Source organism: Gluconobacter japonicus (assembly GCF_015244665.1).
GTDB classification, from domain to species: domain Bacteria; phylum Pseudomonadota; class Alphaproteobacteria; order Acetobacterales; family Acetobacteraceae; genus Gluconobacter; species Gluconobacter japonicus.
On sequence record NZ_JABCQN010000004.1, the window covers coordinates 114,048 to 169,994 of the forward strand.

57 protein-coding genes (2 of these 57 running past the window's edge) are annotated in these 55,947 nt (G+C 56.5%); 46 read left to right on the forward strand and 11 right to left on the reverse strand.

Annotated elements, in window-relative coordinates; translation table 11 throughout:
- The 39 genes from HKD32_RS09855 to HKD32_RS10045 form a co-directional block, all read left to right on the forward strand.
- Nucleotides 1–1,128: the 3' portion of an efflux transporter outer membrane subunit gene (locus HKD32_RS09855; protein ID WP_023943140.1), read on the forward strand. The gene continues 489 nt to the left of window position 1, outside the view; only the last 1,128 of its 1,617 coding nucleotides appear in the window; its start codon lies beyond the left edge, outside the window; it ends in the stop codon at nucleotides 1,126–1,128.
- A 106-nt stretch (nucleotides 1,129–1,234) separates the two neighbouring features.
- On the forward strand, nucleotides 1,235–1,669 hold the full coding sequence (gene rplK / locus HKD32_RS09860; RefSeq protein WP_008852418.1) for a 50S ribosomal protein L11: 435 nt from the start codon (nucleotides 1,235–1,237) through the stop codon (nucleotides 1,667–1,669).
- Between the two features lie 4 nt (nucleotides 1,670–1,673).
- The gene (gene rplA / locus HKD32_RS09865) at nucleotides 1,674–2,366 is read left to right on the forward strand and encodes a 50S ribosomal protein L1 (RefSeq protein ID WP_010502167.1); all 693 of its coding nucleotides are present in this window, start codon (nucleotides 1,674–1,676) and stop codon (nucleotides 2,364–2,366) included.
- A gap of 308 nt (nucleotides 2,367–2,674) precedes the next feature.
- Entirely contained in the window at nucleotides 2,675–3,193 is a 519-nt protein-coding gene (rplJ, locus tag HKD32_RS09870) for a 50S ribosomal protein L10 (protein ID WP_010502165.1), read from the forward strand.
- A 66-nt stretch (nucleotides 3,194–3,259) separates the two neighbouring features.
- Entirely contained in the window at nucleotides 3,260–3,634 is a 375-nt protein-coding gene (gene rplL / locus HKD32_RS09875; RefSeq protein WP_007282711.1) for a 50S ribosomal protein L7/L12, read from the forward strand.
- Nucleotides 3,635–3,875: 241 nt separating this feature from the next.
- A complete protein-coding gene (gene rpoB, locus HKD32_RS09880) occupies nucleotides 3,876–8,048 on the forward strand; it encodes a DNA-directed RNA polymerase subunit beta (RefSeq protein WP_010502162.1) in 4,173 nt (1,390 codons plus the stop codon).
- An 80-nt stretch (nucleotides 8,049–8,128) separates the two neighbouring features.
- The gene (rpoC, locus tag HKD32_RS09885) at nucleotides 8,129–12,445 is read left to right on the forward strand and encodes a DNA-directed RNA polymerase subunit beta' (protein WP_061932389.1); all 4,317 of its coding nucleotides are present in this window, start codon (nucleotides 8,129–8,131) and stop codon (nucleotides 12,443–12,445) included.
- 387 nt (nucleotides 12,446–12,832) lie between these two features.
- Nucleotides 12,833–13,204, forward strand: coding sequence for a 30S ribosomal protein S12 (rpsL, locus tag HKD32_RS09890; protein ID WP_010502158.1), 372 nt, complete (start codon nucleotides 12,833–12,835; stop codon nucleotides 13,202–13,204).
- Between the two features lie 12 nt (nucleotides 13,205–13,216).
- Nucleotides 13,217–13,693 (forward strand): 30S ribosomal protein S7, encoded by a 477-nt coding sequence (gene rpsG / locus HKD32_RS09895; RefSeq protein WP_010502156.1) that lies wholly within the window; start codon nucleotides 13,217–13,219, stop codon nucleotides 13,691–13,693.
- A 113-nt stretch (nucleotides 13,694–13,806) separates the two neighbouring features.
- Entirely contained in the window at nucleotides 13,807–14,997 is a 1,191-nt protein-coding gene (gene tuf / locus HKD32_RS09900; RefSeq protein WP_010502155.1) for an elongation factor Tu, read from the forward strand.
- A gap of 120 nt (nucleotides 14,998–15,117) precedes the next feature.
- A complete protein-coding gene (gene rpsJ / locus HKD32_RS09905; RefSeq protein WP_007282720.1) occupies nucleotides 15,118–15,426 on the forward strand; it encodes a 30S ribosomal protein S10 in 309 nt (102 codons plus the stop codon).
- 10 nt (nucleotides 15,427–15,436) lie between these two features.
- Entirely contained in the window at nucleotides 15,437–16,120 is a 684-nt protein-coding gene (gene rplC / locus HKD32_RS09910) for a 50S ribosomal protein L3 (protein WP_023943130.1), read from the forward strand.
- Nucleotides 16,121–16,131: 11 nt separating this feature from the next.
- Nucleotides 16,132–16,746, forward strand: coding sequence for a 50S ribosomal protein L4 (rplD, locus tag HKD32_RS09915; RefSeq protein WP_023943129.1), 615 nt, complete (start codon nucleotides 16,132–16,134; stop codon nucleotides 16,744–16,746).
- Between the two features lie 41 nt (nucleotides 16,747–16,787).
- Nucleotides 16,788–17,084: a 50S ribosomal protein L23 gene (locus HKD32_RS09920; RefSeq protein ID WP_010502122.1), complete on the forward strand. Its 297-nt coding sequence runs from the start codon at nucleotides 16,788–16,790 to the stop codon at nucleotides 17,082–17,084.
- 16 nt (nucleotides 17,085–17,100) lie between these two features.
- The gene (rplB, locus tag HKD32_RS09925) at nucleotides 17,101–17,931 is read left to right on the forward strand and encodes a 50S ribosomal protein L2 (protein ID WP_010502120.1); all 831 of its coding nucleotides are present in this window, start codon (nucleotides 17,101–17,103) and stop codon (nucleotides 17,929–17,931) included.
- Nucleotides 17,932–17,947: 16 nt separating this feature from the next.
- A complete protein-coding gene (gene rpsS / locus HKD32_RS09930) occupies nucleotides 17,948–18,226 on the forward strand; it encodes a 30S ribosomal protein S19 (RefSeq protein ID WP_007282725.1) in 279 nt (92 codons plus the stop codon).
- A 2-nt stretch (nucleotides 18,227–18,228) separates the two neighbouring features.
- Entirely contained in the window at nucleotides 18,229–18,636 is a 408-nt protein-coding gene (gene rplV / locus HKD32_RS09935) for a 50S ribosomal protein L22 (protein WP_010502117.1), read from the forward strand.
- 3 nt (nucleotides 18,637–18,639) lie between these two features.
- Nucleotides 18,640–19,317: a 30S ribosomal protein S3 gene (gene rpsC / locus HKD32_RS09940; RefSeq protein WP_007282727.1), complete on the forward strand. Its 678-nt coding sequence runs from the start codon at nucleotides 18,640–18,642 to the stop codon at nucleotides 19,315–19,317.
- Between the two features lie 55 nt (nucleotides 19,318–19,372).
- On the forward strand, nucleotides 19,373–19,789 hold the full coding sequence (gene rplP / locus HKD32_RS09945; protein WP_007282728.1) for a 50S ribosomal protein L16: 417 nt from the start codon (nucleotides 19,373–19,375) through the stop codon (nucleotides 19,787–19,789).
- Between the two features lies 1 nt (nucleotide 19,790).
- On the forward strand, nucleotides 19,791–20,024 hold the full coding sequence (rpmC, locus tag HKD32_RS09950) for a 50S ribosomal protein L29 (protein ID WP_010502114.1): 234 nt from the start codon (nucleotides 19,791–19,793) through the stop codon (nucleotides 20,022–20,024).
- 13 nt (nucleotides 20,025–20,037) lie between these two features.
- On the forward strand, nucleotides 20,038–20,310 hold the full coding sequence (gene rpsQ, locus HKD32_RS09955; protein ID WP_010502113.1) for a 30S ribosomal protein S17: 273 nt from the start codon (nucleotides 20,038–20,040) through the stop codon (nucleotides 20,308–20,310).
- Between the two features lie 12 nt (nucleotides 20,311–20,322).
- The gene (rplN, locus tag HKD32_RS09960) at nucleotides 20,323–20,691 is read left to right on the forward strand and encodes a 50S ribosomal protein L14 (protein WP_007282731.1); all 369 of its coding nucleotides are present in this window, start codon (nucleotides 20,323–20,325) and stop codon (nucleotides 20,689–20,691) included.
- Entirely contained in the window at nucleotides 20,691–21,011 is a 321-nt protein-coding gene (gene rplX, locus HKD32_RS09965) for a 50S ribosomal protein L24 (protein WP_007282732.1), read from the forward strand. Before rplN ends, rplX begins: the two co-directional genes overlap by 1 nt.
- An 11-nt stretch (nucleotides 21,012–21,022) precedes the next feature.
- The gene (gene rplE, locus HKD32_RS09970) at nucleotides 21,023–21,586 is read left to right on the forward strand and encodes a 50S ribosomal protein L5 (RefSeq protein WP_023943122.1); all 564 of its coding nucleotides are present in this window, start codon (nucleotides 21,023–21,025) and stop codon (nucleotides 21,584–21,586) included.
- A 133-nt stretch (nucleotides 21,587–21,719) separates the two neighbouring features.
- A complete protein-coding gene (gene rpsN / locus HKD32_RS09975; protein ID WP_007282734.1) occupies nucleotides 21,720–22,025 on the forward strand; it encodes a 30S ribosomal protein S14 in 306 nt (101 codons plus the stop codon).
- 12 nt (nucleotides 22,026–22,037) lie between these two features.
- Complete coding sequence (gene rpsH / locus HKD32_RS09980; RefSeq protein ID WP_010502111.1) at nucleotides 22,038–22,436, forward strand: 30S ribosomal protein S8; 399 nt, start codon at nucleotides 22,038–22,040, stop codon at nucleotides 22,434–22,436.
- Nucleotides 22,437–22,446: 10 nt separating this feature from the next.
- Nucleotides 22,447–22,983, forward strand: coding sequence for a 50S ribosomal protein L6 (rplF, locus tag HKD32_RS09985; protein WP_010502110.1), 537 nt, complete (start codon nucleotides 22,447–22,449; stop codon nucleotides 22,981–22,983).
- On the forward strand, nucleotides 22,983–23,345 hold the full coding sequence (rplR, locus tag HKD32_RS09990) for a 50S ribosomal protein L18 (protein WP_010502109.1): 363 nt from the start codon (nucleotides 22,983–22,985) through the stop codon (nucleotides 23,343–23,345). Before rplF ends, rplR begins: the two co-directional genes overlap by 1 nt.
- A gap of 12 nt (nucleotides 23,346–23,357) precedes the next feature.
- Nucleotides 23,358–23,930: a 30S ribosomal protein S5 gene (gene rpsE, locus HKD32_RS09995; protein WP_007282738.1), complete on the forward strand. Its 573-nt coding sequence runs from the start codon at nucleotides 23,358–23,360 to the stop codon at nucleotides 23,928–23,930.
- A complete protein-coding gene (gene rpmD, locus HKD32_RS10000; RefSeq protein ID WP_007282739.1) occupies nucleotides 23,923–24,111 on the forward strand; it encodes a 50S ribosomal protein L30 in 189 nt (62 codons plus the stop codon). The genes rpsE and rpmD overlap by 8 nt, the downstream gene beginning before the upstream one ends.
- A gap of 1 nt (nucleotide 24,112) precedes the next feature.
- Nucleotides 24,113–24,598 carry a 50S ribosomal protein L15 gene (rplO, locus tag HKD32_RS10005; protein ID WP_010502108.1) on the forward strand — a complete coding sequence of 162 codons (486 nt, stop codon included), beginning with the start codon at nucleotides 24,113–24,115 and terminating at the stop codon, nucleotides 24,596–24,598.
- A gap of 96 nt (nucleotides 24,599–24,694) precedes the next feature.
- The gene (gene secY / locus HKD32_RS10010) at nucleotides 24,695–26,068 is read left to right on the forward strand and encodes a preprotein translocase subunit SecY (protein ID WP_007282741.1); all 1,374 of its coding nucleotides are present in this window, start codon (nucleotides 24,695–24,697) and stop codon (nucleotides 26,066–26,068) included.
- On the forward strand, nucleotides 26,065–26,646 hold the full coding sequence (locus tag HKD32_RS10015; protein WP_010502106.1) for an adenylate kinase: 582 nt from the start codon (nucleotides 26,065–26,067) through the stop codon (nucleotides 26,644–26,646). The genes secY and HKD32_RS10015 overlap by 4 nt, the downstream gene beginning before the upstream one ends.
- Nucleotides 26,647–26,864: 218 nt before the next feature.
- The gene (gene rpsM / locus HKD32_RS10020) at nucleotides 26,865–27,242 is read left to right on the forward strand and encodes a 30S ribosomal protein S13 (protein ID WP_010502104.1); all 378 of its coding nucleotides are present in this window, start codon (nucleotides 26,865–26,867) and stop codon (nucleotides 27,240–27,242) included.
- A 58-nt stretch (nucleotides 27,243–27,300) separates the two neighbouring features.
- Entirely contained in the window at nucleotides 27,301–27,693 is a 393-nt protein-coding gene (gene rpsK, locus HKD32_RS10025) for a 30S ribosomal protein S11 (protein WP_007282744.1), read from the forward strand.
- A 129-nt stretch (nucleotides 27,694–27,822) separates the two neighbouring features.
- A complete protein-coding gene (locus tag HKD32_RS10030; RefSeq protein WP_007282745.1) occupies nucleotides 27,823–28,842 on the forward strand; it encodes a DNA-directed RNA polymerase subunit alpha in 1,020 nt (339 codons plus the stop codon).
- 27 nt (nucleotides 28,843–28,869) lie between these two features.
- Nucleotides 28,870–29,289 (forward strand): 50S ribosomal protein L17, encoded by a 420-nt coding sequence (gene rplQ / locus HKD32_RS10035; protein WP_010502096.1) that lies wholly within the window; start codon nucleotides 28,870–28,872, stop codon nucleotides 29,287–29,289.
- Between the two features lie 331 nt (nucleotides 29,290–29,620).
- On the forward strand, nucleotides 29,621–30,937 hold the full coding sequence (locus HKD32_RS10040) for an MFS transporter (protein ID WP_010502094.1): 1,317 nt from the start codon (nucleotides 29,621–29,623) through the stop codon (nucleotides 30,935–30,937).
- A gap of 396 nt (nucleotides 30,938–31,333) precedes the next feature.
- Nucleotides 31,334–31,504 carry a DUF1328 domain-containing protein gene (locus tag HKD32_RS10045; protein WP_007282750.1) on the forward strand — a complete coding sequence of 57 codons (171 nt, stop codon included), beginning with the start codon at nucleotides 31,334–31,336 and terminating at the stop codon, nucleotides 31,502–31,504.
- Nucleotides 31,505–31,573: 69 nt separating this feature from the next.
- On the opposite strand, the gene HKD32_RS10050 is transcribed toward HKD32_RS10045, so the two are convergent.
- From HKD32_RS10050 to HKD32_RS10065, 4 genes are read right to left on the reverse strand one after another with little or no spacing between them, the layout of a single operon-like run.
- A complete protein-coding gene (locus HKD32_RS10050; RefSeq protein ID WP_194257927.1) occupies nucleotides 31,574–33,109 on the reverse strand; it encodes an efflux transporter outer membrane subunit in 1,536 nt (511 codons plus the stop codon).
- Entirely contained in the window at nucleotides 33,109–36,387 is a 3,279-nt protein-coding gene (locus HKD32_RS10055; protein ID WP_061932393.1) for an efflux RND transporter permease subunit, read from the reverse strand. Before HKD32_RS10055 ends, HKD32_RS10050 begins: the two co-directional genes overlap by 1 nt.
- Complete coding sequence (locus tag HKD32_RS10060) at nucleotides 36,384–39,569, reverse strand: efflux RND transporter permease subunit (RefSeq protein WP_061932395.1); 3,186 nt, start codon at nucleotides 39,567–39,569, stop codon at nucleotides 36,384–36,386. Before HKD32_RS10060 ends, HKD32_RS10055 begins: the two co-directional genes overlap by 4 nt.
- A 24-nt stretch (nucleotides 39,570–39,593) precedes the next feature.
- Nucleotides 39,594–40,928, reverse strand: coding sequence for an efflux RND transporter periplasmic adaptor subunit (locus tag HKD32_RS10065; RefSeq protein ID WP_010502081.1), 1,335 nt, complete (start codon nucleotides 40,926–40,928; stop codon nucleotides 39,594–39,596).
- A 285-nt stretch (nucleotides 40,929–41,213) separates the two neighbouring features.
- On the opposite strand from HKD32_RS10065, the gene HKD32_RS10070 reads away from it, so the two are divergent.
- From HKD32_RS10070 to HKD32_RS10085, 4 genes are all read left to right on the forward strand, one after another.
- Nucleotides 41,214–41,504 (forward strand): CsbD family protein, encoded by a 291-nt coding sequence (locus tag HKD32_RS10070; protein ID WP_010502078.1) that lies wholly within the window; start codon nucleotides 41,214–41,216, stop codon nucleotides 41,502–41,504.
- Between the two features lie 64 nt (nucleotides 41,505–41,568).
- Nucleotides 41,569–42,198, forward strand: a complete 630-nt coding sequence (locus HKD32_RS10075; protein WP_061932396.1) for a DUF4339 domain-containing protein — start codon at nucleotides 41,569–41,571, stop codon at nucleotides 42,196–42,198.
- A 146-nt stretch (nucleotides 42,199–42,344) separates the two neighbouring features.
- Nucleotides 42,345–42,968, forward strand: coding sequence for a ribonuclease HII (locus HKD32_RS10080; RefSeq protein ID WP_061932398.1), 624 nt, complete (start codon nucleotides 42,345–42,347; stop codon nucleotides 42,966–42,968).
- Complete coding sequence (locus HKD32_RS10085) at nucleotides 42,965–44,050, forward strand: site-specific DNA-methyltransferase (protein ID WP_061932401.1); 1,086 nt, start codon at nucleotides 42,965–42,967, stop codon at nucleotides 44,048–44,050. Before HKD32_RS10080 ends, HKD32_RS10085 begins: the two co-directional genes overlap by 4 nt.
- A 241-nt stretch (nucleotides 44,051–44,291) precedes the next feature.
- On the opposite strand, the gene HKD32_RS10090 is transcribed toward HKD32_RS10085, so the two are convergent.
- The 5 genes from HKD32_RS10090 to HKD32_RS10110 form a co-directional block, all read right to left on the reverse strand.
- Complete coding sequence (locus tag HKD32_RS10090) at nucleotides 44,292–44,903, reverse strand: ankyrin repeat domain-containing protein (protein WP_061932403.1); 612 nt, start codon at nucleotides 44,901–44,903, stop codon at nucleotides 44,292–44,294.
- Between the two features lie 77 nt (nucleotides 44,904–44,980).
- Nucleotides 44,981–47,029 (reverse strand): glutamine amidotransferase, encoded by a 2,049-nt coding sequence (locus tag HKD32_RS10095; protein WP_194257928.1) that lies wholly within the window; start codon nucleotides 47,027–47,029, stop codon nucleotides 44,981–44,983.
- On the reverse strand, nucleotides 47,026–49,770 hold the full coding sequence (locus HKD32_RS10100) for a DUF4159 domain-containing protein (RefSeq protein ID WP_061932407.1): 2,745 nt from the start codon (nucleotides 49,768–49,770) through the stop codon (nucleotides 47,026–47,028). Before HKD32_RS10100 ends, HKD32_RS10095 begins: the two co-directional genes overlap by 4 nt.
- Nucleotides 49,767–50,693, reverse strand: coding sequence for a DUF58 domain-containing protein (locus tag HKD32_RS10105; RefSeq protein ID WP_061932409.1), 927 nt, complete (start codon nucleotides 50,691–50,693; stop codon nucleotides 49,767–49,769). Before HKD32_RS10105 ends, HKD32_RS10100 begins: the two co-directional genes overlap by 4 nt.
- Nucleotides 50,694–50,698: 5 nt before the next feature.
- Complete coding sequence (locus tag HKD32_RS10110; protein WP_061932411.1) at nucleotides 50,699–51,727, reverse strand: AAA family ATPase; 1,029 nt, start codon at nucleotides 51,725–51,727, stop codon at nucleotides 50,699–50,701.
- Between the two features lie 94 nt (nucleotides 51,728–51,821).
- Between HKD32_RS10110 and HKD32_RS10115 the strand changes: the two genes are divergently transcribed.
- Genes HKD32_RS10115 through HKD32_RS10125 form a run of 3 tightly spaced genes read left to right on the forward strand, consistent with a single transcriptional unit; the run spans nucleotide 51,822 to nucleotide 55,425 of the window.
- Entirely contained in the window at nucleotides 51,822–52,415 is a 594-nt protein-coding gene (locus HKD32_RS10115) for a DUF1285 domain-containing protein (RefSeq protein WP_061932413.1), read from the forward strand.
- On the forward strand, nucleotides 52,412–53,623 hold the full coding sequence (locus tag HKD32_RS10120) for a CCA tRNA nucleotidyltransferase (protein WP_061932415.1): 1,212 nt from the start codon (nucleotides 52,412–52,414) through the stop codon (nucleotides 53,621–53,623). Before HKD32_RS10115 ends, HKD32_RS10120 begins: the two co-directional genes overlap by 4 nt.
- A 47-nt stretch (nucleotides 53,624–53,670) precedes the next feature.
- Nucleotides 53,671–55,425, forward strand: coding sequence for an ABC transporter ATP-binding protein (locus tag HKD32_RS10125; RefSeq protein WP_061932417.1), 1,755 nt, complete (start codon nucleotides 53,671–53,673; stop codon nucleotides 55,423–55,425).
- Here the strand turns inward: HKD32_RS10125 and HKD32_RS10130 are convergent.
- On the reverse strand, nucleotides 55,383–55,895 hold the full coding sequence (locus HKD32_RS10130; RefSeq protein WP_010502056.1) for an RNA pyrophosphohydrolase: 513 nt from the start codon (nucleotides 55,893–55,895) through the stop codon (nucleotides 55,383–55,385). The two genes, HKD32_RS10125 and HKD32_RS10130, sit on opposite strands and share 43 nt — an antisense overlap.
- A protein-coding gene (locus HKD32_RS10135) for a divergent polysaccharide deacetylase family protein (RefSeq protein WP_061932419.1) crosses the window boundary here: on the reverse strand, nucleotides 55,892–55,947 show its 3' portion. 1,057 nt of this gene lie beyond the right edge of the window; only the last 56 of its 1,113 coding nucleotides appear in the window; its start codon lies off the right edge, out of view; it ends in the stop codon at nucleotides 55,892–55,894. Before HKD32_RS10135 ends, HKD32_RS10130 begins: the two co-directional genes overlap by 4 nt.

Below are 55,947 nucleotides of genomic sequence, written 5' to 3' on the forward strand. Positions count from 1 at the left end.
GATTCCATCCGGAACTCCACACGGATGGAAAAAAATCTCGCTCAGGCGACGGCCGCTGATTACGCGCTGGCCAAGCTGAGTCTCGAGGCTGAACTTGCCAGTGATTATATCGCGTTGCGGGGGTTGGATGCCCAGAATGCGGTCTACGAAGACTCGATCCATTACTTCCGGGCTGCTGTAGAAATCACGGAGTTGCGTCAGGCTGGAGCCATTGGTGCTGGACTGGATGTGTCCCGTTCAGAAAACCAGCTTTACTCAGCCATGGCGGCCCAGAGCAATCTGTTGGCAGAGCGCAGGGTTATGGAGAACGCGATTGCCGTTCTGCTGAATACCGCTCCGGCAGGCTTCCACATTGCGCCGGTTCGCGATGTGAAGATGCATTTTGGTGTGGTGAAGGTGAACCCGGGTCTGCCGTCGTCTCTCTTGGAGCGTCGGCCTGATATTGCTGCTGCCGAGCGGAGAATGGCAGCTGCGTCTCGTGCTATCGGAGTGTCTCGTGCGGCGTTCTATCCTCGCATTACGCTGAGTGCGGATGGCGGCTTTGAGGATGGCGGCTTCGATCTCGCCAGTATTTCGCGTGCTTTCTGGAAAATTGCTGTGCAGGCTGTGGAGCCTGCCTTCACTGGTGGTCTGCGCCGTGCAGCATTGCAGCGGTCCTGGTCTCAGTATCGACAGACTGTGGATGAGTATCGTGGGATTGTGCTGTCTGCATTTCAAGACGTGGAAAATGGCCTGACGCAGAGTGGTCAGTACAAGATTGCGCAGGATCAGCAGCAGCGTGCCGTGGAAGCTGCCCTTCGGACGCAGAGTATGACGATGGCCCTCTACACTGGTGGTCTGTCAAACTATCTCGATGCACTTGTAGCTCAGCAGGATGCCTTGCAAGCTCGTCTTGCTTTGGTCCAGACGCAAACGTCCCAAATCCAGGCAACAGTGCGTCTGGTGCGGGCTCTGGGCGGTGGCTGGGATTCCAGTGAACTGCCGGGTGTAAAGCAGATCGATCCGTTTGGTGCGTTCCAATACGAAGGACTGCATAAGCCTCAGCCTGTCGCGGGGATAGACAGCCATGAATCCGCAGTGGACAATGATCTGCGCGGCGATCATGCGGATAAAAGCTTGACGCATTAGGTGAAAGCGGTCTAGGGGACCGCCTCACTTCGAACGCGGGAGGAGGCGGGTCAGCCGACTCCGTTAAACCGCGGTTCGGGAACGAAACAAATGGGGAGTCCCGGATATGGCCAAAAAAGTTGTTGGCTACATCAAGCTTCAGATCCCGGCTGGTAAAGCCAACCCATCTCCGCCGGTTGGTCCGGCACTGGGTCAGCGCGGCCTGAACATCATGCAGTTCTGCAAAGAGTTCAACGCGAAGACGCAGCAGCTTGAGCCAGGTATGCCGATCCCGGTCGTCATCACCGCTTATGCAGACCGTACGTTCTCCTTCATCACGAAGACCCCGCCGAACACGTACTTTCTTCTGAAGGCTGCCAAGATTTCCAAGGGTAGCCAGACCGTTGGCAAGTCCGCTGCGGTTGGTTCCGTGACGACGGCTCAGCTTCGCGAGATCGCTGAGACGAAGTTCAAGGACATGAACGCCAACGACATCGATGGTGCTGTGCGCATGCTCGCAGGTTCCGCCAAGTCGATGGGCCTGAACGTGGTGGAGGGCTGATACCATGGCAAAGAACAAGCGTCTGAACGCCGCACAGGCAACTGTCGAGCGTAACAAGCCGTACACTCTTGCTGAAGCTGTGGCTCTGGTGAAGAGTAATGCCAAGGCAAAGTTCGACGAGACGATCGAAATCTCTCTGAACCTCGGCATCGACCCGCGGCATGCTGACCAGATGGTCCGTGGTCTGATCTCCCTGCCGAACGGCACGGGCAAGACTCTGCGCGTTGGCGTGTTTGCACGTGGCGCCAAGGCTGAAGAAGCTCTGGCTGCTGGTGCAGAAGTTGTCGGTGCAGAAGATCTGGCTGAGAAGATCCAGGCTGGCGAAATCAACTTCGACCGCTGCATTGCAACGCCTGACATGATGGCTCTGGTTGGTCGTCTTGGTAAGATCCTTGGTCCGCGTGGCCTGATGCCGAACCCGCGTCTCGGTACGGTGACCATGGACGTCAAGGGTGCCATCACGGCTGCCAAGTCCGGTCAGGTTGAATACCGTGCCGAAAAGGCTGGTATCGTGCATGCCGGCGTTGGCAAGGCATCTTTCGATGAGGCCAAGCTGATCGAGAACATCAATGCTCTCGTTGACGCTGTGCAGAAGGCACGTCCGTCTGGCGCCAAGGGCACCTACATGAAGAAGGCAGCACTGTCTTCCACGATGGGTCCGGGCGTTCGCGTTGACGTTTCCAGCTTCGAGGCTTGATCGAAGCGGGGGCTTTCTATAGAAGGCCCCCAACAAGGAATGACACCATGCTTTGGTATGGTGGCGTAGGGGCGGCGCGCTAGCGGGTCGCTTCCAAACCTGTCCAAGACCGCGCGTAACATTTCGATGTTTTAAGTGCTTCTCATGAAGCGGCGAGCGTCAGGCGGGGCGCCAGTGTTTTGGTGGTTTTACCACGATGCGCTGGGTTCGCTCACTTCTGTGGACAGGCGAGCGGAGGATCTTCAGCAATGAAGGTGCTCCATGGGTAACCTGGTCTGGATTATTCCAGGCTGACGAGGAGACAGGTTATGGACCGTACGGAAAAGCGGGCCTTTGTCGAGTTCCTCGCCGATGTGTTTGGCAGCACGTCCATGGTCATCGTCACCCAGAACAAGGGTCTGACGGTTGCTGATGTGACCGAGCTGCGTCGACGCATTCGTGCGGCAGGTGCGACATACAAGGTTGCGAAGAACCGGCTGGCCAGCCGTGCTCTGGATGGGACCCAATTCGACGGCATCGCGCCGCTGCTCAAGGGGCCGACGGCTCTTGCCTGGTCTGAAGACCCGGTTGCAGTTGCAAAGGTGATTGTCGAGTTCGCCAAGACGAATGACAAGCTTGTAGTTCTCGGTGGATCTCTTGGTTCGCAGACGCTTGGCGTCGACGGAATCAAGACTCTTGCCGAACTGCCGTCTCTGGATGAGCTGCGTGCAAAGCTGGTGGGTATGATTCAGACCCCCGCTACGCGTATCGCAGGCGTTGTTCAGGCTCCGGCAGGCCAGCTTGCTCGCGTCTTTGGCGCCTATGCCAAGACCGGCGAAGCCGCTTAAGAGTAAAATCAACGCTGCGGCGTAGATTTGAACCCATTCAAACAGTGCATCACTTAGGATAAGACCATGGCCGATCTGGCAAAGATTGTTGAAGAGCTGTCCGCTCTGACCGTTCTCGAAGCTGCTGAACTTTCCAAGCTTCTCGAAGAGAAGTGGGGCGTTTCTGCTGCTGCTCCTGTTGCAGTTGCTGCTGCTGGTCCGGCTGCTGGTGCAGCTCCAGCTGAAGAGCAGACCGAATTCACCGTTGTTCTGGCCGCTGCTGGCGACAAGAAGATCAACGTGATTAAGGAAATCCGTGGCATCACGGGTCTGGGTCTGAAGGAAGCCAAGGACCTGGTCGAAGGCGCACCGAAGACCGTCAAGGAAGGCGTGTCCAAGGACGAAGCCGAGAAGATCAAGAAGACCCTGGAAGACAACGGCGCCAAGGTCGAAATCAAGTAATCAACTTGATCGGGCCGCTTTCTCTCTGAGGGGCGGTCTCTGCGAAAGCAGACGGATAGGGCGGGGATCGCATGCGGTTCCCGCCCGATTTGCCGTTGGTGGAAATAAGAGTATAATACGCGGCTCGCCACGTATTGAAATTACTGAAAGCCGGTCGTTCCGGTCGTCCGTGTCGTGTCAGGCGGTTGTCTGTCAGCGAAGTCCCGGGCGACTCGAAGGTCTGGTGCAGAGGGCAAGATAGATGAACGCGATCACCAAATCGTTCACGGGACGCAAGAGGATCCGCAAAAGCTTCGGGCGCATTCCCGAAATTGCGCCGATGCCCAATCTGATCGATGTGCAGCGCGCCTCCTATGAGGCATTCCTGCAGATGAATGTGAGTCCTGACGCACGTCAGAACTCCGGTCTGCAGGAAGTTTTCCGCTCGGTTTTCCCAATTAATGACTTTGCTGGTCGCGGTCGTCTGGACTTCGTATCTTACGAGTTCGAAGAGCCGAAGTACGACGTTGAGGAATGCATTCAGCGTGGTCTGACATACGCAGCGCCGCTGAAGGTCATTCTGCGTCTTACGACGTGGGACATTGATGAAGATACGGGTTCGCGCTCCATTCATGATCTGAAGGAACAGCCGGTTTACATGGGCGATATGCCGCTCATGACAGACAACGGTACCTTCATTATCAACGGTACCGAGCGCGTCATCGTATCTCAGATGCATCGTAGCCCAGGTGTCTTCTTCGATCACGATAAGGGCAAGACGCATTCTTCGGGTAAGTATCTCTTTGCTGCCCGTGTGATTCCATATCGTGGTTCATGGCTCGATTTCGAATTCGATGCCAAGGACCTGATCTACGTTCGTATCGATCGCAAGCGTAAGCTTCCTGTCACTACGCTTCTGTACGCACTTGAAGGTGCGAACTACATCGCGCAGCGTGACCAGAAGATTGCGGAAGGCGGAGATGTCGAAGGTCTCGACATTCGCGGTATGGATCAGGATGAAATCCTGTCCTACTTCTATGACATGGTTCCGTTCACCCGGATGGGGGATGGCTGGGCCCGTCCTTTCGAGCCAGAAGCATTCCGTGGCCAGAAGCTGCTCAGCCCGCTGGTTGATGCTGACACGGGTGAAGTGGTCGCTGAGGCAGACGCCAAGCTGACTGCCCGTATGGTCCGCAAGATTGCGGAAAAGACCCGTGTGGTTCAGGTTGGCCGTCTGGATGTTCTCGGTCGCTATCTTGCCTATGATCTTGTCAATGAGCACACAGGTGAGATCTACGGTGAAGCTGGTGAGGAACTGACGGAAGATCGTCTTGTCGCTCTTGAAGAGCTTGGCATCACGGAACTTCCTACGCTTTCGGTCGACGGTTCGCATGGTCCGTGGATCCGCAACACGCTTTCCGTTGACAAAAATACCAGCCGCGATGAAGCGCTGATCGATATCTATCGCATCATGCGTCCAGGTGAGCCGCCGACCAAGGAAACCGCTGAAGCGATGTTCCGTGGTCTCTTCTTTGATCAGGACCGCTACGATCTGTCGTCTGTTGGTCGTGTCAAGATGAACATGCGTCTCGATGTCGATGCGCCGGATACCCTTCGTGTGCTGCGCAAGGAAGATATCCTGCGTACGATCAAGATCATGTGCGACCTGAAGGATGGTCGCGGTCAGATCGACGATATTGATAACCTTGGTAACCGTCGCGTTCGTTCTGTGGGCGAACTGATGGAGAATCAGTATCGCGTCGGCTTGCTCCGTATGGAGCGTGCCATTCGTGAGCGTATGGGTTCGGTCGATATTGATACGGTCATGCCGCATGACCTGATCAATGCAAAGCCGGCTGCTGCTGCAGTTCGTGAGTTCTTCGGCTCATCACAGCTCAGCCAGTTCATGGATCAGACCAACCCGCTCTCCGAAGTGACGCATAAGCGTCGTCTTTCGGCGCTTGGCCCGGGTGGTCTGACCCGTGAGCGCGCAGGGTTCGAAGTTCGTGACGTTCATCCGACGCATTACGGCCGTATCTGCCCGATCGAGACGCCTGAAGGTCCGAACATCGGTCTGATCAACTCGCTCTCGACGTATGCCAAGGTCAATAAGTACGGCTTCATTGAAACGCCGTATCGTCTGGTTAAGGATGGCGTTCTTCAGGATGGCTGGAAATATCTTTCTGCCATGGAGGAAGAGAAGCTTGTTGTTGCACAGGCTGATGCCAAGCAGAGCGCCGATGGCCACCTGACGGACGAACTGGTTTCCGTTCGTAAGTCTGGTGACTTCCGTGTTGTTCCGCCTGAGCAGGTTACGGCTTGCGACGTCTCCCCGAAGCAGCTTGTGTCTGTCGCGGCGGCTCTCATTCCGTTCCTCGAGAATGATGACGCCAACCGTGCACTCATGGGTGCAAACATGCAGCGTCAGGCTGTTCCGCTGGTGAAGGCCGATGCCCCGCTGGTTGGTACGGGCATGGAAGCGGCTGTTGCGCGTGACTCCGGTGCGACGATCGTCGCTAAGCGTCGTGGCATTATCGATCAGATCGATGGTGCACGTATCGTTGTCCGTGCGACTGATGATGCGGGTTCGACGCAGGGCGTCGATATCTATCGTCTGCGCAAGTACATGCGTTCGAACCAGTCTACCTGCATCAATCAGCGTCCGCTGGTGAAGGTTGGCGACACAGTTCACGCTGGTGACATTATTGCTGACGGTCCGTCCACCGAGCTTGGCGAACTGGCTCTGGGTCGTAACGTGCTTGTCGCGTTCATGCCTTGGAACGGTTACAACTTTGAGGATTCAATCCTCATTTCCGAGCGTATTGCACGCGATGACGTCTTCACTTCGATCCATATCGAAGAATTTGAAGTCATGGCTCGTGATACGAAGCTGGGTCAGGAAGAAATCACACGCGACATTCCAAATGTCGGTGAGGAAGCTCTTCGTAACCTTGACGAGGCAGGCATTGTCTATGTCGGCGCCGAGGTGAATCCGGGTGATATTCTTGTCGGCAAGGTGACGCCAAAGGGTGAAAGCCCGATGACGCCGGAAGAGAAGCTTCTTCGCGCCATTTTCGGTGAGAAAGCTTCTGACGTTCGTGATACGTCCCTGAAACTGCCGCCTGGCACGACCGGTACGATTGTTGATGTTCGCGTTTTCTCACGTCGCGGCGTCGATAAAGACGAGCGTGCGATGGCAATCGAGCGCTCCGAGATTGAACGCCTGACCAAGGACCGGGATGACGAGCGTTCAATTCAGGAGCGTAGTTTCCACAATCGTCTGCGTGAGCGTCTGGTTGGCCAGGTTGCTGGTGCTGGCTTCAAGGGAATTCGTTCCGGTACGCCGATCACGGTTGAAGTTCTGGATGAGCATCCTCGTGCGGCATGGCGCAACATCTCGGTCTCTTCTGATGAGGTGACTGCTGAACTCGAAACACTGCGTTCCGAGTTTGATGAAGCTGTCCGTCGCATCACTGCGCGCTTTGACAACAAGGTTGAAAAGCTGCAGCGCGGTGATGAACTGCCGCCTGGTGTGATGAAGATGGTTAAAGTCTTCGTTGCCGTGAAGCGTAAGCTTCAGCCAGGTGACAAGATGGCCGGTCGTCACGGTAACAAGGGTGTCGTTTCCCGCGTCGTTCCTGTCGAAGACATGCCGTTCCTTGAGAATGGTCAGGCGGTTGATATCGTTCTGAACCCGCTGGGTGTGCCGTCGCGCATGAACATCGGTCAGATCCTTGAAACCCATCTGGGTTGGGCTTGTGCCAATATCGGTGCAAGCATCGGTGAGATGGTTGACGAGTATCAGCGGACTGGTGAGCGCAAGCAGGAACTGCTTGATCGTCTGCGGGACGTGTACGGAGACGAAATCTTCGAAACCGACGTTGCTACTCTGCCGAACGAGCAGCTTATCGAGCTGGCCAACAACCTTCGTAAGGGTCTTCCGATTGCTACCCCGGTGTTCGATGGTGCTTCCATCCCGGACATCGAAGGCATGCTGGAAAAGGCTGGTGTGAACAAGTCGGGTCAGTCTCAGCTGATCGATGGTCGTACGGGCGAGACATTTGAACGCCAGACCACCGTTGGTTATATCTACATGCTGAAGCTGCATCACCTTGTCGATGACAAGATCCATGCACGTTCCATCGGTCCGTACTCCCTGGTCACACAGCAGCCGCTGGGTGGTAAGGCGCAGTTCGGTGGTCAGCGCTTTGGTGAAATGGAAGTCTGGGCGCTCGAAGCATATGGTGCGGCTTATACGCTGCAGGAAATGCTGACGGTGAAGTCGGATGACGTTTCCGGCCGTACCAAGGTCTACGAGGCTATCGTGCGCGAGCAGGACGACTTCGAAGCCGGCATTCCGGAGAGCTTCAACGTTCTGATCAAGGAACTGAAGTCTCTCGGCCTGAATGTCGAACTCGAGCAGGGCGAGATTTAATTGTCTCGCTCCCCTCTCGCTTCACGGTTCAATTTTGAAGTGCCCGCGGGACGCCGCGGTGCACATTGGGGTTTCGGCGCATGAACGAACTCATGAAAATCCTGGGTCAGGCTGGTCAGTCAGTCAGCTTTGATCAGATCAAGATCCAGCTTGCTTCCAGTGAGCAGATCCGCTCCTGGTCCTACGGCGAAATCAAGAAGCCGGAGACCATCAACTACCGTACGTTCAAGCCAGAGCGTGACGGGCTTTTCTGCGCACGTATTTTTGGTCCTATCAAGGACTATGAATGCCTGTGCGGTAAGTACAAGCGCATGAAATTTCGCGGCATTGTCTGCGAAAAATGTGGTGTTGAGGTCACGCTTGCCAAGGTGCGCCGTGAGCGCATGGGGCATATCGAACTTGCTTCCCCTGTTGCGCATATCTGGTTCCTGAAGTCGCTGCCGAGCCGTATCGCCACGATGCTGGATCTGCCGCTGAAGGACGTTGAACCCGTTCTGTATTTCGAGAAGTTTCTCATTCTCGATAAGGGTGTCTGTGATTCCGATCAGATCGACTCTTACAAGAACGGCAAGAAGCGCGATCAGTATCTTCTGGATGAAATCCGCTGCGAAGATCTACTCGACGAATATCCGGATGCGGGTATTGACGTTGGGATCGGTGCCGAGGCGATCAAGCGTGCGCTGTCCAGCTACGACTGGGGTATTCCGAATGCCGAAGAGCGTGAGCTGAGTCTGGCTGCCAAGGCCAAGGGTCTTCCAGATCCGTTCGACTATGACGCTGAAGTCATGGAAGGCGATTCCGAGAAGACGATGATGCGCAAGAAGCTGCGCAAGGCCACGTCTGAAGCTGCTCGCAAGAAACTGGTCAAGCGTCTGAAGCTTGTTGAGGCATTCGTTGAGAGTGGCTCGCGTCCGGACTGGATGATCATGGACATTATTCCGGTGATCCCGCCGGAACTGCGTCCGCTGGTGCCGCTGGATGGTGGTCGTTTCGCAACGTCCGATCTGAACGATCTTTACCGTCGCGTCATTAACCGTAACAACCGTCTGAAGCGTCTGATCGAACTTCGTGCGCCGGATATCATTGTCCGCAACGAAAAGCGTATGCTTCAGGAAGCTGTTGATGCACTGTTTGATAACGGTCGTCGTGGGCGTGCGATTACGGGTGCCAACAAGCGTCCGCTGAAGTCCCTGTCTGACATGCTGAAGGGCAAGCAGGGTCGTTTCCGTCAGAACCTTCTCGGTAAGCGCGTCGACTACTCTGGTCGTTCGGTTATCGTGGTCGGTCCGGAGCTGAAGTTGCACCAGTGCGGCCTTCCGAAGAAGATGGCGCTCGAGCTCTTCAAGCCGTTCATCTACTCCAAGTTGGAGAAGTACGGTCACGCCACCACCATCAAAGCTGCAAAGCGCATGGTGGAGAAAGAGCGTCCGGAAGTCTGGGATATCCTTGAAGAGGTTATCCGCGAGCATCCCGTGATGCTGAACCGCGCCCCGACGCTTCACCGTCTTGGCATTCAGGCGTTCGAGCCGACCCTGATCGAAGGTAAGGCGATTCAGCTTCACCCGCTGGTCTGCACCGCGTTCAATGCCGACTTTGACGGCGATCAGATGGCCGTGCACGTTCCGCTGTCGCTCGAAGCACAGCTCGAAGCGCGCGTGCTGATGATGTCTACGAACAACATCCTCAGCCCTGCAAACGGCAAGCCGATTATCGTTCCGTCTCAGGATATCGTTCTGGGCCTCTATTACCTGAGCCTTGAAGTTCCTGAGTATCGTGAGACACCGGATGAGGCCGTCATTGAAGGCGGTAAGGTCGTCAAGGCGGCTCCACCGGCTTATTCTGATGTAGCAGAAATCGAGAGCGCCATGCTCGCTGGTTCTCTGCAGCTTCATGACAAGATCCGTCTGCGTCTTCCGACCGTTGATGAAAACGGTAACCCGATCCGCCAGACGATTCTGACGACGCCGGGACGTGCCCTTATTGCGCAGATCCTGCCGAAGCACCCCGCGATTCCGTTCAGCCTGATCAATAAGCAGCTGACGAAGAAGAACGTGTCTGATGTCATCGATACGGTCTATCGTCACTGTGGTCAGAAGGAAGCTGTGATCTTCTGTGACCGTCTCATGGGTCTTGGTTTCAAGCATGCTGCGCGTGCTGGCATTTCCTTCGGTAAGGATGACATGATCATCCCGGCCGAGAAGGCAACGCTGGTCGGCAAGACATCGGAAGAGGTCAAGGAGTTTGAGCAGCAGTATCAGGATGGTCTGATCACGGCTGGCGAGCGTTACAACAAGGTTGTTGATGCTTGGTCGCGTTGCACGGACGAAGTGCAGGCAGCCATGCTGAAGGAAATCTCCAAGCAGGTCATCGGCAAGCCGACGAACTCTGTCTGGATGATGAGCCACTCTGGTGCTCGTGGGTCGCCGGCTCAGATGAAGCAGCTTGCGGGTATGCGTGGTCTGATGGTGAAGCCTTCGGGCGAGATCATCGAGCAGCCGATTATCGCAAACTTCAAAGAAGGTCTGTCGGTTCTCGATTACTTCACGTCCAGTCACGGTGCCCGTAAGGGTCTTGCTGATACGGCTCTGAAGACCGCGAACTCTGGATACCTGACACGTCGTCTTGTTGACGTTGCGCAGGATTGCATCATCGTTGAGCCTGATTGCGGTACAGAGCGCGGTCTGACGGTGCGTGCGGTGATGGATAGCGGCGAAGTCGTTGCATCTCTTTCCGAGCGTATTCTGGGTCGTACGACGTCCAAGGATGTGCTGCATCCGGTGACGCACGAGGTCCTTCTGCCTCGCAACACGCTGATCGAAGAGCCCGAAGCAGAGCTCATTGAAAAGGCTGGTGTTGAGAGCATGGAAATCCGTTCGGTTCTCACATGTGATAGCCGCGTCGGAATTTGTGCACACTGCTATGGTCGTGACCTTGCTCGCGGTACACCCGTGAACATTGGTGAAGCTGTCGGTGTCATCGCCGCACAGTCCATCGGTGAACCGGGTACACAGCTGACAATGCGTACCTTCCATATTGGTGGCGCGGCTACGCGTGGTGCCGAGCAGTCCATGGTTGAGGCATCTCGCGACGGTGTTGTGACGATTAAGAATCGTAACGTGGTCGAAAACTCTCAGAAGGTTCTGGTTGTGATGTCGCGTAACTGCGAAATCCTGCTGACCGATGAGAATGGCGTTGAGCGTGCTCGTTATCGTGTGCCCTATGGTGCTCGACTGATGGTGGGTGAGGGCGAAGCGGTTGCACGTGGCCAGAAAATGGCCGAGTGGGATCCGTACACCCTTCCGATCATTACCGAGCAGGCGGGTACAGTCGAATATCTTGACCTGATCGACAGCATCACGCTCGTCGAGCGTATGGATGAGGTCACAGGCCTCAGTTCCAAGGTTGTTGTTGACTACAAGCAGGCTTCCAAGGGTGTGGATCTTCGTCCGCGCCTGCAGCTCAAGGATGCTGCAGGGAATGTGGTCAAGCTCGCCAATGGCAACGACGCCCGCTACTTCCTCTCACCAGACAGTATTCTGTCTATTGAAAATGGTGCGGAAGTTCATGCTGGTGACGTTCTTGCCCGTATTCCGCGTGAAGGCTCCAAAACGCGTGACATTACCGGTGGTCTGCCGCGTGTTGCCGAACTCTTTGAAGCCCGTCGTCCAAAGGATCATGCAATCATTGCCGAAGGCGATGGTCGCATCGAGTTTGGCAAGGACTACAAGTCCAAGCGTTGTGTCATTGTCAAAAATGACGAAACCGGCGAAGAAACCCAGTACCTTATCCCGAAGGGCAAGCACGTTTCCGTTCAGGAAGGCGACTTTGTTCAGAAGGGTGACCCACTGGTCGATGGCCCGCGTGTGCCGCATGACATTCTGAAGGTCATGGGTGTCGAAGCGCTTTCGGATTACCTGGTCAATGAAATTCAGGATGTCTACCGACTGCAGGGCGTGAAGATCAATGACAAGCATATTGAGGTCATTGTTCGTCAGATGCTGCAGAAGGTTGAAATTCTTGAGCCAGGTGATTCGACCTATCTGATTGGCGAAACCGTTGATCGGATTGAATACGAGATTGAGAATCAGCGCCTTCAGGAAAATGGCGATACCCCGGCAGTGGCTATGCCGGTCCTTCAGGGTATCACCAAGGCTTCCCTGCAGACGCAGTCCTTTATCTCGGCAGCCTCCTTCCAGGAGACCACACGCGTGCTTACTGACGCTGCTACGTCCGGCAAGGTCGATACGCTTAATGGCCTCAAGGAAAACGTCATTGTGGGTCGTCTCATCCCGGCAGGTACGGGTAGCGTTATGAACCGTCTTCGTGGCATCGCTGCCAGTCAGGATCGCCATCGTGTCGGCCGTTCCACGGCCGAAGTGGAAGACGCAGCAGAGTGATGAAAACCTCTCTGTTCTCCTCTGAAGGGAAGGGCAGAGAGGGTAAATGTGCCGATTCCAGGAACTCTCTCCTCAGAATCGGTTCATTTCTGGCCGAAACACTTGACTCAGCGCGGAACCCTTCGTAGGTTCCGCGCCCTCGGCTACTCCCGCCTGAAGAGGCGAAATTAAAGCCGTCGAAGACAAAGAATCGCATGTGGTGCCGCTAACCTGATTTCAGGGAATGCCAAGGCCGCAGGCTACAAAAGGAGGGAAATGGCTTCAGCTGTTTCCCTTTCCAAATGTGGGATAGGCAGGCGGTTCAGCCGCATGTCGATTTGAATAAAATGTCATGGCAGAAAGTCTGGTGCTTTCTGTCCGGAATAGGACAAGGATTGGGAAGGGCGCATGCCGACCATCAACCAGTTGATCGCGAACGGCCGTGAGCCGGCCGCAAAGCGGAACAAGGTCCCTGCACTACAGGGATGCCCCCAGAAGCGTGGCGTTTGCACGCGCGTGTACACGGTAACGCCAAAGAAGCCGAACTCCGCTCTGCGTAAGGTCGCCAAGGTGCGTCTGACCAACGGGTATGAGGTCGTGAGCTACATTCCGGGTGAAGGTCATAACCTTCAGGAGCACAGCGTTGTGCTGATCCGTGGTGGCCGCGTGAAGGATCTTCCTGGTGTGCGTTATCACATCCTGCGAGGCGTGCTTGACACGCAGGGCATCGCAAAGCGTCGTCAGCGTCGTTCGCTGTATGGCGCGAAGCGTCCGAAGTAAGAGGTATTTGGAATGAGTCGCCGTCACCGCGCCGTAAAGCGCGAGATCCTTCCCGATCCGAAATTCGGAGACATCGTCATTACGCGTTTCATGAACGCTCTGATGTACGATGGAAAGAAATCCACCGCCGAGGGCATCGTTTACGGTGCGCTTGAGGTTCTGCGTCACCGTGGTGGTGCAACTGCTGACCCAGTGGCTATGTTCCACTCGGCTCTGGACAACGTGAAGCCGGCTGTTGAAGTCCGTTCACGTCGTGTTGGTGGTGCTACCTATCAGGTGCCTGTTGAAGTGCGCGCTGAGCGCCGTCAGGCTCTGGCGATCCGGTGGCTGATCGATGCCTCCCGCAAGCGCGGTGAGAACACGATGCAGGAGCGCCTGTCCAACGAACTAATGGATGCGGTCAACAATCGTGGCGCTGCTGTAAAGAAGCGCGAAGACACCCACCGTATGGCTGAAGCCAATAAGGCATTCAGCCACTATCGCTGGTAATCAGAACCCGCTAAAGGGCTTCCGGCAGCATTCGGGAATCTACCGGATGCTCACTGGAAAGAACTTTCAGTCTTATCTCTGCCTCGTGGGAGGCAGGGTTTTGGAGATAGACGATGGCAAAGGCTAAATTCGAGCGGACGAAGCCGCACTGCAACATCGGCACCATTGGTCACGTCGACCACGGCAAGACCTCGCTGACTGCTGCAATCACCAAGACACTTGCGAAGAGCGGCGGCGCCGAATTTAAGGCGTATGACCAGATCGACGCAGCTCCTGAAGAGCGTGCACGTGGTATCACCATTTCCACGGCTCACGTTGAGTACGAGACGAAGAACCGTCACTACGCTCACGTCGACTGCCCTGGTCACGCTGACTATGTGAAGAACATGATCACGGGTGCCGCTCAGATGGACGGCGCAATTCTGGTTGTGTCCGCTGCTGACGGCCCGATGCCGCAGACACGTGAGCACATCCTGCTGGCACGTCAGGTCGGTGTTCCGGCTCTGGTTGTCTTTCTGAACAAGGTTGATCAGGTTGACGATCCAGAGCTCCTCGAGCTCGTGGAAATGGAAGTTCGCGAACTTCTGTCTTCCTACCAGTTCCCTGGTGACGATATCCCCATCATCAAGGGCTCCGCTCTTGTGACGCTTGAAGACGGTGACGCCGCTATCGGTGAAGATCGTGTTCTTGAGCTGATGGAAGCTGTTGACACGTACATTCCGCAGCCGGAGCGTCCGGTTGACCGTCCGTTCCTGATGCCAATCGAAGACGTGTTCTCGATTTCTGGTCGTGGTACGGTTGTGACGGGTCGTGTCGAGCGTGGCGTGATCAACGTTGGTGATGAAGTTGAAATCGTTGGTCTTAAGGACACGACGAAGACGACTTGCACTGGCGTCGAAATGTTCCGTAAGCTGCTTGATCGCGGTGAAGCTGGTGACAACATCGGTGCGCTGGTTCGTGGCACGAAGCGTGAAGACGTTGAGCGTGGTCAGGTTCTTGCAAAGCCGGGTTCCATCACCCCGCACAAGAAGTTCAAGGCTGAGGCATACATCCTCACAAAGGAAGAGGGTGGCCGTCACACGCCGTTCTTCACGAACTACCGTCCGCAGTTCTATTTCCGTACGACCGACGTCACGGGCGTCGTGACGCTGCCAGAAGGCACGGAGATGGTGATGCCGGGTGATAACATCGCTATGGATGTCGAGCTGATTGCTCCGATCGCCATGGACGAAGGTCTGCGTTTCGCAATTCGCGAAGGTGGACGTACCGTGGGTGCAGGCGTGGTTTCTTCCATCAGCGCCTAAGTCCTACGTTTCGCCGTTGATATGGAAGCCCCGGTCAGATTTATTTCTGGCCGGGGTTCCCTTTCAGATGCAATGGCAGTAGGACGAGACCCGAATTTTTGAGTTGGACGAATTAAGACTATGGACAACCAGAACATCCGCATTCGCCTTAAGGCGTACGATCATCGCGTGCTGGACAACAGCACCAAAGAGATCGTAAACACGGCGAAGCGTACGGGTGCGCGGGTTCGGGGTCCGATCCCGCTGCCGACGCATATCGAACGGTTCACGGTGAACCGTTCGCCACACGTGGATAAGAAAAGCCGCGAACAGTTCGAAATTCGGACTCACCGCCGGCTGCTCGACATTGTCGAGCCGACCCCGCAGACCGTGGACGCCCTCATGAAGCTCGACCTCGCCGCTGGCGTTGATGTCGAGATCAAACTCTAAGGTCCAGACGATGCGTACCGGATTGATTGCAAAAAAGCTGGGGATGACCCGGCTGTTTAAGGAAGATGGCACTCATGTGCCTGTGACAGTTCTGCATCTTGACGAAGTTCAGGTTGTAGACGCTCGCACGAATGAACGAGATGGCTATACCGCCGTTCAGCTCGGTCTTGGTAATGCCAAGGTGAAAAATGTCACCAAGGCAAATCGTGGCCACTTCGCCCGTACCAAGGTTGAGCCGAAGAAGACCCTCGTAGAGTTCCGCGTTGCGGAAGATGCTCTGCTTGAGGCTGGCACGAAGCTGTCTGCGAACCATTTCGTGGTTGGGCAGAAAGTTGACGTCACGGGTCAGAGTAAGGGTAAAGGCTTTGCGGGTGTTATGAAGCGTCATAACTTCGCTGGTCTTGAAGCCTCCCACGGCGTGTCCATCAGCCATCGTTCTCATGGTTCTACGGGCCAGCGCCAGGATCCTGGCAAGGTCTTCAAGGGCAAGAAGATGGCAGGTCACATGGGTGATGTGCGTGTTACCACGCTGAACCTTGAAGTGGCTGCCGTGGATGAAGAGCGTAATCTGATTATGGTCAGAGGCGCGATTCCTGGTGCGAAAAACAGCGTTGTGCTGATTCGCGATGCAATCAAGAAGGCACGCCATGCCGATGCGCCGTATCCGGCTGCAGTCGTGGCGGCCGCCGGTTGAGGGCGAGGGGCATGGAATACGATATCAAAACCCTCGATAATGGCAGCGCAGGCTCAGTCGCGCTTCCAGAAGAGATTTTCGCGGTTTCTCCGCGTGCTGACATCATGGCGCGTGTTGTTCACTGGCAGCTGGCAAAGCGCCGCGCTGGTACGCATCGCACCAAGGGCATGGGTGAGATCTCCGGTACAACCAAGAAGCCTTTCCGCCAGAAGGGTACGGGTTCTGCTCGTCAGGGTTCGCTGCGCGCCCCGCAGTTCCGTACGGGTGGCGTTGTACATGGTCCGGTTGTGCGCGATCATGGCTATGACCTTCCCAAGAAGGTCCGCCGTCTGGGTCTGATTTCTGCTCTTTCGCAGAAAGCTGCCGATGGCAAGCTGGTTGTGCTTGATACAGCAAACGGCGTCAGCAAGACGCGTGAAGCTGCTGCAAAGCTGAAGGCACTTGGCTGGTCGTCCGCTCTGATCGTCGATGGCGCAGTTGATGAGCAGTTTGCTCGTGCAGTTGCTAATCTGCCGAAGATCGACGTGCTGCCGACAATCGGTGCGAACGTCTATGACATCCTCAACCATGATGTGCTGGTTATTACCCGTGCAGGTCTTGAGGGTCTTAAGGAGCGCCTGGCATGACCCTGTCTATCGTCATGAACGCACGTAAGACTGCTGAGAACATGTCTCAGGAAGCTCTGTACGATGTGGTCCGTTCGCCGCTGATCACGGAAAAGGCTACGCTTCTTTCCGAGCGTAATCAGGTTGTTTTCAAGGTCGCCACGACTGCAACCAAGCCGCAGATCAAGGCCGCTGTCGAGAAGCTCTTCAACGTCAAGGTTACCGGTGTGAATACGCTGGTCCAGAAGGGTAAGACGAAGCGCGTCAAGGGTCGTCCTGGTCGCCGCTCTGACATCAAGAAGGCGTATGTGCAGCTTGCAGAAGGTCAGTCCATTGACCTTACAGCAAAGCTGGGCTGACGCGGGGTAATCAACCATGGCACTAAAGCACTTTAATCCCACGACGCCGAGCACACGCGGCACCGTGCTGATTGATCGTAGCGAGCTCTGGAAGGGCAAGCCGGTCAAGCAGCTGACGGAAGGTAAGAACAAGTCTGGCGGCCGTAATAATCACGGTCGTACGACAGTTCGTTTCCGTGGCGGCGGGCACAAGCAGTCCTATCGTTATGTCGATTTCAAGCGTCGCAAGTTTGATGTTGGTGCAACGGTCGAGCGTCTTGAGTACGATCCAAACCGTACGGCGTTCATCGCACTGATCAAGTATGATGACGGCGAGCTGGCCTACATTCTGGCTCCGCAGCGTATCAAGGCTGGTGACCGCGTTATCTCTGGTGCGCACACTGACGTAAAGCCAGGCAATGCGATGTCCCTCGGTGCGATGCCGGTCGGTACAATCGTGCACAACATCGAGCTGAAGCCAGGCGCTGGCGGCAAGTTGGCTCGTTCTGCTGGAACGTATGCACAGCTGGTCGGTAAAGATGCCGGTTACGCTCAGATCAAGCTGCAGTCCGGTGAACTGCGTCTTGTCCGTGGCGAATGCATGGCAACGGTTGGTGCTGTCTCTAATCCAGACAACATGAACCAGCACATGGGTAAGGCTGGACGTTCCCGTTGGCTCGGACGTCGTCCGCACAACCGTGGTGTTGTCATGAACCCGGTCGATCACCCGCATGGTGGTGGTGAAGGTCGTACCTCTGGTGGCCGTCATCCGGTTACTCCATGGGGCGTTCCGACGAAGGGTTACAAGACGCGTGTTAACAAGAAGACGGATAGCCTGATCATCCGTCGCCGTAAGTCCGGCAAGTAAGAGGGGGCAAACAGAGATGGCACGTTCCGTCTGGAAGGGCCCGTTCGTTGACGGGTATCTGTTCGGCAAGGCAGAAGCAGCTCGTGCTTCTGGTCGTAATGAAGTGATCAAGATCTGGTCACGTCGTTCCACGATCCTGCCGCAGTTCGTCGGGCTTACGTTCGGCGTTTATAATGGTCACAAGTTCCTGCCTGTGCAGGTCACGGAGAACATGGTCGGTCACAAGTTCGGTGAATTCTCACCGACACGGACCTACACCGGTCATGGCTCTGACAAGAAGTCGAAGCGGGGCTGAAAATGAGCAAGCCGAAGCACATCCGCACGCTCGCTGATACGGAAGCGCAGGCAATCACGCGCAATATCCGTGTTAGCCCGCGTAAGCTGAACCTGGTTGCGGCCATGATCCGTAACCAGCCAGCTGACAAGGCTATTGCCGCTCTGACCTTCTCGCGTCGTCGTATCGCGCAGCAGGTAAAGAAGACTCTTGAGAGCGCCGTGGCCAACGCTGAGAACAATCATCAGCTGGACGTTGACCGTCTGGTTGTGAAGACGGCTGAAGTCGGCAAGTCCATTGTCATGAAGCGTTTTCACGCCCGTGGCCGTGGTCGCTCGGCTCGCGTTGAGAAGTTCTTCAGCCACCTGAAGATTGTTGTTGCCGAAGCTGCAGAAGTCTCGGAAACAAACGAAGAGCAGAAGGCAGCTTGATCCATGGGACATAAGGTCAATCCAATCGGGCTTCGGCTCGGTGTTAACCGTACCTGGGACAGCCGCTGGTACGCAGGTGCAGACTATTCTCGTCTTCTCCATGAAGACTTGAAGCTGCGTGCATTCCTGCGTCGCAAGCTCTCGGGTGCCGGCGTTTCCCGCGTCGTTATTGAGCGTCCTGCCAAGAAGCCCCGCGTGACGATTTACGCCGCCCGTCCGGGCGTCGTAATCGGCAAGAAGGGTCAAGACATCGATGCACTGCGTAAGGAACTGAGCCGTATGGCGAAGACCGACGTAGCGCTGAACATCGTTGAGATCCGTAAGCCGGAAATCGATGCAACGCTAGTAGCTGAGAACATTGCTCAGCAGCTGGAACGTCGTGTTGCTTTCCGTCGCGCCATGAAGCGCGCAATCCAGTCTGCAATGCGTCTGGGCGCCCAAGGCATCCGTATTACTTGCAGCGGACGTCTGGGTGGGGCCGAAATCGCACGTGACGAGAAGTATCGTGAGGGACGTGTGCCACTGCATACGCTTCGCGCTGATATCGACTATGGCACGGCGACGGCCAAGACGACTTATGGAACCTGCGGCGTGAAGGTCTGGATCTTCAAGGGTGAGATCCTGGCTCATGACCCCCTGGCACAGGATCGTCGTGCCGCGGAGCAGGCTCCGCAACGTTGAACTGTAGGCGCAAGCCTACAGCTCCATTGCTGGTGCTGATTGAGGATTTAACAACATGCTTTCCCCAAAGCGGACAAAGTTTCGTAAAGCCCACAAGGGCCGTATCCACGGCCTGGCGAAGAGCGGAACGCAGCTGAACTTCGGTGCATATGGTCTGAAGGCTCTTGAGCCAGAGCGGATCACTGCCCGTCAGATCGAAGCGTCCCGTCGTGCTATTACTCGTGCGATGAAGCGTGCCGGTCGCGTGTGGATTCGTATTTTTCCAGACCTTCCGGTCTCGACAAAGCCTGCAGAAGTGCGTATGGGCTCCGGCAAGGGTTCCCCAGAGTACTGGGCAGCTCGTGTTAAGCCAGGTCGTATCCTGTTCGAGATTGAAGGCGTTCCGCCGGAAGTCGCCCGCTTGGCACTGAGCTTGGGAGCTGCAAAGCTTCCGATCAAGACCAAGTTCGTTCAGCGTATCGGAGACGCGTAAGATGGCCGACACGTACAAGCCTGCAGATCTGCGCGCGAAGAGCGAGGACGAGCTGAATGCTCTGCTCATCGACCTGAAGCGTGAACAGATCAACCACCGTTTTGCGGCTGCCACGGGGCAGTCGGAGAACACCAGCCGCGTTAAGGTCGTGCGTCGTGCCGTCGCACGCATCAAGACGCTGGCTCACCAATCGAAGAACCGTGCGGGCGCCCAAACGTCCGCCGCAAAGTCCTGAGAGGAGACGGACGATGCCAAGGCGCGTCCTGACAGGGCGGGTAACGAGCGACAAGATGGACAAGACGGTTACCGTTCTTGTTGATCGTCGTATTATGCACCCGCTCTATAAGAAGTTCATCCGCCGCTCCAAGAAGTATGCGGCTCATGATGAAGCCAACGTCTGCCAAATTGGTGACCTGGTTCGCATTGAAGAATGCGCTCCGATCTCCAAGCGCAAGACTTGGTCTGTCGTCGCACGCAACGGAGAGGACATGGCTTCGGCTTCCTCTTCCGTCAGCGCATAAGGGGGTAGGCACATGATTCATCCCGAGACCAACCTTGACGTCGCCGACAATTCCGGTGCGCGTCGGGTGCAGTGCATCAAGGTGCTGGGCGGCTCCAAGCGGAAGACTGCCTCGGTCGGCGACATCATTGTCGTATCCGTAAAGGAAGCCATTCCCCGCGGTAAGGTGAAGAAGGGTGACGTCCATCAGGCCGTTATCGTTCGTACATCCTACCCGGTGCGTCGTGCAGACGGATCTGCGATCCGTTTCGATAAGAATGCTGCTGTGCTTATCAACAAGCAGCAGGAGCCAATTGGCACGCGTATCTTTGGCCCGGTCGTTCGTGAACTGCGTGCTCGCAAGTTCATGAAGATCATCTCCCTGGCGCCGGAGGTCCTGTAATGGCTGCACGTATTAAAAAGGGCGATCAGGTCCTCGTTCTCTCCGGGAAGTCCCGGGGCGTTCGTGGCGAAGTTCTTGCCGTCATGCCAAAAGCTGAAAAAGCTGTCGTGCGTGGTGTGGCTGTCGCCAAGCGTCATACGAAGCCCAACCGTATGGGTGGAGAAGGTGGAATCATCGAGCGCGAAATGCCGATCCATCTTTCTAACCTGAAGCTGGTTGATCCCAAGAGTGGCAAGCCAACGCGTGTTGGTTTCCGTGTTCTTGAAGACGGTCGCAAGGTTCGTGTTGCCAAGGCAACCGGCGAAGTGATCGAAGGCTGAGGAACGCAAAAATGAGCGATAACAACACCGCTTTGCCGCGTATGCAGCAGCGTTACGAAGAGCTTCTTCGTAAGCAGCTTCAGGAACAGTTTGGCTATGCAAACCCGATGCAGGTTCCCAAGCTCGAGAAGATCGTGCTGAACATGGGTGTCGGTGAGGCTGCTGGCGATCAGAAGAAGCTGGATGCAGCTGTTGCTGAAATGGCAGCTATTTCAGGTCAGAAGCCTGTAAAGACGCTTGCTCGTAAAGCTATTGCTGGCTTCAAGATCCGTGAAGGTCTTCCGATCGGTTGTAAGGTTACTCTGCGTCGTCAGCGTATGTATGAGTTCCTTGACCGTCTCGTGACGATCGCTATGCCTCGCATTCGTGACTTCCGTGGCCTTCCGGCAAACAAGGGCTTTGATGGCCGTGGCAACTTTGCCATGGGTATCAAGGAGCAGATTGTTTTCCCGGAAATCGAATATGACAAGATCGATGCTGTTCGCGGCATGGATATCATCTTCGTGACCACTGCAAAGACCGATGCTGAAGCAAAGGCTCTGCTGAAGGCCTTCGATCTGCCATTCGCAGGTTGATCAGGTAATTTTTCAGACCGATCGCGACTAAAATAAGGATTCGGCCTTCCATTGGGAGGCCGCTTTCCTTTATAGACACGCTGATTGGAAAACCGTCGGGATAGGCCTGACAGGTTCCGGGAGAAAATTCGAGATGGCGAAGATCTCAGCGGTTAACCGTAATAACCATCGCGCAGCTCTTGCGAAGCGCGATAAGGAAAAGCGGACCGCTCTTAAAAACATCATCAAGGATCGTTCCCTTTCGGTTGAAGACCGATTTGAAGCGACTCTTAAGCTGGCACAGATGCCACGTAACGGATCCGCAACGCGTGTTCGTCTTCGTTGCAAGCTGACCGGTCGTCCCCGTGCTAACTATCGTAAGTTCGAGCTGTGCCGTATCGCTCTGCGTGATCTTGCGTCTGCCGGCCAGATTCCTGGCATGGTCAAGTCGAGCTGGTAAGGGATAGATCGAATGTCGTTGTCTGATCCACTGGGTGATATGCTTACCCGGATCCGTAATGCTCAGCGTGCCCGTCATGCTGCATGCGTTGCGCCTGCTTCCAAGCTTCGCACGAACGTGCTTGAGGCTCTGAAGCGTGAAGGTTACATCCGTGGTTTCTCCACGGAAGAAGTCCGCAAGGGCGTATCCCAGCTCCGTATCGAGCTGAAGTACGTTGAAGGACAGCCGGTCATCAAGGAAATCCATAGGGTTTCCAAGCCTGGCCGTCGTGTCTATTCGAAGATCAAGGAACTTCCGCGCGTTTATGCCGGCCTTGGTGTGTCGATCCTGTCCACCCCGCGTGGCGTCCTTTCGGACGTCGAGGCCCGCGCTGCCAATGTTGGCGGCGAGGTTCTCTGCCGCGTCTTCTGAGGAGGGTCGCATGTCTCGCGTAGGTAAATATCCTGTAGAAGTTCCGGCAGGCGTTCAGGTTGCTGTTGTTGACGGTGTTTTCACCGCCAAAGGCAAGCTGGGTGAACTGAGCTTTCCGGTTTCCCGTCATGTGGACGTGACCATTGAAGCTAACTCTGTTGCAGTTGCTCCGGTTGGTCGTCGCTCCCGTGATAACTGGACGATGTGGGGAACAACCCGCGCTCTGATCGCTAACATGGTCAAGGGTGTGTCTGTTGGCTTCACCAAGGGGCTTGAAATTCAGGGTACGGGTTTCCGTGCTGCTGTTCAGGGCTCTAATCTGGTGATGAACCTCGGCTTCTCGCACGATGTCGTTTATCCCATCCCGGCCGGTATCAAGATCACAACGCCGCGCCCAACCGCTATTGTCGTTGAAGGTCACGACAAGCAGCGCGTTGGTCAGGTTGCTCTCGATATTCGCAGCTTCCGTAAGCCTGAGCCTTACAAGGGCAAGGGCGTCCGTTACGAGACGGAAGTTCTGCGTCGCAAGGAAGGTAAGAAGAAGTAATGGCATCGCAGCAAGGATTGCAGGAACGTCGCCGTCAGCGGCTGCGTTTCCAGCTTCGTCGCAAGAGCGGCGGCCGGCCGCGTTTGTCGGTCTTCCGTTCCAGCAAGCACATTCACGCCCAGATCATCGACGATGCACAGGGTCGTACGCTCGCCAGCGCTTCAACGCTGGAAAAAGAGCTTCGCGGCAGTGGCAACACCGGTGCCAACGTGGATGCAGCTTCAGTGATCGGCAAGCTGATCGCAGAACGTGGCCTGGCAGCTGGTGTAACAGCCGTCGTGTTCGATCGCGGCGCCTATGTCTATCATGGCCGGGTCAAGGCCCTGGCAGAGGCTGCCCGCGAGGGCGGGCTCTCGTTCTAAGGAGGATCACACATGGCACGTGAGCCAAGAGAAGGCGGCCGTGGTGGTCGTGAGCGCGAGCAGGGCGATGATCTGGTCGACAAGCTCGTAACCATCAACCGTGTTGCCAAGGTTGTTAAGGGTGGCCGTCGCTTTGCTTTCGCAGCGCTGGTTGTCGTTGGCGATCAGAAGGGGCGCGTTGGTTACGGTGCAGGTAAGGCCCGTGAAGTTCCGGAAGCCATTCGTAAGGCAACCGAGCGTGCAAAGCGCACAATGATCCGCGTACCCATGAAGGAAGGTCGTACCCTCCATCATGATACGTTCGGTCATTACGGCGCTGGTAAGGTGGTTGTCCGTGCGGCTGAGGCTGGTACGGGTATCATCGCTGGTGGTCCGATGCGTGCGGTTTTCGAGAGTCTGGGCGTTAACGACGTTGTCGCCAAGAGCCTCGGAACGCGTAACCCGCATAACATGATCAAGGCTACTTTTGCTGCCCTTGAAAAGGCAAGCAGCCCACGTAACGTCGCTTCGCGTCGTGGCAAGAAGGCTGCTGAGCTTTTCGGTAAGCGTGAGCAGGCCCAGACTGAGGAGGCTGCAAATGTCTGAAAACGGTAAGACCGTTCAGGTGACGCAGATCGCTTCTGTCATTGGTCGTAAACCGGGCCAGGCAGAGACCATTGTTGGTCTCGGTCTGCGCGGTATCGGTTCCACTCGTACGCTCGAAGATACCGCTGCCGTACGTGGAATGATCCGCAAGGTTGCCCACCTCATCAAGGTGGAGGGTTGAAATGAACCTTAACGAACTCCGCGATAACGAGGGTTCTCGTTATCGCAAGAAGCGTCTTGGACGTGGCATCGGTTCCGGCAAGGGTAAGACCTCCGGACGTGGTGTTAAGGGTCAGAAGGCTCGTGAGGGTGTTTCTCTCAATGGCTTCGAAGGTGGTCAGCTCCCGCTGTATCGCCGTATGCCCAAGCGTGGTTTTGTGAACATCTTCCGCAAGGAATATGCTCCGGTGAACCTTGGTGCTATTTCGAAGGCTATCGAGGCAGGTAAGCTGGATAAGGCTGCTCCTGTTACGGAATCTACTCTGCGCGCTGCAGGTCTTGTCAACGGCAAGACCCATGGTGTTCGCCTTCTTGCGAAGGGTGAACTTACGCATGGTCTGACCATTGAAGTTGACGGCGCTTCCGCAGCAGCTCTTGCTGCTGTTGAGAAGGCTGGTGGCTCCGTAAAGGTGCTTGCACCGAAGAAGGAAGTTCAGGCTGAGGCCTGAGTTCTCCTCTCCCGGATTTATCCGGGGTATGGTTAGATAGTGAACAGCGTCCCGTGCAGATGTGCGGTGGCGCTGTTTTCATGAAAGGACAGGTGGATGGCTTCCGCAGCAGAGCAGCTCGCCGCCAATCTCAATATGAGTTCCTTTGCCAAGGCGACTGAACTCAAGAAGCGTATCTGGTTTACGCTTCTGGCTCTCATCGTTTACCGACTGGGAACATACATTCCTGTTCCTGGTGTTGATGCGACGGTGATGGGTCAGCTGCTGGCACAGCATCAGGGTGGCATTCTGGGCATGTTCGACATGTTCACGGGTGGCGCTCTCGGACGCATGACTGTGTTCGCCCTGAACATCATGCCTTACATCAGTGCCTCCATCATTATTCAGCTTCTCTCTACGGCTTTACCTTCGATGGAAGCCATGAAGAAGGAAGGTGAGGCCGGTCGTAAGAAGCTTAACCAGTATACGCGGTATCTTACTGTTTTCATCGCGCTGTTCCAGGCCTATGGCATCGCCGTCGGACTGGAAAACATGACGTCTCACGGCGCCAGCGCTGTGGTTATGCCTGGGATGTTCTTTATCGCCTCCTGTGTTGTTACGCTGGTAGGCGGGACGATGTTCCTGATGTGGCTCGGTGAGCAGATCACGTCTCGCGGGGTTGGTAACGGTATCTCGTTGATCATCTTCGCAGGCATTGTTGCAAACCTGCCGCACGCTCTGGCCAGCCTTTTTGAGCTCGGTCGGACAGGCGCGCTGTCGCCGATCTTTGTTATGATTTTCCTTGTGCTCGCGATTGCGACCATAGCGTTCATCGTGTTCATGGAGCAGGCACAGCGTCGGGTTGTTATTCAGTACCCGAAGCGTCAGATCGGCAATCGCATGTTCGGTGGAGATTCCACGCATATGCCGCTGAAGGTGAATACTGCAGGCGTCATTCCGCCGATTTTTGCCTCTTCGGTACTGCTGATCCCAGTGACGATCTCAGGATTTATGAACGGCCATAATATGCCGGGCTGGCTTTCTGTTCTTGGGCAGCAGCTTGGGCAGGGACAACCGCTTTACATGCTGTTCTACGCAGCAATGATCCTGTTTTTCTCGTATTTTTATGCTGCTGTGACATTCAACCCTGAAGAAACGGCCGAGAATCTGCGCAAACAGGGTGGTTTCATTCCCGGTATCCGTCCAGGGGCAAGTACTGCATCCTATTTCGATCGTATTCTGTCCCGATTGACGACTATCGGCGCACTTTACCTCGTCGTTGTCTGCCTTTTGCCGCAGATTTTGATCAGCAAGTATAACGTGCCATTTTATTTCGGTGGGACAAGCTTGATCATTATCGTGTCGGTTACGATTGATACGGTGACACAGGTCCAGTCCCATCTGGTAGCACATCAGTATCAGGGATTGATCCGTAAGCAGCGCAGTCGTGGATCTAGAAGTTCTGGTCCAGGGGGAAGCAAGCGTCGATGAATATCATTCTTCTAGGCCCTCCTGGTGCAGGGAAGGGAACTCAAGCGAAGCGTCTGGAGCAGCTATACGGTCTGAAGCAAATCTCTACTGGAGATATGCTTCGTGCTGAAGTTGCTGCGGGAACGCCGATTGGGCAGGAAGCAAAAGCGATCATGGCGCGGGGAGAATTTCTCCCCGACCCGATTATGGTCAAGATGATCCAAGGCCGTATTGCACAGCCTGATTGCTCGCAAGGCTTCATTCTGGATGGATTTCCCCGCACTGAAAGCCAGGCAGAAGCACTTGATGCCATGCTGGGTACGGATGGGCTGAAAATTGACGCCGTCATTCTTCTGGATGTTGCTGAGGATCAGCTGGTAGAGCGGATCGCTTCCCGGACTGCTGAGGACGGTACGCGTCGCCCGGATGATAATCCGGACGTTGTTCGATCGAGGCTTGATATTTATCGTCGTCAGACTGCTCCGATCCTTCCATATTATGAGAAGGCTGGACGCTTAAAGCGTGTGGATGGGATGCTTGATGTCGATGAAGTTGGTGCTGAAATCGATGCGATCCTCGGGAAAACGATAAAAAATTGATTGAATGACCAATGATCACGCAAAAGTGATCATTGGCATTTGACTCAAGGGGGGTGCCCGGTATATTGCGCGCCCTCGACATATCTGCAGCGTGAGTGCGGCCTGGGTTCCGGAATCGGACTGGGACTGACGTCAGCTGCGATGCAATCGATCCGGTTTCGGCCGGGCATGAAACAGGCTGACGCGGCCTTGAAGGCTGCGTCGATGGGAGAATTGGCGTGGCACGTATTGCCGGCGTAAACATTCCGACCAACAAGCGGGTGGTCATCGCCCTGCGCTATGTCTACGGCATTGGCCCGTCGACGGCACAGGCAATCTGCAGCAAGCTCGGGATCCCCGATGCGAAGCGCGTAAACGAACTGTCTGACGACGAGATCGTGAAGGTCCGTGAACTGATCGACGGCGAATACCGCGTCGAAGGTGATCTGCGTCGTGAGACAGCCATGAACATCAAGCGTCTGATGGATCTGGGCTGCTACCGCGGTCTGCGTCATCGTCGCGGTCTTCCGGTCCGCGGTCAGCGTACGCACACGAACGCCCGTACCCGTAAGGGCAAGGCTGTTGCGATTGCTGGCAAGAAGAAGGTCACGCGCTAATTCGCGCCTGATGGCTTCACTCTGACGCTTTTCGCTAACTTTTAGGACGACCTCTATTATGGCCAAGGCCGCAGCACCGCGCATTCGTAAGAAAGAGCGCAAGAATATCATCTCTGGCGTTGCTCACGTGCTTTCCACGTTCAACAACACCATGATCACGATCTCCGACGCGCAGGGTAATGCAATTGCATGGTCCTCCTCGGGCGCACAGGGCTTCAAGGGCTCGCGTAAATCCACGCCGTATGCAGCTCAGGTTGCTGCAGAAGACGCAGGCCGCAAGGCTCGCGAGCACGGCATGGAAACGCTTGAGATCGAAGTGTCCGGTCCGGGTTCGGGGCGTGAAAGTGCTCTTCGCGCGCTGCAGGCTGTTGGCTTCACGATTACGTCCATCCGTGACATGACACCAGTCCCGCACAACGGCTGCCGTCCGCGGAAGCGTCGTCGCGTCTGAGTGATGCTGTGCTGCGCATTGTTAAAGGTGCGCAGCATGTTTTTTGATTGCATCTTCTACCGCACGATCCGTGCGGGCCAGGTGCCGCCAATTTTGTTGGCGGGCTTCGTTGTTTGAAAGGCCACGACCTTGGTTCTCCAGAAAAACTGGCAGTCCCTCATCAAGCCGGAGAAGCTTGAAGTCGAGCCCGGCCCGGTTGCTTCGCGCATCGCCACCGTTGTGGCGGAGCCGCTGGAGCGCGGCTTCGGTATGACGCTCGGCAACGCGCTGCGTCGTATTCTTCTGTCTTCCCTTCAGGGCGCGGCAGTAACTGCCATTCAGATTGATGGCGTTCTGCACGAGTTCTCTGCAGTTCCTGGTGTGCGCGAAGACGTGACGGACATCGTCCTGAACGTTAAGCAGCTCGCACTTCGTATGCATGGTGAAGGCCCGAAGCGCATGATTCTCACGGCAACTGGTCCGGGAGAAGTAACGGCTGGGCAGATTCAGGCTGGTCATGACATTGAGATCATGAATCCTGACCTCGTAATCTGCACTCTTGATGATGGTGTGAAGCTCGGAATGGAGTTCACCGTCAACATGGGCAAAGGTTATGTTGCCGCCGCTGCAAATCGTCCGGAAGACGCACCAATCGGTATGATCCCGATTGATGCTATCTACTCGCCGGTTCGTCGCGTGTCTTACAAGGTCGAGCAGACCCGTGTTGGTCAGGTCACTGACTATGACAAGCTGCTGCTGACGGTGGAAACGAATGGTGCTGTAACGCCAGAGGACAGTCTGGCTCTTGCTGCGCGTATTCTTCAGGATCAGCTTCAGCTGTTCATCAACTTTGATGAGCCGCGCCCGGTCCAGCATGAAGAGCCGCAGGATGACCTGCCGTTCAACCGTAATCTTCTTCGCAAGGTTGACGAGCTTGAGCTTTCGGTGCGTAGCGCCAACTGTCTCAAGAACGACAACATTGTTTATATCGGCGATCTGGTGCAGAAGTCCGAACAGGAAATGCTCCGTACGCCGAACTTCGGGCGTAAGTCGCTCAACGAGATCAAGGAAGTTCTCACCGGTATGGGGCTGTCGCTCGGCATGAGCGTTCCGGCCTGGCCGCCCGAGAACATCGAGGATCTGGCCAAGCGTCTCGATGAGACGTTCTGAGAACTTCTAAGGTAAGGAAAACTAGCAATGCGTCATGGTGTGAGTGGGCGTAAGCTCAATGTCACCTCTTCTCACCGCGCTGCCATGTTCCGCAACATGGCTGTCGCACTCATCAAGCACGAGCAGATCACGACGACGCTGCCGAAGGCGAAGGAACTTCGCCCGGTTGTTGAAAAGCTGATCACACTCGGCAAGCGCGGTAACCTGCACGCTCGTCGTCAGGCTTTCGCTCAGCTGCGTGATGAGGCTGTTGTCAGCAAGCTCTTCAGCACCGTTGCTGAGCGTTATAAGGCACGCGCTGGCGGTTATTCCCGCGTGCTGAAGGCTGGCGTTCGTTACGGTGACAACGCTGACATGGCTGTCATTGAACTCGTCGAACGCGATGTCGATGCCAAGGGTCAGGACAGCGGTCCGAAGCCGGTTGCAGAAGAGCAGGAAGCCGCCTGAGGCTTTGTTCTTCGGAAACAGGAAAAGGCCGGTGCAGCAATGCACCGGCCTTTTTTTTATTCTAAGGTTCACAACTCTGTGCCGAGTGTGTAGTTTTGCCACATCTCTTGCAGGACGATTCACGTCCGGTTTTTTGACCGGCTGTTTTTCTCTCGCCCTTTAGGGCGGGGAAAGTGCCTTTTCTGAGTGTCGGCAAGTTGCTGTCCTCGCTGTCCTGCATCATTTTGAGAAACGGGTCCGAGCACTCTCGTAGGGCCCGCAACGACGCATCCCATATCTGTTTCGGCAATGAGGTCGAAGCAGGTTCGTGACGCGCCTACGCCTGGAGAGCATGAACATGTCCGAAACAGCCGCACCAAAACGCGGGCTAGCGGAAATTCTTGGCATCCCACGCGCCCTTTTCTGGGCTTTTGTTGGTCAGCTTCTATTCATGGTCGGGGACGGTGTTGAAGCCGGTTATCTTGACACTTACATGCTGCATCACGGTCATTCCCAAGGCTTCGTCAACGAACTTTTCACTTTCTACGGCATCACGGTCATGATTGCGGCGTGGTTTTCAGGCCCGCTGTCTGATCTGATGGGACCGAAAAAAGTTATGTGGCTGGGTCTGATTCTGTGGGCCATTCTGGAAGTCGGTTTTCTGACGTTCGGTCTGGGTCCAAACAATGGCCCGATGATCCTTCTTTTCTATACGTTGCGTGGGTTTGCCTATCCGCTATTCGCGTATGGTTTTCTGGTTTGGATCGCGGCTGCAACGCCTGCGGCCATGCTGGGATCGGCTGCGGGTTGGTTCTGGTTTTCGTTTTCTGCAGGTCTTCCAACGTTGGGATCGCAGTTCGCTCGTTACACCATTCCCCAAATTGGCGAGCTCAAGACGTTCTGGTGTTCGTTGGGGCTGGTCATTATTGGTGGCTTGGTAGCGCTCCTGTTTACACATGAGCCAACGGGGAAAAAGCGTCTGCTGCCGGATCATATTCCGACAAAGGACATTTTTTTCGGTTCTCTTAGCATCATGTGGCGTGAGCCGAAGACGACGATTGCGGGTATTGTTCGTATCATTGATACCTCGTCTGAATATGCTTTTCTTGCCATTATGCCAGCGTTCTTCGTGGATCAGCTACACTTCACTCTTGAACAATGGCTGAACCTGCTCTCGTTGATCTTCCTGAGCAACATCCTGTTTAACCTTGTGTCTGGTATGGTTGCCGACACCTTGGGGCACCGGTTTGTTGTCTCGGTTTTCGGTGGCATTGGTGGCTTCGTTGCCATTCCTCTGTTCTATTATGTTCCGCTCTGGTTCCCGGGGAATTTCTGGGCCGTTGCTGCTGCAGGTATTTTCTACGGAGCAACAGTGGCTGCGTTTGTCCCGCTTTCTGGACTCATGCCGCAGATTTGTCCTCGTGAAAAAGCCGCTGCGCTTTCCATTCTGGGTCTGGGCGCGGGCGCGTCTACATGGGTGGGGCCTGCTATCGTCTCCCTGTGTGGGGCGATTTTTGGTCCTGGCATGAGCTATGTGATCTGGACATTCGCGGTGATCTATCTTGCCTCGGCGGGTATGACTTTGGCCCTCAAGATTTCTCCTGAGGCTCGTCGGTATACAGAAGAAGCGACGGCGCGCGGTGAGGCTACGACTGCTGTCGGCCACTGAGGCCATCAACAACAGATTGTTGCTCGACCGTCAAAGAGTGGGGGCAGTTCGTTTTCGAACTGCCCCTGTTTTTGTATGTATTGGATACGTTGATTATGGAGTGCAACATTATGGATGCAGATCTCGCATCATATCTGGACGAAACGGTTTCTTCTTTGCAGGACGGTGCTGATCGTCTCGTAGATTGTGACAGCATGAAGAAAAAAACGTGCACATTTCTAAAAGAGAGCCGTGCTCTTATGGCAGACCTGATGGCGGATCAGCCGTTTTTCTTGCTTTCGGCCGCATTCGCCAGTGGGTTGCTCTTGGGGCGAGCTGTTTTTTCGGGAAAGAAACCTTCCTGAGGCATAGGACGTTACGACATGACCACGACCTGTTATTCAAGGATCATGTTCCATGCTGCACTATGCTATCGTTTTCTTCATCATTTCCATCATTGCCGGCGTATTCGGCTTTTCGGGAATTTCCGCAGCAACAGCAGGTATTGCGAAGCTGTTTTTCATCATCTTCCTGGTTCTGGCTGTTCTTGCAATTCTTGCAGGTGTTGCCGGACTTCATGCTCTCTAAGGGCATGTGTCAGTGCCCTAAGCGGGTATAAAAAAGGGCGGGTACCGGAAGGTCCCGCCCTTTTTATGTTTATCGGCCGTTCTTGTCTTTCTGGATAAAGGACGGAAGAAGCGGGTTGTCCATTTGGAGAGACGCTTTGGTCGGAAGGTCTTTTGTGCTCCAGCCGCCCCCGAGATCTGTCAGGAGCGCCACTTCGGAATTGAATTGCTGCTGCCGGATATTGAGCTGGGTCTCTTCGTATTGCAGCGCGGTCTGCTGGGCGGTGATGACGGTGGTGTAGATCTGGGTGCCAGCAAGATATTCATTCATGGACACGCGAACGGCAGCCTGAGCGCTCTCAACGGCCTGGTTCTGAAGTGTCAGTTGCTGGGCCAGATAATGCAGGTTGGACATATGGTCTTCCGTGTCCTGCATGGCTGCCAGAACGGTCTGACGATATGTGGCCACCGCATTATCGTAATCAGCTTCGGCTTCCCGGACTGCGGCGGTTCGTGCGCCGCCTTGAAAAATGGTCTGGGTCGCGGCAGCGCCGAGGCCCCAGGTTCGCGTGGCTGTCTGGATCAGTTGCTGAAGCGGATTGCCGCTGTAGCCGTAAGAAGCAGACAAGGTAATTTCGGGGAAGAAGGCGCCAATCGTGTAACCGATTTCTGCATTGTACGCTTCCATGTTCCGTTCAGCCTGAGCAACGTCTGGGCGGCGTTCTAGGATCATGGAGGGGAGGGCGACAGGCGCTGGGGGCAGGGTCTTTGGAAGAAGAGCCGTTGCGATGGTTACATCTGCTGGTGCCCGCCCTGTTAGCATCGCAATGGCGTGTTCATATTGCGCGCGTGCGATATGGGCGTTGGCCAGACTGGCTTCGGTTGATTGCAGAAGATATTTGGCCTGTAGGACACTGGTAGGATCTGCAACGCCAGCGTCGAGCTGATTTTGCAGGATTTTCAGGTTGTCCCGATAGAGACCGACATTGCGCGCATACAGATCGATCAGGCTGTCCTGATAGCGCAGGCTGAAATAATCCTGTGCCAGCGTCAGTTGGTAAGACAGGCGCATACTGGCAACAAGGGCTGCATCACCTTGTGTGGCCGCAACCTGCTCCTGGATCTGTCGGCGTACTTTGCCCCAGACGTCCACGGTCCAACTGGCAGACGGGCCAGTGGCCCATGTATTGCTCGTATAGGATTGGGAGGAACTGTAGGTGAAGCCGCCACTGGTGCTGGTCGCGCTGCTGCCCTGAGAATTGCGATTGAAGCTGAAATTGCCGCTCAGGGTTGGGTACAGGCTGGCTTTGATGGAATTGATGGTTGCAGCAGCCTTTCGATATTGTGCCTCATATTCCTTCAGGCTCTGGTTAGACGTTGCGACGCGTTCTTCAAGATCGTTCAGAAGGGGATCGTTGAAGATTGTCCACCAGTCTCCTTTGGGCATAAGGGCCAGATCTGGCTGTGCTTTGTTCCAGCCCGCAGGAGGGGGGGCTTCCTTGAAATGTGCGGAGATCACTGCCGAAGGACGATGATAATTCGGTCCGACCATGCAGCCGCTCAGGAAAGGCAGGGATGCGGCTCCCAGAAGAAGGGTGCGCAGGGAAGGCATGCGAAGGGCGGTCATCAGATTTCCGTTTCCCGGGGCGAGATGTGAAGCAGGGTGGCAAAATGATGCCGGACGCGACCGAGCATCTTTCCAAAACGATCGAGATAGAGAAACACGACGGGCGTGCTGTAGAGCGTTAGAAGCTGGCTGACCATCAGGCCGCCGAGAATGGCAATGCCGAGAGGCCGCCGTAGTTCGCTACCGTATCCATTGCCGAAAACAAGCGGAACAGCACCAAAGGCGGCAGCAAGAGACGTCATGAGGATAGGACGGAAACGCAGGACGCTGGCTTGATGAATGGCTTCCAGTGCCGTCGCTCCTTCACGTTGTGCCACCAGGGCGAAATCGATCAGCATGATGGCGTTTTTCTTCACGATACCGATCAGCAGAATAACGCCGATCATGGCCATCAGTGAGAATTCTTGCCCGAAGACCTGTAGAGCGAGCAATGCGCCAACACCTGCGGAGGGAAGTGTCGACAGAATGGTCAACGGGTGAATGAGGCTTTCATAGAGGATGCCCAGAACGATGTAGACCGCAGCCAGTGCCGCGAGGATGAGCAAAGGCTCATCGCTGACGGATTTCTGGAACGCAGCCGCATTCCCTGCAAAGCCTCCATGAATGGTGGGTGGGACATGAAGTTTGACCATGGCGGCTTCGACGGCCTGAACGGCCGGGCCCAGCGAGGCGCCGGGCGCCAGATCGAAAGACACCGTTGTGGCGACGGACAGACCATCATGATTCACTGTCAGCGCCGTATTGGTCATGCGTTGATGACCCAGTACCCCAAGAGGAACCATCTTTTCGGAATTGGTCGTTACAGCAGATCCGCTTGACGCAGATTTACCGCCAGCGAGTGCGTTGGCCACGGAGTTCAGGTAAGATTGTTCGCTCTGGGAGAGTGTGCTGGATGTCGTGCTGGCTCTGACGCGGAGATTGTTGGAGGATGTTCCCCCTGTCGCCGTACCGCCGGATGCGCTGACCCACATCTGCTTCAGCGTTTCGGAGTTCTCCCAGTAATGCGGCGCAACTTCCATAACCACATGATACTGGTTCAGGGAGCCGTAGATGACGGATGCTGAACGCTGTCCGAAGGCATCATAGAGCGTGTTGGCAATCAGCTGTGGAGTGATGGAATATCGGGAACTCATATCGCGGTTGATGGCAATCGCGATAGCCTGACCGCCTTCTTCCACGTTGGATGACACATTCATCAGCAGGGGAATTCTGGAGAGGGCGGCCACGATTTTGGGCGTCCACTCGTAAAGCTCTTCTGCCGAAGGCCCTTCCAGAGAATACTGATAGGACGCATCTCCAGAGCGTGCGCCGACCCGGACGGCCCCCGGTGCCATCAGGCGCAACTGGGCTCCCGGGACATTGGCGAAAGCTCTGTTGAGGCGTTGAACGGTTCTGGCCAAGCTGTCCTTGCGTTCTTCTTTGGGTTTGAGAGCAATGAACATATTGGCTGAATTCGCGGAGCGGCCGCCTGCGCCGCCCATGACTCCAGCCACATCCCGATCCGCGGCCACGACTTTCATGGCGCGAGCGGCAAGCGCTTTCAAAGACTGGAACGACACGGACTGGTCCGCGACCAGTCGACCCATGAGTTGCCCCGTGTCTTCAGACGGGAAGAAGCCCTTGGGCATTTTTACAAAGAGAATGCCTGCCAGAAGAAGTGTGGCGGGAAGGGAAAGAACAATCAGGAAAGGGTGTCGCAGACCCCAGCCCAGAGAGCGATCATATCCTTTGGCAATACCGTCGATCGCTCTTTCCAGAAGAGAGCCGATCTTTCCCCAAAGTGTCTGACTGTTGGCGGGTGTGACATTGAGGATCATGGCGCTCAACATCGGAGTCAGCGACAGCGACAGCACCAGTGAGATGGTCAGGGTAATGACCATCACCATCGCGAATTCATGGAACAGACGTCCGGCAACGCCCCCCATGAACATGATGGGGGCGAACACGACAACCAGGGATACTGTGATGGAGAGAACCGTGAAGGCTACTTCACTGGCCCCAAGGATGGAGGCTTCCACGCGTTCATGGCCCATCTCCATGTAGCGGGTGATGTTTTCAAGCACGACGATGGCATCATCGACCACAAAACCTGTGGAGATGGTCAGGGCCATGAGAGACATGTTGTCGAGCTGGTATCCCATCAGCGCCATGGCGCCGAATGTTCCGATAATGGACACAGGCACGACGACGGCCGGGATGAGAATGGCCGAGAAGCTGCGCAGGAACAGCAGAACCACAATGACTACGAGCACAACAGCAATAATCAGGGTCTGCTTCGTATCGTTCAGAGATGCCCGGATGGTTTTTGACCGGTCGATCATGACGTTAAGATGAGTGTTGCCCGGCAATGCAGACTGAAGAATGGGCAGACGGCTGCGGATACCATCCACCGTCTTGATGACGTTCGCACCTCCCTGCGTGAAGACTGTGCAGATGATTGCGCGCTGGCCGTTGTGAAAGCCCGTCTGTCGCAGATCCTCGACACTGTCATTGACGTCTGCAACATCTGTCAGGCGCACAGGCTGATTGTTGCGATAGGCAATGACCAGTCCGCGATAGTCTTCGGCTTTGCTGGCCTGATCGTTCGTGGACAGCATCAGGCGGGTGCCGTGTGAATCAATGAAGCCTTTAGGGGTGTGGGCATTTGCTGAGGCGAGAGCCGCCCGGACATCTTCGAACCCGATACCGTAGCGAAACAGGCGTAAGGGGTTCAGCTCGACACGAACGGCGGGCAGGGAGCTGCCTCGAATTTCAACTTCTCCAACGCCTTCAACCTGGCTGAGCTGCTGGGTCAGGACATTGCTTGCAAACTCGTAGAGTTCCTGCGGAGTCCGGGTATCGGACGTCAATGTCATGGCAACGACTGGAGGCCCGTTGGAATTGGCCTTGTCGTAGGTCGGGTTGGTGCGAAGAGTAGAAGGAAGGTCCTGTCTTGCGCTCTGCAATGCTGACTCTACATCCCGCGCCGCGCCATTGATGTCTCGGGAGAGATCGAACTGGAGTGTGATGCGCGTCTGGTTGACGGTGGATTCAGACGTCATTTCCGTGACGCCTGAAATCGCACCCAGATGGCGCTCCAGCGGGGCGGCCACCGTGCTGGCGATCTCGGAAGGAGAACCGCCAGGCTGGTTCGCCATCACCATGATGACTGGAAAGTCCACGTTCGGGAGGTCAGCAACGGGAAGGCTGAAATAGCCCAGAATACCGGCGATCACGAGCGCAACGGCCAGAAGGGTTGTCCCGACTGGCCTCATGACGAAGAGGCGGATCAGGTTCACGGGTTGCTATGCGGGCTTGGGGAAGGTGTCCGGCTGGCCTGATAGCGTTGTAGCAATCCACGGGTTCTGCGGCCGATACCGTCCATGAACAGGTAGATGACCGGTGTGGTGAACAGGGTCAGCATCTGCGACAGCATCAGGCCACAAACGATGGCGACGCCCAGAGGGCGGCGCAGTTCTGATCCGACGCCATGACTCAGCATCAGAGGCAGGGCACCGAACAATGCGGCGAGTGTTGTCATCAGGATGGGGCGGAAACGCAACAGGGCTGCCTGACGAATGGCTTCCAGTGGCGTATGTCCTTCAAGACGCTCCGCCTCAAGCGCGAAGTCGATCATCATGATGGCATTTTTTTTCACGATGCCGATCAGCAGCACGATGCCGATGATTCCCATGATGTCGAGATCCATCCCGAACAGGTACAGACCGATCAGCGCCCCGATCGCTGCGGAGGGTAGGGTGGAGAGGATCGTGATGGGATGGATGAAGCTCTCATAGAGAATACCCAGCACGATATAGACCGCGATGACGGCTGCCATGACCAGCCAGATTTCATTGGTCAGGGACGAGCGGAATGCGGCTGCTGTTCCTTGGAATGCGGTCTGGAAGGCAGGCGGCAGGCCGATGCTCTGCTCTACACGCTCAATGGCATTCGTCGCTGCCCCCAGGGAGTATCCCTTGGCGACGTTGAACGAAATGGTTGTGGCCGGGAACTGTCCGTAATGGCTGATGAGCAGAGGAGCCAGACTGTGCGTGATGGTTGTGACCTGCTTGAGGGGCACCAAACCAGACGTTGGCTGGCGTGTAGGTCCTGATGTGCTGCCTCCGGCTTCGGACGAAATTCCTGGCAGATAGAGCTGATCCAGAGACGTCAGATCGTTCTGAAGCTCGGGCAGAGCTTCCAGAATGACACGATACTGGTTGGCCTGTGTGTAGATCGTGGAGATCTGGCGCTGGCCGTAACTGTCATAGAGAAGGTTATCGACCGTCTGTGGGGTGATGGAATAACGTGCGCCCGTGGCCCGATCGAGGGAAAGCTGGGCCACCAGACCTTCGGCCTGAAGATCGGATGTCACATCCGCGAGGGAGGGTTCTTTCTGTAGTTCAGCCACAAACTTCGGCACCCACGTTTTGAAGGTGTCATAGTCCGGGTTTTCCAGCATGAACTGGTACTGGGTTGCGGAGATCGAGGAATCCAGTGATAGATCCTGAATAGGCTGAACGAAAAGCTGCGTTCCAACCACATTCTGGCCGAGCTGACCCAGACGGTGAAGGATGGTTGTCAGGTCAGATGTGCGATCGGTGCGGGGTTTCAGATTGATCAGGAAACGCCCCACATTCATCGTCATGTTCTGGCCATCGATGCCTACAAAAGACGAGATGCTGGCGACGTCAGGGTCTTTAAGAATTTCCGCCCCAAGGGCCTGCTGACGGTCCTTCATGCCTTCAAAAGAAATCGCCTGCGACATGACCGAGATACCCTGCACGACGCCGGTATCCTGAGTTGGAAAGAAGCCTTTCGGGATCGTATAGGCGAGAGCACCCGTCAGAATGATTGTTCCCAGCGTAACCAGAAGCGTCAGCCCGCGGAAACGAAGCACAACATCAAGCCAACGGCCATAAAGCGCGATCATGCCGTTGATACCGCGCTCGGTTGCGTTGGACAGACGCCCCCAAAAGCCGTGGTTTGCGGAGGGAGCGTGCGTATCCGTCAGCATCCGGGCGCACATCATCGGGACCAGTGTAATGGACACGATGGCGGAGATGACGATGGTGATCGACAGCGTCATGGCGAATTCGTGGAACAGACGCCCTACGACATCCTTCATGAACAGCAGCGGGATCAGTACTGCTATCAGCGAAACGGTTAGCGAGATGATCGTAAACCCGATTTCGCCGGCACCCTTGAGGGCGGCAGTATAACGGTCTTCGCCAGCTTCGATGTAACGCGCAATGTTTTCGATCACCACGATGGCGTCATCGACCACGAAGCCTGTCGCAATGGTCAGGGACATCAACGACAGATTGTCGAGCGAGAAGCCAAGCAGATACATCGCCGCCATCGTGCCCACGAGGGACAGTGGGACCGAGAGGCTTGGAATGATTGTAGCGGGGACGTTGCGCAGGAAGACGAAAATCACGCCAACAACGAGCACCATGGCTAGGCCAAGCTCGTATTCCACATCTTCGACAGAGGCTCGAATGGTTGTGGTCCGGTCCGTCAGTGGTGTGATTTCAATACCGGGCGGCAGGTCCTGTTTGAGTTGCGGAAGAATGCGCAGAACATTGTCCACAACTCCGATGACGTTAGCGCCGGGCTGGCGCTGCACGTTTAGGATCAGGGCAGGCGTTCCATTCGACCATGCTGCAAGCTGGCTATTCTCGGCGCCTTCCACAACGGTGGCGACGTCTCGCACGCGGATTGGACCATTGTTCTGATAAGCAATGACCTGATTCATCAACTGCGCCACGGATTGGATCTGTCCGTCGATACGAAGGGATGTCGAGCGCTTGGGGCCGTCAAACGTCCCTGTTGGAGAGTTGACGTTGACGGTTGTGATGATGGTGCGCAGGGTGTCGATGGCGATGCCGTAGGAGGTTAGCTTCGGGATGTTGACCTGAATGCGATACGCCTTGCGATTGCCGCCAGACAGGGTCACGAGACCAACGCCGGAAATCTGACTGATTTTCTGCTCAAGACGCGTGTTGACGTAGTCTTCCACTTCCGGAAGCGGCATCGTTTTGGACGTGATGCCGAGTGTCAGAACGGGTGTGTCTGCTGGGTTGACCTTGGCGTAGATCGGGGGAGCAGGCAGATCTGTCGGGAGCAGGGACGTTGCGTTGTTGATCGCCGCCTGAACTTCCTGCTCCGCCACATCCATGGACATATCGAGGCCAAAACGCAGGGTAATGACCGATGCGCCGCCAGACGACTGGGAGGTCATCTGGTCCAGGCCGGGCATCTGGCCGAGCTGCGTCTCAAGCGGGGCTGTGACGGATGTGCTCATCACGTCTGGCCCAGCGCCCGGATAGGAAGTCGAGACCGTAATCGTCGGATACTCGACCTGCGGAAGCGCTGAAACAGCCAGAAAATGGTAGCCGAGCAGACCGCTCAGCAGGATGGCGAACATCAGGAGGCTGGTGGCAACCGGACGTTCGATGAACAGGCGGGACGGATTCACGGTCTTGCTGTTCCCTGTGAACGGTCAGTGAGTGCCAGCGGCATCGGGGGCAGAAGGATCATTGCTGTGCTTGGCAGCATCCGTGCTCTGCTGGCCGTTGCTGTGGCGATGATGGGTTTCGGCCGTCTTGGCTTCTGCGGCAGCGGTCTGGTTGGTGGACGTATCCGGGATCGACACCTTCTGGCCAGGGCGCAGATGGCTGACACCGTCGGTCACCACACGGTCTCCAGCCTTTACACCGGAAAGGATGACGGCATTGCTGTCGTCGGTCTCACCCACCTTCACGGGGACGTCCTTCACCGTCATATCTGGCTGGACGACGTAGAGGAACTGACCGTCCGGACCGGTCTGAAGCGCATTGCCTGGAACAATCAGAGCATTATGCAGCGTCTTGACAAGCAGGTGTGCGTTGACGAATTCGTTCGGGAACAGGCGCTCATCTTCATTGGTGAAGATGCCACGCATACGGACCGTACCGGTTGAAGTGTCGATCTGACTGTCCAGAGCCTTCACGGTGCCATCGGCGATTTTTTGGGTATTGTCGCTGTTCCAGGCTTCGACTGGGAGTTCACTGACGTCATGCAGCCTGTCAGCAACGGGGCCGATCTGATTCTGCGGAACGGTGAAGATAACGGAAATCGGTTCCATCTGAGTCAGGATCGTCAGACCGCCAGACTGGCCTGCCGCAACATAGTTTCCTTTATCCAGCACGCGGATACCGACGCGCCCATCAACCGGTGCAATGATGTGGCAGTACATCACGTTCAGTTCGGCATTGCGGACATTGGCTTCGTCGAACTTTACGGTGCCTTCCAACTGCTGGACTGTGAATTCCTGATCCCGTGCCGTCATGGCTGATGTGGAGTTTTGACGGATCAGCTTCTGGTAACGCGCATTGTCCACGCGTGCCTTCTCAAGCTGGGCGCGATCTGCGGCGAGAGTGCCTTTGTATTGCGCCAGTGTCGCCTCATAGGGGCGTGGATCGATCAGTTCCAGTTCGTCGCCCTTCTTAACGTGCTGACCTTCCTGGTAATATACGTCCAGAATATGGCCGCTGACACGAGGGGTAATCGTGACGTTGGTGACGGGGACGACCGTGCCGAGAAGCTGAAGAACTACTGGCATGTCGCCGGTATGAACTGTGGCGACGGCGACCGGCTGTGTATCGCCGGATTGGCCCTTGTGTCCGCCTCCCGCGTTCCTTCCGTGCGGACGGAGGACCGCAAAAAGAATCAGCAGGAGAACAAGAACGACGATCCCCCAGAGGAGCCAGCGCCGACGGGGACGTCGGGCGGCGGGAAGGGGCTGGGCATTGCTGCTCTGGTGGCGGTCGCTGGAGCCGGCCGTCTGCTCGTCCATAATCGTTCTGTCTTTCCCGTACACTTGGATCCGGATGTGCTTGAGAAGGGCACCCCTTTGTCAGTCATTCTTCTATAGTGCAGGCTGTGCAACCCTGCCATGACAAGACCTTAAATCCTGTTCAGGTTTGGAAACGGTTCTGAAACCATTGGCCTTAACAAGTTGCTTTTTCAGGATATTACTCTCTTGCTCCATTTCATGATCGCACCATATTCTTGAGGCAACCCTATGGTTCGCAGGTCGTTAAGACCAAGAACGGATCATATCCGGAGACAGGAGAGACACATGGCTGATACGACGACAACCAAGGCTGAAGGCCTTCTCGACGAAGCCAAGGGCAAGATCAAGGACGGTATCGGTGGTTTGACCGGCGACACGGCAACGCAGGCTGAAGGCAAGTTTGACCAGCTTTCTGGTATGGCGCAGCAGGAATTCGCTGACCTGTATGATGAAGGTGAGACAAAGCTTGAGGCAGCCACCGCGTTTGTGCAGGATCGCCCGCTGATTTCCGTCGTCATTGCGACCGTTGTTGGCATGATTATCGGTGGTCTGCTGTTCGGTCGTAAGAGCAGCTAATTTCGCGCACGAATGACTTCGTGTGTTAGAAGCCTTCCGGAGTAATCCGGGAGGCTTTATTTTTATGGACTGGTTTTACGAGAGCAATGGGCAACAGTCTGGCCCTGTTTCCCGTGAAGAAATTTTACGTCTGATCATGCAGCAGCGTATCCGGCCGGAAACACTGGTCTGGAATCCGTCGTTTGGCGATAGCTGGCGACCAGCTTCAGCTGCCGGACTGGTGTCCCCGTTGACCGGCTTTCTGAGGCCGAAGGCGGAAGTGTCGGAACACTGGGCCTGGGTGCTTCTGGTTGGCCCATGGCTCATGGGACGAATGACACTTTATATCATGGACTGGCGACATGTTCCTGAGGCCGCTCGCATGAATACTAACGGCATCGTCGGGCTTCTGGTTCTGGGGTTGTTTTTTACAGCATTTACCTTGGATCGGAATGCCATCCGGGAAGCAGGAAATACACCGCCGGGTTTCTGGTGGTGGCTGTTTCTGCCTGGCTATTTCTGGCGTCGTCGTCAGGTTGTTGGGAAAGGGATGTCGTTGCTGGTGGTCAGTCTGGTTCTTCTGGTGTTCAACATTGGAGATACGATTGCCCGTTTTCCCGAAATTCGTGAGCAGGCACGGCATGCCCACCACACATCAGGATCTGTTCAGTCAACGGCACCGGCGGAGGGAGACGGAGACCAAGAGAACCTCTGAAGCGGCTGGAAAGAGTCTTTCGGAACACACTTGACAGCTTAATCTGAAAAATAACCCATTTTTGGGCTTCCCTTTCGAGTCGCCATGATTCAAAACCGATTCGGTAGTCAGTTTATTGACCGGATCGGTCGGGGAGCAGTTCAGGAATGCCAGATTATGCCCTTGAAGCCGCCCACGGAGGGCTGGTCGTCGGGATCGACGAAGTAGGGCGTGGTCCTCTGGCTGGGCCTGTAGTTGCTGCTGCTGTTGCTTTTACGTCCGAGCCTGATGAAAAACTCTCGGTTCTGCTTGATGATTCCAAGAAGCTCACGGCAAAGCGGCGTATGATCGCCTATGACCTGCTGATGCAGGCGCCGGATATTCTGACGGGTATCGGCGCTGCCTCCGTAACCGAAATCGAAAAAATCAATATTGCTCAGGCCTGCCATCTTGCGATGCGTCGGGCATTGGACCGGCTCGGCCGGATGCCTGACCTTGCTCTGGTTGATGGCAAGCACGCACCGAAGCTGCCTTGTCCCATCCAGATGGTGATCGGCGGAGATGGGATCAGTCTTTCCATCGCAGCAGCATCCATTATTGCAAAAATTACACGTGACCGCCTGATGGCCCGTCTTGCTGTTCGGCACGACGCGTATGGGTGGGAGCGCAATGCCGGTTACGGCACTGCCGTTCATATGAGTGGTCTGAAAATTCGGGGTGTCACGCCCCATCACAGGCGCGGATTTGCGCCGATCCGAAACATGATTGAAGCAAAGGCGCACGCAGCATGACCGGCGAACTTCCCGTGGACCAGATCCTGCGTGGTGAATGCGTGGAAACGATGAAGACCCTGCCGGACGGCAGCGTGGACTGCATCTTTGCCGATCCGCCATATAATCTTCAGCTTCGTGGCGAGTTGCGTCGTCCGGATGAGACGGTTGTCGATGGTGTTGATGACGCCTGGGACAAGTTCGACGATTATTCCGCCTATGACAAGTTCACGCGAGAGTGGCTGTCCGAAGCGCATCGTATTCTGGACAAGGATGGCACGATCTGGGTGATCGGCTCCTATCACAACGTGTTCCGCCTCGGTGCCATCCTTCAGGATCTTGGTTTCTGGATCCTGAACGACATTATCTGGCGCAAGTCTAACCCCATGCCGAATTTCCGTGGGCGTCGGTTTACGAATGCTCATGAGACAATGATCTGGGCGGCGAAAAGCCCGCAGAGCCGTTATCGGTTCAACTATCAGGCCATGAAGGCGCTGAATGATGATCTTCAGATGCGGTCCGACTGGTATCTTCCGCTTTGCACAGGCAATGAGCGCCTGAAGAACGAGCATGGTCTGAAGCTGCATCCGACCCAGAAGCCAGAAAGTCTGCTGCATCGTGTGCTTGTGGCGTCCACGAATGTGGAAGATGTCGTGCTGGATCCGTTTTGCGGAAGCGGTACGACACCCGCCGTCGCCAAGCGGCTGGGACGTCATTATGTCGGCATCGAGCGTCATCCGGATTATGTGAAGGCTGCGCGGGAGCGTGTGGCGCGTGAAGAGCGCCTGACGTCTGAGCAGATTGCTGTGACGCCAGCAAAGCGCGAGATGCCGCGTATTCCGTTTGGAAGCTTTGTGGAAACGGGTGTTCTGCCTGCGGGAACCGCTCTTTATGATCGTCAGAAACGCCTGAAGGCGACGGTGACGCCGGATGGAACACTCGTGTCTGGCAATCAGCGAGGGTCCATTCACAAACTCGGTGCAACGCTAACGAATGCGCCATCCTGCAATGGGTGGACGTTCTGGTTTTTCGAGCGTGACGGGCAGATGGTGCCGATTGATATCCTGCGTCAGGAGAGTGTAGCCCTCCGAAACGTGGGCTAATTTTCCTTAGACGCCACTGCAACTTCAAGAGCTGCAGAGAGCTGCTTGTACGGCTTCTGAAACGTGTTTGGAGGTTACCATGCACGTGAGCCGTACCCGGCCCCTGCATGGGGACGAAAATATTAAGTATGGTGGTGTTCGTCCGATCTTTCGGAACTGATGACGCATAGACCGATGAATAAAAAAAGCCGAAAGGAGAAAATTCCTTTCGGCTTTTTTTGTGTCTCTGAAAATGAAGGGATTAGCGACCGGCGAAGCCCAGGAAACCGGAAGCCGGATCAGTGCTGGCACCCTTTTCATCGAAACGTGGAGCAGCCTTCTTGCGGCTTGAGGTGGCAGCGCTGCCGCCGATTGTAAGATGGCCGCTTCCGCCTTTCATCTGAACGCCACTATCCTGAACACTTGTTTCCAGACGGCCATCAGGATTGTAAGTGCGCATGGAGAGCAGCAGGAACATGATGTCGTTGCGATTCAGATCGATGGCCATGTCGAGGGGCGTCTGATCGAGAATGTTGTGCGCGTTCATGTCCGCACCGCGATTCAGGGCTTCCTTGGCCGCGTTCAGTGAACCGCGATTGACGGCATCAAACAGGGCCGTTGTCGGGTTTGTATCCGTACGGGCATGGCCGGCATCATCGTCGGAGGCTTCAGCACCAGGCAATGCTGATGGAGGCGCTGCCCGCTTGGCAGCTTTGCGGGCCTCAGCCTTTTTGGCGGATTCCTCGGCTTCCTGTTCAGCCTCTGCGTCATCGGCGTCCTGCGCATGGGCAGAGTGCCAGGGCACAAAAATTGTCGGTGTGGCTGCCAGGGCGGCAATCAGCAAAAGGCGGGGAAGGGTCAGAGGCAGTCGCATAGGGTCAATATACTGCGATCTGAAGTCCTGTGCGAGTCTCCAGAATCGTCGTCCCCAACTTGTCACACGTCGCAACATCAGCGTCCTTCCCGCCACCAGCCAAGCCCAAGACATCCAAGAGCGAGAACAAGCGCGAGCCATCCAGGGATCAGGTCCTGGGTCCGCGTTTCTCCGGCGACCGCAGCCTTGCTGACGGGAAGGCCAATCCAGCCGGATCCAGACAAATCCTGTCCGGCCTGAACCTGTCGAAGATGCGGGATTGCAAGCCCTGTCCAGTTGTGGCTGCCGCCCAAGGTGTTGGCGGTTGCTCCCATGACGGTCGCCGTTGCGCGGAGATCCTGCCGTTCCAAAGCGTCCTGAGACACGGGGCTTGCGAAAGCGACAAGGCCATCCTGCCGGATAGTCCAGATTCCGTTCCCACTGACGGGGAGCGTGCCAGTCCACAGTCCTTTTCCGCCCGTCATGGAGAGGGGTTGGGTCCGGCCATCCGGGAGTGTCACCATGGCCTGCGGTGTGATGGTCGTCTGGCCAAGAGCATGACGCTCTACAAGAAGCTGTCCATTTTCGATGCGCGCCGTTAGGCGATTTTCTTCAAGGTCTGGCTCTTTCATGAGCCAATGAGACAGGCGACGAAGCAGTTCCGCCTGTGGGCCGCCACCGCCTTCACCACGAGACCAGAGCCAGAGCTGATCAGACAGAAGCATGGCGACGCGGCCCTGTTCCACACGATCGAGTAGAAGAAGAGGAGAGCCGTCAGGCCCGCTCATCAGATTCTGCCCATGAGACTGATCAACTTTGGCAGACCGATACCAAGGCCCCCAGTCGCTGCTGTTTCCAAGACCTGTGGTGACAGGATGCGCCTTACCGAGATCTGTAAGGCCGGGGCGGAAAGGCTGGGTGACGATCCCGTCCGTTGGGACATGAGCGGGAAAAACCTGCGCCAGTGTCGTGTCCTGCAAAGACCCGTCCTGCACGAATTCCGGACCGGCCGTAACAAGCAGGCCGCCTCCCTTGCGCACATAGTCCGCAATGTTGGTGAGATACTCTTCGGGCAGGATATTGCTGTTTCGGAACCCATCCAGAATGATGAGATCAAAGCTGCGGATCTTTTCCTGGAACAGTTCCCGAATAGGGAATGGAATCAGCGCGAGATCGGAAAGCGGTGTGCCGTCATCCGTGTTGGGAGAACGCAGAATGGTGAAGTGGACCAGATCAACAGACGGGTCAGCTTTCAGAAGGCGGCGCCAGACGCGTTCGCTTTGGTTGGGCACTCCCGAAACCAGCAGGACGCGGAGCCTGTCCCGCACGCCGCGGATCCGGATGACATCAGAGTTGTTGAGTTGTGAGGCTTCACCAGGAAGGGCGGAAACAGACAAGCCAACCAGCGTTTCGCCGGGATGCTGAACGGGGACAGTGATGTCCTGTGGCTGGCCGGTCTGGATTTCGCGTGTCGCAGGTTGGGAATCGCCAGCGCGAACAGTCAGCGTGGCTGTTGTCGTGGCGGGTGATCCGAGATCGTCCACCTGAAGGCGAATGGTTGCGTTCTGTCCGACGATGGCATAGGGCGGCGTGCTGAGAATACGCAGTCTGCGGTCTGTTTCTTCTCCCTTGGCCGTCACAAGGAGATGCATCGGCAGCGTCTGCCCATTTGGGCCGTGGAAGCGCGCAGGTAGGTGCGCGGGCACGTCATGGTCCATCCCGTCCGTGACAACAATTGCACCGGCAAAGCGACCCTGCGGCAGGTCAGCATGATCTATTGCGTCGAACAGACGTGTGCCGTGCCCGTTGCCTCCGGGAACATCGACCCGGTGTAGGGTCAGGCCGGGGAGGTGGGCGGCATCCTGCATGATCTGGCTGGCTGTCTGATCAGCAAGTGCAGTTCTCTGGCCAACCTGCATGGACGGAGAGCGGTCGACAATCAGGAGCGCATCCTGAGGAACAGGTTTAAAAACCGGATGGAGCGAGCGTGGTCCAGCCATCCAGCCCAGAAGCACCAGAACGGCAAGAGCGCGCCAGATCATCCCGCGTGCGCCACGGATGAAACCGTACACTGCGCCTATGGTAATGACGGCTGCGATCGTGATGAGCAGCCAGAGTGGCAGCATGGGGGCGAGATCGAACGTCATGGTGCGTCCTCCTCGTCTTCATCCGTACTGCCTGTGTTCGCTTGTCCGTCTGGATTGTCCTGTCCCAGTCGGCGCAGCATTTCAGGGTAGTGAGCCTGATCGCTTTTGTAGTTTCCAGTCAGGGCGTAGAGCACCATGTTGACCCCAAATCGATAGGCCTGTGTGCGCTGGTCTTCTCCACCGGGCAGGACTGCATAAGGATGGTTGCCGGATGCATCGACGGCCCAGGCATGTGCCCAGTCTCCATTGCCGATAATGACCGGGCTGACGTCATCATTCGCCTCGTCCCCATTGCGGGCGACATAAACGGGCTGACCGTTGATCCGGCCCGGAAAGCCGCTGTGTAGAAGATAGAAGGTGTGTCCCAGAACGTGTTTGTCCGTCAGTTTGGCAAGGGGGGGAATGACTAGCCCATCCGTGACGCGCTTCAGAGCTGCCCGGACTGCGCCGCCGGATCCGGCATCCATATCCGTGCCTGCGCCCTGTTGATCGATCAGCAGGATACCGCCGTGATCCATGAAGGCATTCAGGGCTTTGGTCCGAGCAGCATCGGGCTGGGCATCTGCGGTAATGGGCCAGTAGAGCATCGGGTAGAACGCGAGATCATCCTTGCCGGGTGTCACGCCATCCGGATGGCCGAGAGCCGCTGAACTCCGCGCACTGGTATAATCGGACAGGCCCTGAAGGCCTTGTTTTGAGGCTTCATCCACATCGTCATGTCCGGTCAGGACATAAGCGAGGCGGGTTTCAAGGGCTGCTGGTGGAGCTGAGGCCGGGAGGGCTGGCGGAGCAATGGCTGTCTGCGCCTGTGCCTGCGGCATGGTGATCAGAACCAGTATCGCAGCTATCGGTCCGAGCAGGCCGCGGCGTCTGAGAGACAGGGCAAAGTCTACGAGTAGCACCAGAAGTCCAGCCGCCAGAAGCCATGGCCCGATCGGTCGGTCCGGATGCGCGCCATCCGGCGTAATGCGCCTACCGAGCAGTGGTTCTTCATTGAGAGGAGCAGAGTGATTGAAAACATTGAGCGCACGGGTGCCATGTGCGGGGCCGTAAAGACCCGGAGGGTGGGTCACGCTGATGCTCGTCTTTGAAAGATCGTTCCCATGAATGGAGCGTGCGGCCTCAGGTGGCATGACGAGGCCGCCCTCGCTGTCGAGCATACGCCATGGAGCAAGATCGGTTGGTCCGCTTCCGGCCACACCGGCTGAGCGTTCAATCAGGCGTTCCAGCATTTGTGGGAACAGCCCGGAAATGGGCAGGTTGGACCAGTCGGGAGATGCTGTAACGTGGAACAGGATGATTTCCCCGTTTCCTTCCGTACGGGCGGTAACAAGGGGTGTTCCGTCTGCCAGCGCGGCCCAGACATGCTCCTGAAGGCCGGTTTCAGGCTTCGCGAGGACCTGACGAGAGACGGTTACGTCCGCTGGAATGGTCAGATCGGCAAACGGGGACGAGGCCGGAAAAGGCTCCAGGGCCTGCGGTTTTCCCCAGGACATGGGGCCGCCAAGCTGGCGCATGCCGTTCATCAGCGGGACGGGAAGGAGCGGATCGGCAGAAGATGTGTCCTGCTGGGAGGACGGATCTGCGGCAAGGCCGGGACCTGCAAAGCGGATCAGCATTCCCCCGTGGCGAACCCAGTCCAGAACACGCTTGCGGGTCTGGTCGCCAGACAGCGCGCCATCTGTTGCGACCAGAACGGAAAGGGACGAACCGAGCAATGCATTCGCGTCACCGTTATGACGCTCCGACACTGTATCGAGGGCGTGGTTCAGGAAGAATGCCGAACCGATAAGAGGAGTGGTATCGCCCGGTGTCTGTAGCAGGCCGACCGGGCGGCGATGACCGGCGTCGCCGAGCAGAACGGTTGTAGCTGGTCCTGTCATACCTTCGAGCGTGAAATGATCGAGCTGGTTTCGTAGAAGAGCCGGGAGTGCGAGGGTTTTGTCCTCGCCAACCTGTGCGGGGAAGGCAGCAAGCGTGCCTCCATTGGCGGCAACCGCGCGAATCGTGACAGTGCGGGAAGGGCAGTTCAGGCCTTCAGCTTTGGCGTGAAGAGCGCCGTCGGCATTAGGGCCTGCTGACAGACGCAGGATATCGCAAGGGTTCCAGCGCATATCCTGTACGGAGCGCGATTTGCCTAACGCTGTCTGAAGGACTGCATCATCGGGGGATGCAAGCCCATCAGACAGAACGACGACATGCTTGTCAGAGAGATCAACTCTCTGGAGCAGGTCTGCAAGTGCAGCGCGATCCACGGGCCAGGAGTGTGCGTGCAGATGCTCCAGATGTTCGGACAGGGCGTGTCCATCCTGCGTCGTGAACGGTTCAGGCATGGCGCCATCTGAAGACCGGGTGGCATGAACGACCGTGACGGGGTTGCCATTGCGAAGAGCGGTTTGCCCTAAAGACAAGGCTGCCGCCACACGTTCATTCCAGTGCGGGATGGATGCCCAACCATCGTCGAGAACGATCAGGAGGGGGCCGTTCGTTGTGTCACTCGTGTGTGGAATAAAGACTGGTCGGGAGAGGCCAAAAATAACGAGGGCAACCGCCGCAATTCGCAGGATGAGCAGCCACAACGGTGAGCGCGCTGCATCTTCACGCCGGGCTGTCAGTCGCTTGAGCAGCAGCAGGGAGGGAAAGGTTTTTTCCTGCGGGGCTGGCGGCGTGGCGCGGACGAGCCACCACAGGGCGGGGAGCGCCAGCAGGCCCAGAAGCAGAAGCGGGGACAGGAAGATCATCGGCCGCCTCCCATGGCAAGATGTAGGGCTAGAAGCGCCGGGAGCGGGTCCTGTGAGGTGTCATGCATGATGCAATCCGCGTGAAGACGGCCTGCGCTGCTTTGAAGGGCGGTGAGATGCGCGGACATGGCCTGTTCGTAAGCTGGCCCGAGGCTCTCAACTGCGGGAAGGGTCAGAACGCCACCTTCAAGCCCGGAAAACCGGATACGTCCCTTCTGGTCGAGGGAGCGCTCACCGGGATCAAGAATACACAGCAGATGCGTCCGGACCGGTCGGTTGGCGCAGTGCTTGAGAACGGCATCAATCCGATCTTCTTCCCATAGAAAATCACTGATGAGGACGAGATCTGTTTGCGGCTGGATACCGTCCAGAGGGGGGAGTTCTGGTTCATCTGGTGAGGAATGGAGAAGAGCTTCACCAAGACGACCCAGCACCTGACGGCCAGCGAATGTGCGTCCCGCTTCCGGCCCCGTCAAAAGCCCGGCCTTTTCCCCCCCTCTGAGGGCGGCGCCCGCAAGAGCCAGCGTGCAGAGTTGGGCGCGTTCGCGTTTGGTGGGGAGTGTGCCAGCGGAGCGCCAGTCCATGGACGGAGACGGGTCGCACCAGACCAGCAGGGACTGTGCGTTTTCCCGCTCCCGTTCCCGCACCCAGAAGGTGTTGTCAATCGGGGACCGGGCGGATTGCCGCCAGTCAATGGTGGTTGCGGGTTCACCAGTATGATATGGCCTGAACTGCCAGAAGTCTTCGCCGCTGCCAGCCCGTCTGCGCCCATGCGTGCCAACCTGAAGGCTGGCGGCAATTTTTTCGGCATGCAGCAGAAGGGCCGGCAGGGCTAGACGCTCTGCCGGGGCGGTCATGGACTCTGAGGAGCGGCTGTTCTTGCGGGAGAACAGACTGCGGAGCGCTTCGGTGGGACTTTTCACGGGGTTCAGAGGATCGTCTGGGCCTGTTTGCGGATCAGGGCCTCGACCGTCACGCCAGAAGCTCTTGCACCGAAGCCAAGCCCGATACGGTGAGACAAGACTGGTTCAGCCAGTGCCACGACGTCATCAAGGCTTGGTGCCAGACGGCCGTTCAGAAGGGCGCGGGCGCGGGTTGCGATCATGAGGGCCTGTGCGGCACGGGGGCCTGGTCCGAAAGAAACGGCATCCCGCACATCGCTCGACGCAGAGGAATCCTCAGGGCGCAGAGACCGTGTCAGGGCCAGAATGGCATCGACGATCTTGTCTCCCACGGGCAGGCGTCGAACCAGCTTCTGGGCAGCCAGAAGGGTTGTCGCGTTCATCAGAGTGGGGGCGTGGGCGGTTGTGGCGCCCGTTGTTTGCAGAAGCATTTGACGTTCTGCATCCCGATTTGGGAAATCCAGCGGAATGCGGAGCATGAAGCGGTCGAGCTGGGCTTCCGGCAGCGGGTAGGTGCCTTCCTGCTCAATCGGATTCTGGGTCGCGAGAACGTGGAAAGGCGACGGCAGAACGTAATCCTTGCCACCCTGTGTCACGCGGTGTTCGGCCATCGCCTGAAGAAGGGCAGATTGGGTGCGTGGGCTGGCACGGTTGATTTCGTCGGCCAGAACAAGCTGTCCGAAGATCGGGCCGGGCAGGAATCGGAAGGCGCGCTGTCCGTTGGCGTCCTGATCCAGAATCTCCGCACCTGTAATGTCGGACGGCATGAGGTCAGGCGTGAACTGGATGCGGGTCGCATCAAGGCCCAGCACGCGGGACGCTGTGTTGACGAGAAGTGTCTTGCCGAGACCGGGTGCACCCATCAGAAGCGCGTGACCGCCAGAAAGGATCGTGACGAGAACCTGCTCGATCACACGGTCCTGTCCCAGCACAATTCCGCCAATAGCCTGATGGACATCGCGGAGAACGGGGGCCAGACGGTCGGCCTCGGCCACATCTGCTTCGCCCTGGAGGGTTCCGGCGGAGACGCCGGTAGAATAATGCTGCTCGCTCATATCACCAGTCTGACAGGTGTGGGGGTTTCATCAAGGCTCGATTGCACCCAACTTGGTGTGAGAAGAGAAGTTTTCATTTTAACCGGAGGGAAAATTGAGCGCGCATGATTGTCGGGATGCCTCCCGATCAGACGTTTTCCCCGCGACAGGGGCATCCGAAACCATTTCTGACGCAGGTCAAGGCAAGGGTGTGCGCCAGTTGCCCTTTCTGATCCGTCGGGATGGAACATGGCTCTATCGCGGTTCTCCGGTAACGCGGAAAGCGATGCTGTGCATGTTTTCGTCCATGCTGACCCGGGATGCGGAGGGCACGTACTGGCTGAAAACACCGATGGAAAGCGGTGTTATACAGGTGGAGGATGTGCCCTACATTGCCGTGGAAATGGACTTCAAAGGAAGCTGTGGGCGGCGTCAGACGCTCTGTTTTCGAACAAATATGGATGAACTTGTCTGCGTCGGGCCGGACCATCCGATCTCCTGTGACTGGGATCGGCCCGCTGATGACTGCGGTTCTATTCCCTATGTGCATCTGAGAGAGGGTGAGGGCGATTTTCCGATCCTTGCGCGAATCAGTCGCTCTGTTCATTTCGAACTCGCGGCGTTGGCCGTACCGGGGCATGCGGAAGGCAAACCCTGTCTGGGCGTCTGGAGTCAGGACTGTTTTTTCCCGCTTTCACGTCAGCCATGAAAGAGGCTTCGGGACTTCTGGCCCGCGTGAAGGATCGGCGCGGTCTGGATGAGGTGTGGCGTTTGTTGCCAGAGGCACGACTGGTTGGTGGGGCCGTGCGGGATCTTCTGCGTGGTGTGCCGGTTCATGACCTTGATATGGCAACCCCTGACGCTCCCGAAGATGTCCTGAGCATCCTGAAATCCGGTGGAATAAACACCATCCCCACCGGGCTGGCGCATGGCACAGTGACGGCTGTGATTCGAGGGGAACCTTACGAAATCACAACTCTGCGCCGTGATGAGGAAACAGATGGCAGACACGCTGTTGTTTCCTGGACGGGAGATTGGGCTGAGGATGCGGCGCGTCGGGATTTTACTATCAACGCCATGTCACTGGACCGGCATGACGTTCTTCATGACTATTTCGGTGGTTTAAAGGATCTTGCCGATCATCGTGTTCGGTTTGTCGGAGAGGCAGGACGACGGATTGAAGAAGATGCGTTGAGGGCGCTTAGATTTTTCAGGTTTGACGCCCGATATGGTCATGGGGAGCCTGATGCAGAGGCCTGTCAGGCGATATCGGAACGGCTGGATCTGATGGATGCGTTGTCGGCCGAACGTATTGCTTCTGAACTGCTGAGAATTCTGACTGGGCCACGGGTCGTGGAAACGCTTTCCGTTATGAAAGAAACAGGGCTTCTAGAATGCCTTGTTCCAGCTTCGGATGTTCAGGCGCTGCACAGGCTTCTGGTGTGTCAGGCTCCTGAAGATGCGCTTCTGCGGTTGTTTGCGCTTTGCCATGCAGACTGGAGTGATTTGGGGGAGCGGCTGAAACTGTCGAATGCGGATCGTGACCAACTGCGGCAGTATGCTGAAAATACGCCTGTTCTTGACACGGCCATGCTGGAAGATGATCTCCGTCGGGCTCGGTTTCGGCAGTCTCTTCCTGTTCTTCTAGGGAGAAGCTGGTTGACACAGGCTTCTGTTCTCGGTGTGCCGGATAAAGAGTGGGATCGTCTGAGGACGCGTTTGCAACACATGCCCCAGCCGGTTTTTCCATTGACTGGGCAGGATGCAAAAGACGCCGGATTGTTGCCCGGGCCTGCCATGGGAGCGTGGCTGAAGGCCGGGCAATCCTGGTGGCTGGAACAGGGCTGTCAGCCTGACAGAAAAGCCTGTCTTATGCATCTGGCGGGAGCCTCCGAAGTTCTGAAAAAATCAGACTAAAGCCGTCTGGTTTCGCAGTTTTCAAGAGGCCTGCTAAACCCCCACGCATGAGCAGAAAGACAGCCCTTGATACAGATAGCCAGATTCTGATCCGCAGGATCTGGCGGGACGAAATGCGTCATCACGTTCGTCAGATCGTGACGGTGATTGTGCTGACCGTTCTGATGGCCAGTCTGACCGCGCTGTACCCGGTCGTCATCAAGCGCGCCGTGGACATGTTTGCCGCGCAGGACCCTCGGATTTTGTATCAGGTGCCAGCGCTGGTCGTGATTGTGACCACACTGAAAGCGGCTTCCCAGTATGGGCAGACGATTGCCGTTCAGGGACTTGTTCTGACGGTGATCCGCGGGCTGCAGTCCCGCATGTTCAGACATTCCCTTCAGACTGATGTGTCACGCATTGAGCGCGAAGCCCCTGCCCAGTGGGCTGCGCGCTTTACAACGGATGCCGTTTCCATCCGTGAAGCCATGGTGCGTGTTGTGAATGCGCTGGGTGATGCCGTGACGGTCGTAGGCCTGGTGGCCGCCATGATCTGGGCTGACTGGGAACTGAGCCTTATTGCGTTGGTGTTGTACCCCGTCGCTGCTGTTCCGATCCAAAAGCTGGGCAAGAAAGTGCGTCGGGCGTCCGGCGGAATGCAGGAGCAGATTGGTGAGACGTCTGCACTTCTGAATGAAAGTTTTGCGCTGGCACGCCAGGTGCGGATTTACCGCATGGAGGACCGCGAGAGCAGTCGTGTCGACCAGTCGCTGGATCTGCTGCACACCGCGTTTCTACGCATTGCAAAAGGGCGCGCGCGTGTTGATCCGGTTCTGGAGGTTCTAGGTGGAACGGCTGTGGCTGTCGTGTTGGGGTTTGCGGGTTGGCGTGCGGCCATGGGAGGGGCAACGCTTGGGGATTTTACGGCGTTTATTACTGCTCTTCTGACAGCCGCTCGGCCCATCCGTGCGCTGGGTTCTCTCAATACGGCAATGCAGGAAGGTCTTGCCGGACTGGCGCGGGTTTTTGCCGTCATTGATGAGCCGCCTGCGGTTGTTGACCGCACGGATGCCGTGTCTTTGCCGGGCGGCAAGGGGCATCTTGTTTTTGAGCAGGCATCCTATCAGTACGAGGATGGCCGGGTGGGGCTGGCTGGTCTGACGCTTGATGTGCAGCCAGGTCAGACTGTGGCTCTCGTTGGGCCGAGCGGAGCAGGAAAATCAACGGCACTGTCCCTGATACCGCGTCTGCATGATGTGTCGGGTGGGCGTATTCTGCTTGAGGGGGTGGATATTCGGGATGTGCAGGTGGCGTCTTTGCGTGATGCGATTGCGTATGTCAGTCAGGACACCACACTGTTTGATCTTTCGCTGATCGAAAATATCTGGATTGGTCGGCCAGATGCGAGCCGTGAGGACGTAGAAGCGGCCTGCCGGATGGCGGCTGTCGATTTTGCGGACAATCTTCCGCATGGCTTGGAAACACGTGTTGGTCCAGGGGGGCGCCGTCTTTCGGGGGGGCAGAGGCAGCGTGTAGCGCTTGCGCGTGCTCTTCTGCGTGATCCCCGCGTTCTGCTTCTTGATGAAGCGACAAGTGCGTTGGATTCAGAAAGCGAGTCTCGGGTGCAGGGGGCTCTCGCAACTCTGCGGACCGGGCGCACCACGGTGATTGTGGCGCATCGCCTTTCGACGGTTCAGTCCGCAGATGTGATTGTCGTGATGGACGAAGGACGGGCTGTTGAGGCAGGGTCGCATGCCGATCTTCTGAAAAAAGACGGCCTTTATGCCCGGTTGGTGCGCAGCCAGTCGCTGGAAGCAGCCTGATAGAGGGTTTTTAGTTCTGGCAGGAGTTTTTCGTAAAGCTCCTGTTTGAAGCCCAGATTGCGTTGAAGCAGGTCTTCCGGCTCTATCCATTCCCAGAGATCAAACTCTGCAGGAAGATGCAGATCCAGCCGGATGTCGCTATCTGTTCCCTCGAAACCGAGAACAAACCATTTCTGTGTCTGCCCGCGGTATTTCCCTCCCAGTGCCCGGCCGATCAGTCCTGTTGGTAGATCATAAGTCAGCCATTCGGGACGTTCTGCCAGGACTGTCGCCCGTGTGCAGCCTGTTTCTTCTGCGAGTTCACGCAAGGCGGCAGTCCGAGGGTCTTCTCCTTCGTCTATGCCACCTTGTGGGCATTGCCAGATCTCTCCTGGCAGATCTGCGCGCCGGGCGACAAACAGCTTTCCCTCCCGGTTAAAAAGGGCGACCCCAACATTGGGACGGTAAGGGAGATTGGAAAAATCGGTCATAGGGGAGCCGTCTGAATGTCTTTGGGCTGTGCCGAGGCCTGTTCGCTCGTTG

What these genes read in the sequence shown, in the direction of transcription:
- rplK (WP_008852418.1), top strand. Translation starts at nt 1,235, where the DNA reads ATGGCCAAAAAAGTTGTTGGCTACATCAAGCTTCAGATCCCGGCTGGT.
- rplA (WP_010502167.1), top strand. Translation starts at nt 1,674, where the DNA reads ATGGCAAAGAACAAGCGTCTGAACGCCGCACAGGCAACTGTCGAGCGT.
- rplJ (WP_010502165.1), top strand. Translation starts at nt 2,675, where the DNA reads ATGGACCGTACGGAAAAGCGGGCCTTTGTCGAGTTCCTCGCCGATGTG.
- rplL (WP_007282711.1), top strand. Translation starts at nt 3,260, where the DNA reads ATGGCCGATCTGGCAAAGATTGTTGAAGAGCTGTCCGCTCTGACCGTT.
- rpoB (WP_010502162.1), top strand. Translation starts at nt 3,876, where the DNA reads ATGAACGCGATCACCAAATCGTTCACGGGACGCAAGAGGATCCGCAAA.
- rpoC (WP_061932389.1), top strand. Translation starts at nt 8,129, where the DNA reads ATGAACGAACTCATGAAAATCCTGGGTCAGGCTGGTCAGTCAGTCAGC.
- rpsL (WP_010502158.1), top strand. Translation starts at nt 12,833, where the DNA reads ATGCCGACCATCAACCAGTTGATCGCGAACGGCCGTGAGCCGGCCGCA.
- rpsG (WP_010502156.1), top strand. Translation starts at nt 13,217, where the DNA reads ATGAGTCGCCGTCACCGCGCCGTAAAGCGCGAGATCCTTCCCGATCCG.
- tuf (WP_010502155.1), top strand. Translation starts at nt 13,807, where the DNA reads ATGGCAAAGGCTAAATTCGAGCGGACGAAGCCGCACTGCAACATCGGC.
- rpsJ (WP_007282720.1), top strand. Translation starts at nt 15,118, where the DNA reads ATGGACAACCAGAACATCCGCATTCGCCTTAAGGCGTACGATCATCGC.
- rplC (WP_023943130.1), top strand. Translation starts at nt 15,437, where the DNA reads ATGCGTACCGGATTGATTGCAAAAAAGCTGGGGATGACCCGGCTGTTT.
- rplD (WP_023943129.1), top strand. Translation starts at nt 16,132, where the DNA reads ATGGAATACGATATCAAAACCCTCGATAATGGCAGCGCAGGCTCAGTC.
- HKD32_RS09920 (WP_010502122.1), top strand. Translation starts at nt 16,788, where the DNA reads ATGTCTCAGGAAGCTCTGTACGATGTGGTCCGTTCGCCGCTGATCACG.
- rplB (WP_010502120.1), top strand. Translation starts at nt 17,101, where the DNA reads ATGGCACTAAAGCACTTTAATCCCACGACGCCGAGCACACGCGGCACC.
- rpsS (WP_007282725.1), top strand. Translation starts at nt 17,948, where the DNA reads ATGGCACGTTCCGTCTGGAAGGGCCCGTTCGTTGACGGGTATCTGTTC.
- rplV (WP_010502117.1), top strand. Translation starts at nt 18,229, where the DNA reads ATGAGCAAGCCGAAGCACATCCGCACGCTCGCTGATACGGAAGCGCAG.
- rpsC (WP_007282727.1), top strand. Translation starts at nt 18,640, where the DNA reads ATGGGACATAAGGTCAATCCAATCGGGCTTCGGCTCGGTGTTAACCGT.
- rplP (WP_007282728.1), top strand. Translation starts at nt 19,373, where the DNA reads ATGCTTTCCCCAAAGCGGACAAAGTTTCGTAAAGCCCACAAGGGCCGT.
- rpmC (WP_010502114.1), top strand. Translation starts at nt 19,791, where the DNA reads ATGGCCGACACGTACAAGCCTGCAGATCTGCGCGCGAAGAGCGAGGAC.
- rpsQ (WP_010502113.1), top strand. Translation starts at nt 20,038, where the DNA reads ATGCCAAGGCGCGTCCTGACAGGGCGGGTAACGAGCGACAAGATGGAC.
- rplN (WP_007282731.1), top strand. Translation starts at nt 20,323, where the DNA reads ATGATTCATCCCGAGACCAACCTTGACGTCGCCGACAATTCCGGTGCG.
- rplX (WP_007282732.1), top strand. Translation starts at nt 20,691, where the DNA reads ATGGCTGCACGTATTAAAAAGGGCGATCAGGTCCTCGTTCTCTCCGGG.
- rplE (WP_023943122.1), top strand. Translation starts at nt 21,023, where the DNA reads ATGAGCGATAACAACACCGCTTTGCCGCGTATGCAGCAGCGTTACGAA.
- rpsN (WP_007282734.1), top strand. Translation starts at nt 21,720, where the DNA reads ATGGCGAAGATCTCAGCGGTTAACCGTAATAACCATCGCGCAGCTCTT.
- rpsH (WP_010502111.1), top strand. Translation starts at nt 22,038, where the DNA reads ATGTCGTTGTCTGATCCACTGGGTGATATGCTTACCCGGATCCGTAAT.
- rplF (WP_010502110.1), top strand. Translation starts at nt 22,447, where the DNA reads ATGTCTCGCGTAGGTAAATATCCTGTAGAAGTTCCGGCAGGCGTTCAG.
- rplR (WP_010502109.1), top strand. Translation starts at nt 22,983, where the DNA reads ATGGCATCGCAGCAAGGATTGCAGGAACGTCGCCGTCAGCGGCTGCGT.
- rpsE (WP_007282738.1), top strand. Translation starts at nt 23,358, where the DNA reads ATGGCACGTGAGCCAAGAGAAGGCGGCCGTGGTGGTCGTGAGCGCGAG.
- rpmD (WP_007282739.1), top strand. Translation starts at nt 23,923, where the DNA reads ATGTCTGAAAACGGTAAGACCGTTCAGGTGACGCAGATCGCTTCTGTC.
- rplO (WP_010502108.1), top strand. Translation starts at nt 24,113, where the DNA reads ATGAACCTTAACGAACTCCGCGATAACGAGGGTTCTCGTTATCGCAAG.
- secY (WP_007282741.1), top strand. Translation starts at nt 24,695, where the DNA reads ATGGCTTCCGCAGCAGAGCAGCTCGCCGCCAATCTCAATATGAGTTCC.
- HKD32_RS10015 (WP_010502106.1), top strand. Translation starts at nt 26,065, where the DNA reads ATGAATATCATTCTTCTAGGCCCTCCTGGTGCAGGGAAGGGAACTCAA.
- rpsK (WP_007282744.1), top strand. Translation starts at nt 27,301, where the DNA reads ATGGCCAAGGCCGCAGCACCGCGCATTCGTAAGAAAGAGCGCAAGAAT.
- rplQ (WP_010502096.1), top strand. Translation starts at nt 28,870, where the DNA reads ATGCGTCATGGTGTGAGTGGGCGTAAGCTCAATGTCACCTCTTCTCAC.
- HKD32_RS10040 (WP_010502094.1), top strand. Translation starts at nt 29,621, where the DNA reads ATGAACATGTCCGAAACAGCCGCACCAAAACGCGGGCTAGCGGAAATT.
- HKD32_RS10045 (WP_007282750.1), top strand. Translation starts at nt 31,334, where the DNA reads ATGCTGCACTATGCTATCGTTTTCTTCATCATTTCCATCATTGCCGGC.
- HKD32_RS10050 (WP_194257927.1), bottom strand. Translation starts at nt 33,109, where the DNA reads ATGACCGCCCTTCGCATGCCTTCCCTGCGCACCCTTCTTCTGGGAGCC.
- HKD32_RS10065 (WP_010502081.1), bottom strand. Translation starts at nt 40,928, where the DNA reads ATGGACGAGCAGACGGCCGGCTCCAGCGACCGCCACCAGAGCAGCAAT.
- HKD32_RS10070 (WP_010502078.1), top strand. Translation starts at nt 41,214, where the DNA reads ATGGCTGATACGACGACAACCAAGGCTGAAGGCCTTCTCGACGAAGCC.
- HKD32_RS10075 (WP_061932396.1), top strand. Translation starts at nt 41,569, where the DNA reads ATGGACTGGTTTTACGAGAGCAATGGGCAACAGTCTGGCCCTGTTTCC.
- HKD32_RS10080 (WP_061932398.1), top strand. Translation starts at nt 42,345, where the DNA reads ATGCCAGATTATGCCCTTGAAGCCGCCCACGGAGGGCTGGTCGTCGGG.
- HKD32_RS10085 (WP_061932401.1), top strand. Translation starts at nt 42,965, where the DNA reads ATGACCGGCGAACTTCCCGTGGACCAGATCCTGCGTGGTGAATGCGTG.
- HKD32_RS10090 (WP_061932403.1), bottom strand. Translation starts at nt 44,903, where the DNA reads ATGCGACTGCCTCTGACCCTTCCCCGCCTTTTGCTGATTGCCGCCCTG.
- HKD32_RS10095 (WP_194257928.1), bottom strand. Translation starts at nt 47,029, where the DNA reads ATGACGTTCGATCTCGCCCCCATGCTGCCACTCTGGCTGCTCATCACG.
- HKD32_RS10100 (WP_061932407.1), bottom strand. Translation starts at nt 49,770, where the DNA reads ATGATCTTCCTGTCCCCGCTTCTGCTTCTGGGCCTGCTGGCGCTCCCC.
- HKD32_RS10110 (WP_061932411.1), bottom strand. Translation starts at nt 51,727, where the DNA reads ATGAGCGAGCAGCATTATTCTACCGGCGTCTCCGCCGGAACCCTCCAG.
- HKD32_RS10120 (WP_061932415.1), top strand. Translation starts at nt 52,412, where the DNA reads ATGAAAGAGGCTTCGGGACTTCTGGCCCGCGTGAAGGATCGGCGCGGT.
- HKD32_RS10125 (WP_061932417.1), top strand. Translation starts at nt 53,671, where the DNA reads ATGAGCAGAAAGACAGCCCTTGATACAGATAGCCAGATTCTGATCCGC.
- HKD32_RS10130 (WP_010502056.1), bottom strand. Translation starts at nt 55,895, where the DNA reads ATGACCGATTTTTCCAATCTCCCTTACCGTCCCAATGTTGGGGTCGCC.